Origin of the sequence: Achromobacter xylosoxidans (assembly GCF_002192695.1) — a bacterium.
Lineage (GTDB): Bacteria > Pseudomonadota > Gammaproteobacteria > Burkholderiales > Burkholderiaceae_B > Achromobacter > Achromobacter xylosoxidans_C.
In genome coordinates, this window is the sequence record NZ_MTLG01000086.1 from 168446 (window position 1) to 220254 (window position 51809).

70 protein-coding genes and 1 tRNA gene (2 of these 71 running past the window's edge) are annotated in these 51809 nt (G+C 60.8%); 44 read left to right on the forward strand and 27 right to left on the reverse strand.

The genetic code is table 11. The annotated features are described in order from the left end of the window. Positions 1–50, reverse strand: the beginning of a protein-coding gene (locus tag BRO63_RS22325) for a DMT family transporter (protein WP_088141900.1). The gene continues 835 nt to the left of window position 1, outside the view; the window shows 50 of its 885 coding nt (coding positions 1–50); it begins with the start codon at positions 48–50; its stop codon lies beyond the left edge, outside the window. 272 nt (positions 51–322) lie between these two features. Here BRO63_RS22325 and BRO63_RS22330 point away from each other — a divergent pair, with 272 nt between their 5' ends. Beyond that, positions 323–1585 carry an MFS transporter gene (locus BRO63_RS22330; protein ID WP_088141901.1) on the forward strand — a complete coding sequence of 421 codons (1263 nt, stop codon included), beginning with the start codon at positions 323–325 and terminating at the stop codon, positions 1583–1585. Between the two features lie 83 nt (positions 1586–1668). On the opposite strand, the gene BRO63_RS22335 is transcribed toward BRO63_RS22330, so the two are convergent. Beyond that, positions 1669–2541 (reverse strand): NAD(P)-dependent oxidoreductase, encoded by an 873-nt coding sequence (locus BRO63_RS22335; protein WP_088141902.1) that lies wholly within the window; start codon positions 2539–2541, stop codon positions 1669–1671. A 159-nt stretch (positions 2542–2700) separates the two neighbouring features. Here BRO63_RS22335 and BRO63_RS22340 point away from each other — a divergent pair, with 159 nt between their 5' ends. Further along, positions 2701–3129: a PaaI family thioesterase gene (locus BRO63_RS22340; protein WP_088141903.1), complete on the forward strand. Its 429-nt coding sequence runs from the start codon at positions 2701–2703 to the stop codon at positions 3127–3129. 12 nt (positions 3130–3141) lie between these two features. Here BRO63_RS22340 and cls read toward each other — a convergent pair whose 3' ends face one another. Next, a complete protein-coding gene (gene cls, locus BRO63_RS22345; RefSeq protein WP_088142032.1) occupies positions 3142–4599 on the reverse strand; it encodes a cardiolipin synthase in 1458 nt (485 codons plus the stop codon). 184 nt (positions 4600–4783) lie between these two features. Here cls and BRO63_RS22350 point away from each other — a divergent pair. Further along, positions 4784–4859, forward strand: a tRNA-His gene (locus BRO63_RS22350). 15 nt (positions 4860–4874) lie between these two features. Here the strand turns inward: BRO63_RS22350 and BRO63_RS22355 are convergent. Genes BRO63_RS22355 through BRO63_RS22365 form a run of 4 tightly spaced genes read right to left on the reverse strand, consistent with a single transcriptional unit; the run spans position 4875 to position 7733 of the window. After that, entirely contained in the window at positions 4875–6062 is a 1188-nt protein-coding gene (locus tag BRO63_RS22355; RefSeq protein ID WP_088141904.1) for a site-specific integrase, read from the reverse strand. Continuing rightward, a complete protein-coding gene (locus BRO63_RS22360; protein WP_256943382.1) occupies positions 6038–6265 on the reverse strand; it encodes an excisionase family protein in 228 nt (75 codons plus the stop codon). Before BRO63_RS22360 ends, BRO63_RS22355 begins: the two co-directional genes overlap by 25 nt. Further along, positions 6259–6417: a hypothetical protein gene (locus tag BRO63_RS34245; RefSeq protein WP_179215182.1), complete on the reverse strand. Its 159-nt coding sequence runs from the start codon at positions 6415–6417 to the stop codon at positions 6259–6261. The genes BRO63_RS22360 and BRO63_RS34245 overlap by 7 nt, the downstream gene beginning before the upstream one ends. After that, a complete protein-coding gene (locus BRO63_RS22365; protein WP_088141905.1) occupies positions 6414–7733 on the reverse strand; it encodes a hypothetical protein in 1320 nt (439 codons plus the stop codon). Before BRO63_RS22365 ends, BRO63_RS34245 begins: the two co-directional genes overlap by 4 nt. Positions 7734–7840: 107 nt before the next feature. Between BRO63_RS22365 and BRO63_RS34030 the strand changes: the two genes are divergently transcribed. Next, entirely contained in the window at positions 7841–8185 is a 345-nt protein-coding gene (locus BRO63_RS34030; protein ID WP_143219499.1) for a hypothetical protein, read from the forward strand. A 74-nt stretch (positions 8186–8259) separates the two neighbouring features. Here BRO63_RS34030 and BRO63_RS22370 read toward each other — a convergent pair whose 3' ends face one another. The 10 genes from BRO63_RS22370 to BRO63_RS34035 form a co-directional block, all read right to left on the reverse strand. Next, the gene (locus BRO63_RS22370; protein WP_088141906.1) at positions 8260–8520 is read right to left on the reverse strand and encodes a hypothetical protein; all 261 of its coding nucleotides are present in this window, start codon (positions 8518–8520) and stop codon (positions 8260–8262) included. Further along, a complete protein-coding gene (locus BRO63_RS34250; protein ID WP_179215183.1) occupies positions 8520–8804 on the reverse strand; it encodes a DUF4884 domain-containing protein in 285 nt (94 codons plus the stop codon). Before BRO63_RS34250 ends, BRO63_RS22370 begins: the two co-directional genes overlap by 1 nt. A 2-nt stretch (positions 8805–8806) precedes the next feature. Next, complete coding sequence (locus BRO63_RS34255; RefSeq protein ID WP_179215184.1) at positions 8807–9010, reverse strand: hypothetical protein; 204 nt, start codon at positions 9008–9010, stop codon at positions 8807–8809. Next, on the reverse strand, positions 9007–9375 hold the full coding sequence (locus BRO63_RS22380; protein WP_088141908.1) for a hypothetical protein: 369 nt from the start codon (positions 9373–9375) through the stop codon (positions 9007–9009). Before BRO63_RS22380 ends, BRO63_RS34255 begins: the two co-directional genes overlap by 4 nt. Further along, positions 9372–10328, reverse strand: a complete 957-nt coding sequence (locus BRO63_RS22385) for a ParB/RepB/Spo0J family partition protein (RefSeq protein ID WP_088141909.1) — start codon at positions 10326–10328, stop codon at positions 9372–9374. The genes BRO63_RS22380 and BRO63_RS22385 overlap by 4 nt, the downstream gene beginning before the upstream one ends. Then, a complete protein-coding gene (locus tag BRO63_RS22390) occupies positions 10325–11038 on the reverse strand; it encodes a DNA polymerase III subunit beta family protein (RefSeq protein ID WP_179215185.1) in 714 nt (237 codons plus the stop codon). The genes BRO63_RS22385 and BRO63_RS22390 overlap by 4 nt, the downstream gene beginning before the upstream one ends. A gap of 145 nt (positions 11039–11183) precedes the next feature. Then, positions 11184–11417, reverse strand: a complete 234-nt coding sequence (locus BRO63_RS22395) for a hypothetical protein (RefSeq protein WP_088141911.1) — start codon at positions 11415–11417, stop codon at positions 11184–11186. Continuing rightward, positions 11414–11542: a hypothetical protein gene (locus BRO63_RS34540; protein WP_256943383.1), complete on the reverse strand. Its 129-nt coding sequence runs from the start codon at positions 11540–11542 to the stop codon at positions 11414–11416. Before BRO63_RS34540 ends, BRO63_RS22395 begins: the two co-directional genes overlap by 4 nt. A 210-nt stretch (positions 11543–11752) precedes the next feature. Further along, positions 11753–13807, reverse strand: coding sequence for an alkyl/aryl-sulfatase (locus BRO63_RS22405; protein WP_256943384.1), 2055 nt, complete (start codon positions 13805–13807; stop codon positions 11753–11755). Between the two features lie 224 nt (positions 13808–14031). Beyond that, positions 14032–14214, reverse strand: a complete 183-nt coding sequence (locus tag BRO63_RS34035) for a hypothetical protein (protein ID WP_143219500.1) — start codon at positions 14212–14214, stop codon at positions 14032–14034. 270 nt (positions 14215–14484) lie between these two features. Here BRO63_RS34035 and BRO63_RS34040 point away from each other — a divergent pair, with 270 nt between their 5' ends. Then, positions 14485–14928 carry a hypothetical protein gene (locus BRO63_RS34040; RefSeq protein WP_143219501.1) on the forward strand — a complete coding sequence of 148 codons (444 nt, stop codon included), beginning with the start codon at positions 14485–14487 and terminating at the stop codon, positions 14926–14928. A gap of 708 nt (positions 14929–15636) precedes the next feature. Here the strand turns inward: BRO63_RS34040 and BRO63_RS34545 are convergent. Next, entirely contained in the window at positions 15637–16710 is a 1074-nt protein-coding gene (locus BRO63_RS34545; RefSeq protein WP_256943385.1) for a LexA family transcriptional regulator, read from the reverse strand. A gap of 98 nt (positions 16711–16808) precedes the next feature. On the opposite strand from BRO63_RS34545, the gene BRO63_RS22415 reads away from it, so the two are divergent. The 9 genes from BRO63_RS22415 (at position 16809) to BRO63_RS22455 (ending at position 21425) form a co-directional block, all read left to right on the forward strand. Further along, positions 16809–17075: a hypothetical protein gene (locus tag BRO63_RS22415; protein ID WP_218824108.1), complete on the forward strand. Its 267-nt coding sequence runs from the start codon at positions 16809–16811 to the stop codon at positions 17073–17075. A 234-nt stretch (positions 17076–17309) separates the two neighbouring features. After that, positions 17310–17753 carry a phage regulatory CII family protein gene (locus tag BRO63_RS22420; RefSeq protein WP_088141913.1) on the forward strand — a complete coding sequence of 148 codons (444 nt, stop codon included), beginning with the start codon at positions 17310–17312 and terminating at the stop codon, positions 17751–17753. 86 nt (positions 17754–17839) lie between these two features. Further along, the gene (locus tag BRO63_RS22425) at positions 17840–18055 is read left to right on the forward strand and encodes a hypothetical protein (RefSeq protein WP_088141914.1); all 216 of its coding nucleotides are present in this window, start codon (positions 17840–17842) and stop codon (positions 18053–18055) included. After that, a complete protein-coding gene (locus tag BRO63_RS22430) occupies positions 18048–18347 on the forward strand; it encodes a hypothetical protein (protein WP_088141915.1) in 300 nt (99 codons plus the stop codon). The genes BRO63_RS22425 and BRO63_RS22430 overlap by 8 nt, the downstream gene beginning before the upstream one ends. Further along, on the forward strand, positions 18344–18838 hold the full coding sequence (locus tag BRO63_RS22435; RefSeq protein ID WP_088141916.1) for a nuclease domain-containing protein: 495 nt from the start codon (positions 18344–18346) through the stop codon (positions 18836–18838). Before BRO63_RS22430 ends, BRO63_RS22435 begins: the two co-directional genes overlap by 4 nt. Beyond that, complete coding sequence (locus BRO63_RS22440) at positions 18835–19665, forward strand: YdaU family protein (protein WP_088141917.1); 831 nt, start codon at positions 18835–18837, stop codon at positions 19663–19665. The genes BRO63_RS22435 and BRO63_RS22440 overlap by 4 nt, the downstream gene beginning before the upstream one ends. Then, a complete protein-coding gene (locus tag BRO63_RS22445) occupies positions 19649–20353 on the forward strand; it encodes a hypothetical protein (RefSeq protein WP_088141918.1) in 705 nt (234 codons plus the stop codon). Before BRO63_RS22440 ends, BRO63_RS22445 begins: the two co-directional genes overlap by 17 nt. Positions 20354–20358: 5 nt before the next feature. After that, positions 20359–20772, forward strand: coding sequence for a putative PDDEXK endonuclease (locus BRO63_RS22450; RefSeq protein ID WP_088141919.1), 414 nt, complete (start codon positions 20359–20361; stop codon positions 20770–20772). Then, complete coding sequence (locus BRO63_RS22455) at positions 20772–21425, forward strand: hypothetical protein (protein WP_088141920.1); 654 nt, start codon at positions 20772–20774, stop codon at positions 21423–21425. Before BRO63_RS22450 ends, BRO63_RS22455 begins: the two co-directional genes overlap by 1 nt. Positions 21426–21679: 254 nt before the next feature. Here BRO63_RS22455 and BRO63_RS34045 read toward each other — a convergent pair whose 3' ends face one another. Then, complete coding sequence (locus BRO63_RS34045) at positions 21680–22291, reverse strand: hypothetical protein (RefSeq protein WP_143219502.1); 612 nt, start codon at positions 22289–22291, stop codon at positions 21680–21682. A 216-nt stretch (positions 22292–22507) separates the two neighbouring features. Further along, positions 22508–23032 (reverse strand): hypothetical protein, encoded by a 525-nt coding sequence (locus BRO63_RS34050; protein ID WP_143219503.1) that lies wholly within the window; start codon positions 23030–23032, stop codon positions 22508–22510. A 615-nt stretch (positions 23033–23647) separates the two neighbouring features. Here BRO63_RS34050 and BRO63_RS22465 point away from each other — a divergent pair. From BRO63_RS22465 to BRO63_RS34690, 27 genes are all read left to right on the forward strand, one after another. Beyond that, complete coding sequence (locus tag BRO63_RS22465; protein WP_088141922.1) at positions 23648–23980, forward strand: HNH endonuclease signature motif containing protein; 333 nt, start codon at positions 23648–23650, stop codon at positions 23978–23980. A 375-nt stretch (positions 23981–24355) separates the two neighbouring features. After that, positions 24356–24895 (forward strand): terminase small subunit, encoded by a 540-nt coding sequence (locus tag BRO63_RS22470; RefSeq protein ID WP_088141923.1) that lies wholly within the window; start codon positions 24356–24358, stop codon positions 24893–24895. A gap of 3 nt (positions 24896–24898) precedes the next feature. Continuing rightward, positions 24899–26608 carry a terminase large subunit gene (locus BRO63_RS22475; protein WP_088141924.1) on the forward strand — a complete coding sequence of 570 codons (1710 nt, stop codon included), beginning with the start codon at positions 24899–24901 and terminating at the stop codon, positions 26606–26608. Between the two features lie 11 nt (positions 26609–26619). Further along, positions 26620–27864, forward strand: coding sequence for a phage portal protein (locus BRO63_RS22480; protein ID WP_256943386.1), 1245 nt, complete (start codon positions 26620–26622; stop codon positions 27862–27864). Then, complete coding sequence (locus BRO63_RS22485) at positions 27842–28693, forward strand: head maturation protease, ClpP-related (protein ID WP_088141925.1); 852 nt, start codon at positions 27842–27844, stop codon at positions 28691–28693. Before BRO63_RS22480 ends, BRO63_RS22485 begins: the two co-directional genes overlap by 23 nt. A 4-nt stretch (positions 28694–28697) precedes the next feature. Continuing rightward, entirely contained in the window at positions 28698–29870 is a 1173-nt protein-coding gene (locus BRO63_RS22490) for a phage major capsid protein (RefSeq protein ID WP_088141926.1), read from the forward strand. 45 nt (positions 29871–29915) lie between these two features. Continuing rightward, the gene (locus BRO63_RS22495) at positions 29916–30167 is read left to right on the forward strand and encodes a hypothetical protein (protein ID WP_088141927.1); all 252 of its coding nucleotides are present in this window, start codon (positions 29916–29918) and stop codon (positions 30165–30167) included. A 2-nt stretch (positions 30168–30169) separates the two neighbouring features. Further along, positions 30170–30646, forward strand: coding sequence for a phage gp6-like head-tail connector protein (locus tag BRO63_RS22500; RefSeq protein ID WP_088141928.1), 477 nt, complete (start codon positions 30170–30172; stop codon positions 30644–30646). Continuing rightward, positions 30643–30996 carry a head-tail adaptor protein gene (locus tag BRO63_RS22505; RefSeq protein WP_013394653.1) on the forward strand — a complete coding sequence of 118 codons (354 nt, stop codon included), beginning with the start codon at positions 30643–30645 and terminating at the stop codon, positions 30994–30996. Before BRO63_RS22500 ends, BRO63_RS22505 begins: the two co-directional genes overlap by 4 nt. Further along, the gene (locus BRO63_RS22510) at positions 30989–31483 is read left to right on the forward strand and encodes an HK97 gp10 family phage protein (RefSeq protein ID WP_088141929.1); all 495 of its coding nucleotides are present in this window, start codon (positions 30989–30991) and stop codon (positions 31481–31483) included. Before BRO63_RS22505 ends, BRO63_RS22510 begins: the two co-directional genes overlap by 8 nt. Beyond that, a complete protein-coding gene (locus BRO63_RS22515) occupies positions 31473–31832 on the forward strand; it encodes a DUF3168 domain-containing protein (RefSeq protein WP_088141930.1) in 360 nt (119 codons plus the stop codon). Before BRO63_RS22510 ends, BRO63_RS22515 begins: the two co-directional genes overlap by 11 nt. Positions 31833–31968: 136 nt before the next feature. Further along, positions 31969–32547 (forward strand): phage tail protein, encoded by a 579-nt coding sequence (locus BRO63_RS22520; protein WP_179215186.1) that lies wholly within the window; start codon positions 31969–31971, stop codon positions 32545–32547. A gap of 2 nt (positions 32548–32549) precedes the next feature. Then, entirely contained in the window at positions 32550–32861 is a 312-nt protein-coding gene (locus BRO63_RS22525) for a phage tail assembly chaperone (protein ID WP_088141932.1), read from the forward strand. Between the two features lie 8 nt (positions 32862–32869). Next, on the forward strand, positions 32870–33175 hold the full coding sequence (locus BRO63_RS22530; RefSeq protein ID WP_088141933.1) for a DUF1799 domain-containing protein: 306 nt from the start codon (positions 32870–32872) through the stop codon (positions 33173–33175). Positions 33176–33177: 2 nt separating this feature from the next. Further along, positions 33178–35970: a phage tail tape measure protein gene (locus tag BRO63_RS22535; protein WP_088141934.1), complete on the forward strand. Its 2793-nt coding sequence runs from the start codon at positions 33178–33180 to the stop codon at positions 35968–35970. 417 nt (positions 35971–36387) lie between these two features. Further along, complete coding sequence (locus BRO63_RS22545) at positions 36388–36924, forward strand: DUF1833 family protein (protein WP_088141936.1); 537 nt, start codon at positions 36388–36390, stop codon at positions 36922–36924. Next, positions 36921–37310, forward strand: a complete 390-nt coding sequence (locus BRO63_RS22550; RefSeq protein ID WP_088141937.1) for an NlpC/P60 family protein — start codon at positions 36921–36923, stop codon at positions 37308–37310. Before BRO63_RS22545 ends, BRO63_RS22550 begins: the two co-directional genes overlap by 4 nt. Beyond that, a complete protein-coding gene (locus tag BRO63_RS22555; protein ID WP_088141938.1) occupies positions 37303–41142 on the forward strand; it encodes a host specificity factor TipJ family phage tail protein in 3840 nt (1279 codons plus the stop codon). Before BRO63_RS22550 ends, BRO63_RS22555 begins: the two co-directional genes overlap by 8 nt. A 2-nt stretch (positions 41143–41144) precedes the next feature. Further along, positions 41145–41429: a hypothetical protein gene (locus BRO63_RS22560; protein ID WP_088141939.1), complete on the forward strand. Its 285-nt coding sequence runs from the start codon at positions 41145–41147 to the stop codon at positions 41427–41429. 2 nt (positions 41430–41431) lie between these two features. Next, on the forward strand, positions 41432–42091 hold the full coding sequence (locus tag BRO63_RS22565; RefSeq protein ID WP_088141940.1) for a hypothetical protein: 660 nt from the start codon (positions 41432–41434) through the stop codon (positions 42089–42091). Between the two features lie 13 nt (positions 42092–42104). Next, positions 42105–42272 carry a hypothetical protein gene (locus tag BRO63_RS34260; RefSeq protein WP_179215187.1) on the forward strand — a complete coding sequence of 56 codons (168 nt, stop codon included), beginning with the start codon at positions 42105–42107 and terminating at the stop codon, positions 42270–42272. After that, positions 42265–43017, forward strand: coding sequence for a hypothetical protein (locus BRO63_RS22570; RefSeq protein WP_088141941.1), 753 nt, complete (start codon positions 42265–42267; stop codon positions 43015–43017). Before BRO63_RS34260 ends, BRO63_RS22570 begins: the two co-directional genes overlap by 8 nt. Next, on the forward strand, positions 43014–43334 hold the full coding sequence (locus BRO63_RS22575; protein WP_088141942.1) for a hypothetical protein: 321 nt from the start codon (positions 43014–43016) through the stop codon (positions 43332–43334). Before BRO63_RS22570 ends, BRO63_RS22575 begins: the two co-directional genes overlap by 4 nt. A gap of 66 nt (positions 43335–43400) precedes the next feature. Then, a complete protein-coding gene (locus tag BRO63_RS22580) occupies positions 43401–43631 on the forward strand; it encodes a holin (protein WP_256943387.1) in 231 nt (76 codons plus the stop codon). Next, the gene (locus tag BRO63_RS22585) at positions 43628–44167 is read left to right on the forward strand and encodes a lysozyme (RefSeq protein ID WP_088141944.1); all 540 of its coding nucleotides are present in this window, start codon (positions 43628–43630) and stop codon (positions 44165–44167) included. The genes BRO63_RS22580 and BRO63_RS22585 overlap by 4 nt, the downstream gene beginning before the upstream one ends. Further along, positions 44146–44556, forward strand: a complete 411-nt coding sequence (locus BRO63_RS22590; RefSeq protein WP_088141945.1) for a hypothetical protein — start codon at positions 44146–44148, stop codon at positions 44554–44556. Before BRO63_RS22585 ends, BRO63_RS22590 begins: the two co-directional genes overlap by 22 nt. Then, positions 44510–44665, forward strand: a complete 156-nt coding sequence (locus tag BRO63_RS34690) for a hypothetical protein (RefSeq protein WP_444978606.1) — start codon at positions 44510–44512, stop codon at positions 44663–44665. The genes BRO63_RS22590 and BRO63_RS34690 overlap by 47 nt, the downstream gene beginning before the upstream one ends. Before the next feature lie 93 nt (positions 44666–44758). On the opposite strand, the gene BRO63_RS22595 is transcribed toward BRO63_RS34690, so the two are convergent. The 7 genes from BRO63_RS22595 to BRO63_RS22620 all read right to left on the reverse strand — a co-directional run bounded on the left by BRO63_RS22595 (position 44759) and on the right by BRO63_RS22620 (position 49960). Continuing rightward, positions 44759–45307: a hypothetical protein gene (locus BRO63_RS22595; RefSeq protein WP_143219504.1), complete on the reverse strand. Its 549-nt coding sequence runs from the start codon at positions 45305–45307 to the stop codon at positions 44759–44761. A 110-nt stretch (positions 45308–45417) separates the two neighbouring features. Continuing rightward, the gene (locus tag BRO63_RS22600) at positions 45418–45711 is read right to left on the reverse strand and encodes a hypothetical protein (protein WP_088141947.1); all 294 of its coding nucleotides are present in this window, start codon (positions 45709–45711) and stop codon (positions 45418–45420) included. Positions 45712–45799: 88 nt separating this feature from the next. Further along, positions 45800–46249 carry a hypothetical protein gene (locus BRO63_RS22605; protein WP_088141948.1) on the reverse strand — a complete coding sequence of 150 codons (450 nt, stop codon included), beginning with the start codon at positions 46247–46249 and terminating at the stop codon, positions 45800–45802. A 25-nt stretch (positions 46250–46274) separates the two neighbouring features. Further along, positions 46275–46943, reverse strand: coding sequence for an SOS response-associated peptidase (locus BRO63_RS22610; RefSeq protein WP_088141949.1), 669 nt, complete (start codon positions 46941–46943; stop codon positions 46275–46277). 786 nt (positions 46944–47729) lie between these two features. Continuing rightward, the gene (locus tag BRO63_RS34265) at positions 47730–47876 is read right to left on the reverse strand and encodes a hypothetical protein (RefSeq protein ID WP_179215188.1); all 147 of its coding nucleotides are present in this window, start codon (positions 47874–47876) and stop codon (positions 47730–47732) included. Positions 47877–48005: 129 nt separating this feature from the next. Further along, a complete protein-coding gene (locus tag BRO63_RS22615; protein WP_088141950.1) occupies positions 48006–48470 on the reverse strand; it encodes a hypothetical protein in 465 nt (154 codons plus the stop codon). 392 nt (positions 48471–48862) lie between these two features. Continuing rightward, the gene (locus BRO63_RS22620) at positions 48863–49960 is read right to left on the reverse strand and encodes a S24 family peptidase (RefSeq protein WP_088141951.1); all 1098 of its coding nucleotides are present in this window, start codon (positions 49958–49960) and stop codon (positions 48863–48865) included. A 110-nt stretch (positions 49961–50070) separates the two neighbouring features. Here BRO63_RS22620 and BRO63_RS22625 point away from each other — a divergent pair, with 110 nt between their 5' ends. The 3 genes in view from BRO63_RS22625 to BRO63_RS22635 are tightly spaced (each overlapping or abutting the next) and all read left to right on the forward strand, a layout consistent with a single transcriptional unit that may run on beyond the window. Continuing rightward, the gene (locus BRO63_RS22625) at positions 50071–50901 is read left to right on the forward strand and encodes a YdaU family protein (RefSeq protein ID WP_088141952.1); all 831 of its coding nucleotides are present in this window, start codon (positions 50071–50073) and stop codon (positions 50899–50901) included. Next, positions 50888–51631 (forward strand): hypothetical protein, encoded by a 744-nt coding sequence (locus BRO63_RS22630; RefSeq protein WP_088141953.1) that lies wholly within the window; start codon positions 50888–50890, stop codon positions 51629–51631. The genes BRO63_RS22625 and BRO63_RS22630 overlap by 14 nt, the downstream gene beginning before the upstream one ends. Beyond that, positions 51624–51809, forward strand: the 5' portion of a protein-coding gene (locus BRO63_RS22635) for a hypothetical protein (RefSeq protein ID WP_088141954.1). The gene runs 171 nt beyond the window's last position; only the first 186 of its 357 coding nucleotides appear in the window; its start codon is at positions 51624–51626; its stop codon lies beyond the right edge, outside the window. Before BRO63_RS22630 ends, BRO63_RS22635 begins: the two co-directional genes overlap by 8 nt.

Here is a 51809-nt window from a genome sequence, read left to right on the forward strand (position 1 = left end):
AGCATGGTGACCAGCACCAGGGCGATTTCCTGGCGGGACAGGGCGAACATCGAGGTCTTGGACTTCACGGTCTGCTTCGGGCGCTACGAAATGGCGAGCAATATACAGCGCTTCGGTGACCGCTCACCGAACAGATTCCCGGATTCCGGGCGGAGCAGGCATATAGCCAGGAGTAATATGACGCGTCCGGCGGCGTCAGGCCACCGGTGACGACAAGCCGGCACACGCCTCGTTCTTCTCGCTCCCGCCGCGCCTTTTTGGGCGGCGTTGGCGAACCAGGGCGCGCAAAGCGGCCACAAGAAGATATCGAGGAGAAGCGCAAGTGGAGAAGCAAGAGTCGGGCGGCTGGTATTTCGGCTGGAACATCGTAGGCGCCGCGACGGTACTCACCCTGTTGACCGTAGGCCTGCGCATGGGAGTCGGGCCGTTCTTCCTGCCCATCGCGGACGCCCTCGGCTTCACGCGCAGCACGCTGTCCGGCATCGTCGCGATCGGCATGCTTTGCTATGGCCTGGCCATGCCGGTGGCGGGTTATCTGGTCGGCACGCGCGGCACCCGCTTCGTGCTGCTGACCGGCACCGCCATCGTCGTGTTGTCGATCATCTGGACGGTCTACGCGCGCGGGCCCATCGAATTCCTGCTGTCCTTCGGCGTGGCGCTGTCCATCGGCCTGGGCTTCACCAGCCCAGTGGCGTTGACGCCGGTGATCAGCCGCTGGTTCACGCGCCAGCGCGGCATGGCGCTGTTCTTCCTGTCCACCGGCTCCATGGCCGGCATCGCGCTGATGACGCCGACGCTGACCTTCGCGATCTCGGCCGTGGGCTGGCAGGAAACCCTGCTGGCCTTTGCCGCGCTGTTCGCGCTGCTGACCGTGCCGATGGCGCTCTTTGTCATGCGCGATGAAGCGCCCGAGCACACCGACCTGCTGCCGCACCAGATCATCGACAAGGCGGCACCGGCCAAGGCCGCGGCGAAGCCGCCGGCGCCCAATGTGCGCGCGGCGCTGAACTCGCTGCCGTTCTGGCAGGTGGCGCTGGGCCTGTTCGCCTGTGGTTTCAGCATGAACCTGCTGGGCACGCATGGCGTGCCCATGCTGATGGACCATGGCTTTGACGCCACCACCAGTTCGCTGGGCATAGGCCTGATCGGCCTGGTCGCCATCTTCAGCACCCTGGTGCTGGGACGCATGTCCGACCAGGTCGAACGGCGCGCCATCCTGGCTGCGATCTACCTCGTGCGCGGGCTGGGCTTCTTCGCGCTGGTCACGGTGGGCGCGCATTGGGAGCTGTACGCCGCGGCTACCCTGGGCGGCATCGCGTGGGCCGGCAGCATCGCCTTGTCGTCGGCCATTCTTGCGGACGTCTACGGCGTGCGGCTGGTGGGCGTGCTTTACGGACTGGTCTACCTGGGCCATCAGGTGGGTGGCATGATCAGCTCATGGCTGGGCGGCTGGGCCTATGAGACCTTCGGCACGCATTGGGTGGCCTTCGGGGCGGCGGGCGCGCTGCTGCTGGCGGCGGCCCTGATTTCCCTGCGCCTGCCGGTGCGAGGCCTGCCGCGCGCGGTGGCGGTGGCCGGCCGTTGATCGCCGCGGACTGCGGGCCGATGCCGTCCGCAGCGTTTGCCATCGCATCCGCGACGCCGGATGCGATGGCCTCCGAGACCGTTCTAGCGGTCCTTCAGCAACGACACCAGTTCCGGCACGTAGCGGTCGCCGCCGCCCTGCGTGACGGCCTGGTCGAAGGTGTGCTGCACGGCTGCGCCGATTTCGCGCACCGCGCCCGTTTCCGCGGCCATGGTGTTGTAGTAGGACAGGTCTTTTTGCGCATTCGACATGAAGAACCGCAGCGAGGACGGGTCCTGTTCCAGCAGATAAGGCTTGATGCGTTCCAACGCCACGCCGCCGCCGCCGCCCTTGGCCAGCACGTCGGCGAACACCGCCGGATCGATCTCCGCGCGCAGCGCGCAAGCTGCGGCTTCCGACAGCAGCGCAACCACGCCCAGCGACACGTAGTTGTGCAGCAGCTTCATGCGATGGCCGGCGCCGATCGGGCCGGCATGCGTGATGTTCTCGGCGAAGCAGGCCAGCAGCGGCTTGCACTCCTCGAACAGCGCGGCGTCTCCGCCCACCAGCAGGTTGAGCCGGCCTTCGGCGGCTTCCTTGGGGGTGCGCGTCATCGGCGCATCCAGAAAGCGGCCGCCGGATTCCGTCACGGCCTGCGCCACCTTCACGGTGGACGAAGGAATCGCCGTCGAGCAATCGATGATGACCGTGCCCGGGCGCAGGCCCGCCAGCACGCCGCCCTCGGACAACAGCACGGCCTCAACCTGCGGGCTGCCGGTGACGCAGAGGATGATGACGTCAGACTGGGCCGCCAGCGTGGCGCCGTTCGCGACGCTGGTCGCGCCCGCGGCCTTCAGCGTGTCCAGGGGCTGGTTGCCCGGATGCTCCAGCACGGTCAGCGCGTGCCCGTGCTTGACCAGATTGCTCGCAATGCCATGGCCCATGAGGCCGATACCAACCATGCCGACTTTCGCCATCTTCCACTGCTCCTGCCATATAGGGGTTTGTTATGGCGTAAATCTTACTCCGACTTGCGGATCGTCCGCGCCGCGATCACGGGGACGCGACAAGCCGTGCCGGCCGCGGCCTTCTTTGCGATACTCGAGGTATTCCGCGTGAAAAAACCAGGCTTGAGCATGACAGACTCCATTCCTTCCGGTTTCGCGCCCTGGCGCCCCAGCAGCCCCTTCATGGAACATCTGGCCGACCTCGGCGCGCTCTACAAGCGCGATGCCGATTGCGTCCTGGCCCTGCGCGTGGGGATGGCGCACACCAATATGCACGCCATCGCCCACGGCGGCCTGCTGGCCACGTTGGCCGACAGTGCGCTGGGCCACACCATCGCGGAGCAGGCCCAGGCCTCGGTGGTCACGGTGCAGATGTCGGTGGAATACCTGAATCCGGTCAAGCCCGGCGATTGGCTCGAAGCCCATGTCCAGATCGACAAGCAGGGCCGCCGGCTGATCTATGCCACCTGCCTGCTGCAGGTCGAAGGCCGCGTCATGCTCAAGGCCAACGCGGTCTTTGCGGTGCGCGCCGCGCCCGCGCCTGCCTCCGACGGCTGAGCCGCGAGCCCGCTACAAATAAGGCGTGGCCAGCCAGATCACCTTGTTGCGCAGGCGCCTGGCGAACGGCGCGCTCAACAGGTTTTCCAGCGTCTCGCGCCGGCCCTGCGCGATCAGGCCGTCAACCCGCGCGCCGATCCAGCGCGCCACGCCGGGATCGTAGATTTCGGTATCCAGCTCGAAATTCAGCCGCAGGCTGCGCGGATCCAGGTTGGACGAACCCACATAGGCCCAGGCATCGTCCACCGTCATCAGCTTGGAGTGGTCGAACGCGCCCTGCGAGCGCCAGACCCGGCAACCCGTGCGCACCACCTGGTCCAGCTGGGCCGTCATCGCGTAGTCCACCAGCCGCAGGTTGTTCTTGCCGGGAATCACGATGTCCACCACCACGCCGCGCCGCGCCGCCGTGGCCAGCGCGCCGATCAGCGTCTGGTCGGGAAGGAAGTAGGGCGACTGGATGCGCACATGGCGCTGCGCCACCGCCAGCGCGCCCAGCAGCATATTGTGCGTGCTGCCCAGCGCGCGGTCCGGGCCGGACGGCACGCAGCGCATCGGCACGTCGCCCGTGGGCGGCAAGGCCTCGGGATCGAACCAGGGCCTGGTCGGCAGCGATTCATGGGTGGTGAAGTTCCAGTCGTGCGCAAACACTGACATCAGCTGCGTCACGATCGGCCCCTCCACCCGGAAGTGCGTGTCGCGGTTGGTGCCATCGCCCGCCAGCGCGCTGACGAAGGCTGCGCGCACGTTCATGCCGCCGGTAAAGCCCACCCGCCCGTCCACCACCAGCACCTTGCGGTGGCTGCGCAGATTGGCATAGGGCATGCGCAGCACGCCCAGCGGATTGGTCATGAAGCGCGCCACCGGCACCCCGCCGCGCGACAGCATGCGCACGATGGGCGGACGCGAATACTTGGAACCGATGGCATCGATCAGCACCCGCACCTCGACGCCGCGCTCGCGCGCCTCGATCAGCGCCTGCGCCATCTCCCGCCCGATCGCGTCGTTGTCGAAGATGTAGCTCTGCATCGCTACGGCATGGCGCGCTTCGCGGATCGCCTGCAGCATCGCCGGATAGGCCTCGTCGCCGCCGGCCAGCGGCCGCACCGCGTTGCCGCCCAGCAGACGGAAGCGGCTGACGCGGTCGCCCAACACCTTCAGCGACGCGAACTGCTGGCCCGAGATCGGCGCCACGTCCACGGGCGCGGTCTCGACTTGCTCGGCATCCACCAGCATCGCCTCGTCGCGCTGCTGCGACAGCCGCGTCTTGCGGATCCGGTTGATGCCCGCCACGAAATAGACCAGCGCGCCGAACAGCGGCGAAAACAGCGCCACCCCGACCCAGCCTATGGCCGCCCGCACGTCCTGCTTGGTCATCGCGGCATGCACCGCCGCGCCGGTTCCGGCCACGATGCTGATGGCAAATACCAGATGGGGCCAATAATCGATCAAGATTGCGTGTATGCGGTCCATGGCGATGGCGTAAGCGCGGCCTCCGTAGATGATCAATGGCGAAGGATAGCAAGGTGGCCCGCCCTGGCAAGTGGGGGAGCGGGGGCTGTTTTCACATGGATTAAAAAACGTGCTAGAATTCGGCCTCTTCGTTGTTGAGCAGCTTTCAAAAGCAGCGCGGCAAGGAAGAAAAGCAGTATCAGAGGTGGCTGTAGCTCAGTTGGTAGAGTCCCGGATTGTGATTCCGGTTGTCGTGGGTTCGAGCCCCATCAGCCACCCCAAGAATTCCCCTTACATTACAGACGCTTAGGCGTCTGTTTTGTTTTCTCGGGGAGATTCTGGGGAGAAATTGCCGTTTCTAGGCGGCTCATCTCCAAGTCGTTCTGATCACCATCTAGCCATTTGGAATAGGTTTTCAGGAACATCTCCACGCTGTGGCCCAACTGCTTCGCGCAGAAGGCCGGCGTCATCCCAGCCATCAGCATGACCGTCGCATACGTGTGGCGCATGTTGTACGGCCGTCTGTAGCGAATTCCAAGAAGTTTCAGCGTCGGCGTCCAGAAGCTGCGCCGGAACGCGCGCTCGTCCTCCCACTGTGTCGAATAGCGCGGGTCGCTGAATACCGCAGCGCCTGCCACCTGAGTGTGCTGGCGCTGGGCCTGGATTGCGCCCAGCGCTCGGCTATTCAGAATCACCTGACGGGCAACGGCCGTCTTGGTCCGGTCTTTCCGCTCACCCCGAACCAGAGCTTCTGCGACCAGTACGGACCCGGATGCCAGATCTACGTTTGGCCACTGCAACCCAAAGACTTCGGACGTCCGCAGGCCGCTCCAGAACCAGAACTCGATCAGATTGTGGACTTGCTCGGGAAACCGCTGAGCGACGGACTCCAGGATGCTCTCCATTTCCCCGCGGCTGAACGGGTCGGGCGGCTCCCGTTGGTATTTCGCCCGAGGGATACCGTGGGCCGGATTTTCAGTCAGGATCCGGTCCTGAACGGCTAAGTCCAGAGCTTCACGCAAGACAGACACATAGTTGTTGATGGTCTTCCCGGACAAATCCGGGCGGCCGGCAACGACCGTCAGGAAATGACTCAGCTTGGCCGAACGCAGCGGGACCATCCCAAGGCGGGTGCCGTGGCGGTCGCAGATAGAGTGCTTCCAGAACTTGATGGCACTGGAATACCCATCGCGAGTGGACGACTCAATGCGCTGGGCCGCCAGCCAGGTGTCGAGCTGGCCGCCAATCGTGCCGACCTCTTCAACCACCGCGTTCGGGAAGTACTCCGCCAGGCTGAACGTCCGGTGGCGGATCTTCTCTTTGATCTCGATCGCCAGGCGGTGGGCATACTTGACGTTGGCTGGCGTGGGCAGGAGGGGCTGTTCATCCAGGGTCAGCGTGTGCCGCTCCAGTTTTCCGTTGAAGGTGAACGAAAGCCGTATCGACCGCTCCCGGATTTCTACCCCAGTTCCTTTTCGACCCATTGCTGATAGCCCTTGATAGAAATGAATATTCCGCCGTCGGGAGACTTGCGGTACTCGCGGCCCTCAAGCCACTTGCCGTCCTCGATCTTGCGCCGGATGGCCTTTTCCGTCAGCCCGGTGATCAAGGCAGCCAGCGCGATCGTCACATACGGGGCCGGCGCGACCTGCGCGGCCATCGCTTGCCTCTCGGCGGTGTTCAGCATATCGCCTCCAAAACGAAGCCCGCGTGGTGCGGGCTTTCCGAAAATTCGATTGATTGGGCTCGGGGGCGTTTGGCCCGATTCGGCATCAGCAGTCCTGCTGCGATGCCGATGATGATGGCGAGCGGGACCGCGAGTGCATAGAGTGCAGTCATGGTTGCTCCGGTTGCGAAGACAAGGCGGCTCCGGGTTCATTGACCCTGCTGAAAATCGGCTTGCCGAACACATAGCCGATGTGCCTCAGGTTTGCGTCCGCAGGCGTGATCATGACTTTGCGGCTCATGGGGATGGGATCGGTATCCCCGCCGCGCTGCTCGCGGTCGGCCAGGACGGCGACGCTGGCATGCTCATTGGCCCAGTCTTGCAAAGCCCTGGTAATGGAACCGGAAATGGTGGGTGCCCAGTAGTGGGGGATGGGTGGTAATGGCGGCAGCGCCACGGATCCCAATGCCGTCATTCCGGGATCGCGCACTGCCTCGCTGGCCTGGGGTGCGGCATAGAGCGTGGTCCCAGGCGGAGGCATCTTCCCGGCCGTCCATGAAACCTCTTTCAGATCACCCCCGAACAACACGACCTTTCCGACCGGCTCCCCGGCTACAGGGGCGCTTGCTATGCCGGCGTAGTGGGGCGTGCTCTCCCACTTTTCACGATTGAAGGGCAAGGCAGGCATGGCTTCCGTCGATAGCGTTACTTGCCCAGTTGCTCTATGGGTATGTTTCCAGATAATGGACGTCTTTCGGGCTGCGGGGGCAATCAACTCTTGCCGATATCTCGAGACGGCATCACGCGCGCTGTTTCGTTCTGCCATGTAGACGGTGGCTGAAGTTTTCAACTGGTCAACGTATGCGGCGACCGACGAATGGCCCTCGCCTCGCGCCTCTTCCAGCAATTCCGCCGCCCGCTCATCGGCTACAGCGGGGCTCGCCAGGACGGCGTCCAGCATCGCCATGAGCGCACCATGGGTTTCATTGGCGCGCCGCTTAGCGGCCCTACTGGCGTCGCTGTTCGCGTAGGCGATATCCAATGCGGCCGAAAACCGATCTCGGACCAGGTTTGCCGTGTCGCGGAGCAATTGCCAGTCGATATCGGGAATCGCGCGCTCGTCGGCTACAGGGGCGCTCGCCAGGGGCGCAGCTTTGCTGCCCGCCGAGTACCCGGAAATGAAGTAGCTACCATCCCGGCCCAGCCATCCTGATGCATCCCCGTGTGCGGCCACATACGCCGCCTTGATCGCCGCGTCGGCGACGTTCTCCAGTGCCCGCTCATCGGCTACAGGGGCGCGCAGCTTGGACAGCACAGCTTGCTCGATGGCGCGAGCTGCCGCTTTTTCCCATTCCCACTGACTCAGCACGTCGCGGCGGCCGTAGGGGTGCGAGGCCACGAAGACGGCGCCAAGGGTCTCTTGAACTTCCAGGTCCGTTAGCACGGTTTCATGCAGTGCCGCCTGGGCGGCGGTGGTGTGGTCGGTCATGCTGCGGTCCTCTGATTTGGCTTTGTGGTGATCTTGCTGATTCTGGGTGCGCTGACATACTTCGTCTCATACGCTACGATCTGCCCTTTCAACCGGTGGGAGGCTCTATGCGGTGGCATGTATACGACATCATTCCGATAGATTTTGGTTGGGAGTTTTTGAAGTCCGTCAGGGATACGGCTGCGGACCTTGGAGCTCGCGAGGCGGCATTTCAGGTTGAACGCCACTTTGATCCGGGACTTACTCCGTCGCTTGCCTCCTTCATCCAGAGATGGGATAGCGCGCGAGAAGCTGCCACTAAGCAAGGATGGGAAGGTGATTTTCGCGGCGAACCAGTAGTTTTTTGGGTCCCCACGGAGGATGGGTTTGATTTCGGTTTTGCCTTCAAACAAGACAACAATGGGACGACATTCATTGTTTCGCCGAAACGCATGCTGCACCTCGAGCCGTAGAAGGTAATTTTTTCTTCCGCTCAGACGTGGGGCTGCGGGCGGTGGGTTTAGAAGGGGGAAGGGTCTGTCGAAGTTCACGCGATCCTCCCTACGCCTTGGCTGGATTGAGCGGCCGGCACGAGCTGCCATCCCTTCTTCCGGTCATAGGCAATCTTCCCGGCCTTGCGCAGCGCCTGGAGGCGGCGGTCGATAATGCGGAACTCGGGATTCTTCACGGACGAGAAGTAGCGGGCCTCTTCTACGACCCGGCCACCTTCGATCTGATGGGCGAAGGTGTGCCCGAACTGAATACGGGCGAGGATGGCCGTATCCAGGCCGATGTAGTTCTGTCGCATCACTTTTCTCCCTGGTTGAATGGCCCGGCGCCCTTCGTTTCGACAGTCACAGTCCGGATGCCGCCCTTTCCGCAGTTCTCGGTGTGCTGCGCGGTGACATCGCCGGCGTTGCTCGAGAAGTAGACCCGGCGGCTGCCGTCGTCGAATCGGTAGATGGTGACGCCGTGATGGGTGAACAGTTCGGCGACTTGAATTTCCCTGTTGTCGGTGCCGGATACGGACACAGGGTCTTTGGAGCAGCCCGCAAGCGCGAGGGCTGCCATGATCATGACCAGGCTGCGCATGGTTACCTCTCTCCCTGGATGCAGTGCTGGATAGCGTCGAAGATCTCTTCGGGCGCTTGGCGGACGGTATGGCTCTTTCCGTTTTGGGTGTGGATTACTGCTCTCGATCCGTGATAGCTGTTCAGCACGGCGGTCACGGATACGATGAAATCCGGATTGATCGCGAGGGCATTCCCGTCGATATCCGTCAACAGGATCAGGCTCATGCCTCCCCCCCTTTGTCCTGCTGGGCGGCAATGGCGGCGAACGCATCAGATGCCTTTTCTGCCCATCCGCTGCCGTGCTTGAGATAGATGTTCAGGAGAAAATAGATAACGGCGGCTTGCTCGTGTTCGGCGCGGCGCTCAATCTCCTGCCCGCCTAGGCGGAGCATCTGCGCGAGCTGGCCGCAAGCGAAGTTCGGTCGCCCAAGGATGAGCCGCAGGTTTTCATCGAGAGGCGGCAGCACCTCCCTTTGTTCCTCCGCGGATACTTGGGACGCAGGGGCGTCAGGATGAGGCACGTTCAGGGCGGCACCCATGAGGCTGCTGAGCGCCTGATCGGCGCTGGTGTGGGATTCGGGGGCGCTCATGCGGTGGCTTCCTCTTGTTCAAGGTCTATAGGTGCCTGTGTATCGGGGGCGGCTTGCTGAGCCTCCTTGGCGGCTTTCTCGGCGCGTTTGGCGCGGACGGTTTCGACGGCGCCGTGGGCTTCGAACAGGTCCAGCAGATCCTGGGTCTTTACGGTGATGGTGCCGGCTGCTACGCGGCCTTCCTGTATGTCGATGAGGATTGCGCGCTGGTTGGCGTCCAGTCCTTTGATGAAGGAGTCCACGCCGCTGATGAGCGGGGAGACGACTTTGCGGGGGAGGGCGCGGCCGTGGATGGTGCTGGCGGTCACCTTGGCCTTGCCGGCGGCCTTGACCTGGTCCACCTTGCCGACCAGGAAGTCGCCGGCATTGGCGCCCAGCCTGCGCACGGCGTCGATAGCGACCTCGGCGGACACCTTGCAGCTGCGGACCAGTTCTTGCACCTCGCGTTCGGCGTCGGCCAGGACAAGGTAGTTTTCGACATGGGTACGGCTGCAATGGACGAGGGCGGCAATCTCCGCGCTGTCCAGGCCGGCGCCGCGGAATCGCTTGAAGCCGCGCGCTGCTTCCAGGGGGCGCAGGGGAGAATTCTTGTTGCTGGTGTATACGCGTGCCAGGCGATCAATCTTGTTGCCCTGGAAGGCCACGATGGAAACCCAATCGATGGGGAATCCCTGGGCGATGGCGCGCCCCATGGCATCGAAGCGCCGATGCCCGTCGACAAGCTCAACGCCCGATCCGTCAGCCATCGCGATGACCTCCAGCGGCGGCAGCGTACCGCCTGCCAGGATGTGGGCAAGCAGTTCCTGAATGTCGGTTTCGTAGAAGTCGTCCAAGTCGCGCGGGTTGAAGTCGGGGGCCACGTGAATCCGGCTGTACTGGATCTTCATCGCGTCGGCGCGCTTGATCGTCTTGTCCAGAATCATCGTCTTGAACGATGCGGGGGAGGTAGTCATGCGTGGGCCTCAGCCGGTTGGGGGTTCTGTTTCACGCCAGGTTTGGGGAGGACTGCGCGCCGGGCGCTGATCACCTTCGGCTCTTCGGTCAGAACCCAATCGGGCGGCGTCGTCCTGGGGGTGGTCTCGGGGGCGAAGGGCATCACGACCCCGATAAAATCCTGGCCGCTGGAAGACGAGGGAAATACGAGCGCCCCGCTGCGGCCGTTGTGCCGGACCTCGATGCTGCTTGTGTGGTGCTTGAGGCTCCCGTACATGTCATGGGCGGCCTTTTCGAAGTCGGTGAGGTATTGGGGCTTGATGTTCGCCGCCTCTCCGGATGTGGCTTTGGGCACAATGGCGCGCCAGTTGGGGAATATGCCTTCCACCGATCGGAATGCGACCTCGATATCCCATTTCAGCAGGGGAACGAGCCATTTCCCCTCATCGACTTGCGTGAGGGAGATGTGCCGGACGGCCTTGAGGGAGCCATCCACAATGCGCTGCGCGACTTCGCCGGGGATGATCAGCGTTACAGCCTGGGGCACGTCGTTCGGAGCTTCCTTGCGTAGCACCAGCAGGCGGTGGCCGTCGGTCGCTGCCAGGATCGTTTCGGTGGGCGAGGCTTCGACATAGACGCCATTGAGGTAATAGCGGATGTCGTTCTTCGCCATGATGCGGCAGGCGGCCTTCAGGGCAGTGTGTTCGAAATGGATAGTGGTCTTGGTCATGCTGGCACCTTGGACGATGTAGGGGCGGGGCTGAACTTCTTCAGCGTGCGGACTTGGCTCACTTCTTCGGCGGTGATCCGGCGGCGGGGCAACGGGATGCACGGGCGCCAGCCGCTGCGGTCCCTTACGATGAACTCGATGCCGTTCATATGACGAAGCGGAGCAACCAGCCCAGAGCCTGCGGGCCGAAGAGGATGAACGCTGCGAAGGCGAGGCCGCCAGGCCATGCCCACCACGGGATATCCGCATCTTTGTTCCAGTTGCCGCGGCCGGCGTGGTCGCGAGGCGCGATCAAGTTGCCCAGCTTGCGACCGGCCTTCGCGATGGCTTGCAGGGGGCGGATGCGCACCGGGGGCGCGCTTGCGCTGATGGTGTTCATGTGGGGCTCCAGGGATCGGCCGCGACATAGCGGCGGGTGAAGTAGTCGCCGATGGGGACCAGCACCACGGCCGCGAGGGCGAGCAGCGCCAGGCCCCACCAGATGGCGGGGATAGTTGATGGCATGGGGATCTGCGCGATATGCGCGGTGGTGAAAGCGGCCCGTGGGGCGATCAACGCTCTATACGTGCGAAAGTCACTTCTGGGAGGTGACGTTTCGGCGCCGACGGGTCTAGAAGCGGCAGTTCATTAACTTGGTGCAGAGAAAAAGTGCTGTGGGAGCAGGGGCTCCCACAGCACTGGCGTGGGCCAAGAGTTTCCTGTCTTGGATAAGCGCTACGGGGTGACGATGTTGAACCAGAACTCGAAATTGTCGAGTGACGCGAACATGTCGGTGATCTTCTGCTGATCACCACTGACCTTGACGTCACCCTTGGCGAGAGCATCCTTGAGCGTCATCTCCTTGAGCATCATGCGATTCAGAGTTTCGCGGCTGAGCGACATGCTCGCGGTGGGCTCCTTCGCCTGCTTGCCCTCAGTGTGGTTCAAGACGCTATTCACCATTTCAAGGGTGTACTTCTGGTTTGTGTCGGTGAAGTCGAGGTTCAAAACAACATGCTTGCCTGCCGCCTTTTCACGATTCAGGCGCACGGCGAAGTAGTCGAAGAGCATGTCTAATGTCATCGCTCTGACGGTGTCAGGGCTGGCAGTGTCGGGCACCGGGAGTTTCTGCACACCTTCACGTAGTTCCTTGGCTCCTGTCAGGTAGAAGTTACGCCACGGGCCGCTTTCGGCTTGGTATCCCATCTGCTCCAGCGCATCTGCCTGTAGGTTCTTCGCCTCCTGGTTGTCAGGTTCCGCGAACACCGCGTAGTTCACAACCTCCGCTACCCAACGGTAATCGCCCTTCTTGTAGTATTCGCGGGCTTTGGAAAGAATCGCTGGCACGCCGCCCATCATCTCCACGTAGCGCTTGGAGGCCTCCTGAATGGGCAGGGTGTGCAAAGTTGCGGGGTTGCCATTGAACCAGCCCAGGTACAGGACATACGTGGCACGCACGTCATGGTTTACTGACCCGTAGTAGCCACGGTTCGAGAACTTGGTAGCGATTGCCTCGGGCAGTTTGACTTGTTCGGCGATTTCTTCCTTGTTGTAGCCCATATTGGCCAGGCGCAAGGTTTCGTCGTTGATGTAGCGGTACATGTCGCGCTGCATTCCTAGCTGCTCTTGAACTTCTTTCTTGCCCCACACCGGCCAATGGTGCATGGCGTACATCACTTCCACGTCATCGCCCCACAAAGCAAGAGCTTCGTTCAGGTATTTAGACCAAGCTAGCGGATCCCGAATCTTGGCGCCGCGCAACGAATAGGTGTTGTGCAATGTATGGGTCGAGTCCTCAGCAGTATTGAGCGCCTTCTTTTCCTTGATGTAGTACAGCATCTCGGCGGGGGCTTCGCTGCCAGGTGCGTAGAGAAATTCATAGGTCAGGCCGTCGATGGTGCGCTTTTCGCCGGTCTTCTCGATGATGTCGGTAGGCGGGATTAATGTGACTGTGCCTGCCGAGGTCGTCGTGCCCAGGCCCGCGCCCACTTGGCCGGTTGCGCTTGGTGGCAGCAAGTTGCCGTACATATAGCTGGCGCGCCGACTCATGGCAGTACCTGCCATTACGTTTTCGGCCACCGCATGTTCCAGGAAACCAAGCGGGGCATAGATTTTGACCTTGCCTGCCTTCACGTCTGCTTCGTCAACCACGCCGCGGACGCCGCCGTAGTGGTCAACGTGGCTATGGGTGTAAATGACGGCCACTACCGGCTTCTTGGGTCGGTGTTGGTAGTAGAGGTCCAGTGCAGCCTTGGCTGTCTCCGTGGAAATCAGCGGGTCCATGATTGTCAGGCCTTCTTTGCCTTCGACGATGGTCATGTTGGACAAGTCGTAATTGCGCACCTGATAGATGCCGTCTGTCACCTGGAAGAGGCCTGAGATATTCAGCAACTGTGACTGCCGCCATAGACTCGGATTTACTGTGTCGGGGGCAGACGCTCCTTCCTTGATGAAGTTGTACTTGGTGGGGTCCCAGACCAGATTGCCCTTTTCTCCCTTGATCATGGCATCCGGTAGGGGAGCGATGAAGCCTTTGTGAGCAAGCTCGAAGGAGGTTTTGTCCGTGAAGGGCAATTCTTTGAGCAACGCAGCGTTGGCGTCTTTCGTCGCTTGCTCTGCTGCTTTTGGGGCCTCGGCGGCCCACAATGCAGAAGATATAGAAATGGCCAGGCTGGTAAGTGCGAGTTGTGCGAGCCGTCGCCGCCGCGAGGAGCAACGCCGGCTGGTTAAGAAATCAGCTGTGGCAGAGTCAGAGTGTCGGGCTGTTGCTTCAAAACTCACCTTCTTCATAGCGGGTTTGCTCCTTTCACACAAGTGATCGAGGGGGTGACGCAAAGAAGACTGGCTAGCAGCGCGAATTGCACGCGCCGCTTTAAAAGCTGGGGACCGACAGCGCTAAGAAAAGGAGGTCGGTAGCCGTCAAAACTGTGAGATTTACTCTGATTTGAGACTAACGTATCACAGGTGTTGCTGGCTGAAAACGTTGAAGTTGCTACGGAGAAGGGTGCGAGACTTTACAAATCGCCGTTGCGGTCCAGCACGTTGATGATGGAGAGGACGATATCGAACAGGTCTTCAAAGAACTTGAGCATGGGATGGACCGGAAGGAGTTGGAGGGAGTCAGGCAACAGCGCCTGCCGATACCCCGCACGCGGGGCATGAGCCGAGGCTTTTTGGTATGGAGGATTGAATGGCATGCCCGCATGCTGCGCATGCGCGGGTGGTTTGGCAGCCGTATGTCTTAGTTCAGTTATGGCAGCCGTTGGCGAAAGACGACGGTGGATGGCTTGTTGCGGCCATTTTTTGCCATTTCGGGTCCTGGCACATGGTCTGCCTCCCCCGGAAGTCAAGAGATCACACGGAAGTCTGCAATCACCTAAATGGAGGAAGGTGGTTATATCTGCCGTTGGATATGATCCTTAGCACCACAATAAGTGTCATTTTTTAATACTCACATGGGAGCGGGGATGTCTAACGAACAAGAAGTCATTGATGCCTTGATATCGTCGGTCAAAGGTGAAAAGGCGGACTATAAGTTGGCTGTTGTCGAATTCCGAAACGAGACGCCCTCTGGCTATGACGCCGTGATCGTTGCGATGGGAGCAGCATTTTTCTATAAGGATCCAAGTAACGAAAAGCCCACGGGAAACGAGCAGCAGCAGCGCCCAGGACCATTGCGTAGTGGTCAATCCTCCTATGTGCAAGGAACACGAGCAGAGTGTTGTGCTCGCGTCGTAGCCGCAATGACCGTGCTTATGGGCGGTGAAACGAAAACATACCAGAGCCGTAGCGAGGTGCCCGCCGGCCGGTGCTTACTGCGAGCTGGATTTAATCTTCGTCCGGCGCGTTCTGTAGATCCTAATGAGTTGAGCTCTGGCGACCTTCCTCTAGAATTGGTTTTTGTAGAGTGATGCGCTTCTGCAGGACGTCTCCGAGAGAGGGCTCTGCTCCCCTTTCGCGGGCTTTCTGCAGAGAGCAGCTTTCAAACGACAACGCCGGGGCTCCGGCACTGTGTGCGCGGCCCCGCCAAGGCCGCAATCGCATTCGAGCATTCCGTACCTAGGCAACTAACGTACACCCAAATCCTTCGTCGTCCTCGAACCGTGAAGGGTCCTCGGTGAGATTCGGTAATGTCCGCATCGGATCGACAGCGGGCCCATGACATCTACGCTGCTTCCTTATGAGCGCGCTTCCGCGCACCTGTTGGTTTCGGTAAGCGCCGCACGCGGCGCTGGCCGAAACCGCCTGGTCGAGTACCAGGCGTTTCTCTGCCGTCTATCCGGCCTGTCTCCACTTTCAGTGCTTCGCTTGCGTTGGTCTCCGCAGCGGTGGCACCCGGTTGCTGTTTCGCGCCACCTACGTGGAACTGGGCGCGCCCGCGCGCGGCCCCCGAAGTGGGGCGGCGGTTGGGTCTGACTGGTTGTTAATGAGCGAGGCCGTTTCCGTTGTTGCTTTGGTCACGGCATGGAAAGAAGTATTACCGAAATGGTAATAGTAGTCAAACCATAAAGGTAACTATCTCATTGTGAATATTTACCAAATGGGTAAATTTGATAGATTTCGGGCAATAAAAAAGCCGCCCGGAAGGGGCGGCTCTGTGGTTGATTGGCGGCGGAACGTTATAGGAGGCGTTCGTCTACTCCATTGCGAAGGTCATACGGCGACCAGAGGATGCGGCCGACTATGCAGACGTCGCGTCCGTCATCCTTTTCCAGGGGGAATGGTTCGTAAGCTGGATTCAACGACTTTGCCAACAGCGTGCCGTCGCGCTCCCGCTGGATGCATTTGACAATCATCTTCCCGCCGTAGTTGATGGCGTAGACGGTCCGGCTATCAATCAGCCGCGTGTCAGTGACCTTTTCCTCATAGAACAGCATCGGCCCTTCGTTCCGGATTACCGGTTCCATGCTGTCGCCGTCCGCGTAGACGATCTTCATGCGATCAACCGGCAGCCGGAACGACTCCAAGAAAGACCGGCGCAGCAGTATCTGGCCGATTGCCGTTTCATGGTAGTTCTCGATCCCGAGCCTGCCCGCTGCAAGCCGCACGTCCAGCTCAGGTACAGCAAGAAATTCCTGGTCATTGGCAGAGTAGCCTGCGCGCGGCACGTGCCCCACGTTGGCAATCCGGCTCAGGCGCAGGTTCTGCGATGCGGGCTCGGTCTGCTCCGTGGTCTTCCCACCTTCCCATGGCGCTGGATCGCGCCCTGCAATGCGGACACTGAACTCGTCGGGGACTTCGTCAAAGTCAATGAGCTTGCTGGTCCTTTGGGCGCGTGCTGGGGCAGGTGAGGCCGTGGCATGGCCGCTGGAGGCGATGACGATCCCAAGATTGAGCTGCGCGATGGCAAGCGCCATTGCGCCTTCCAGCGCGGTGAGCTTTGCGGGGGGGAGCGCCCGGATATCCGCCTCGGAGATGGAGGGGAAGGGCCACGACGGAGCGTCCGCAAGTCGGACGACTACCTCTCCCGACGAACCGTGATCGGCATCCATCCAGTTCGGCGGAAGTCCAAATGCCTCTTCCATCTTCCGGGCAGCGCGGTCTCCTATGTCCTTCTTGCCTGTGGCGTAGCGACTGACAAGCGAAGGGGTGGAGTACTCCAGGCGTGCTGCGGCATCGGTCTGGTTGCCGGCGCATTTTTCCTCGATGGCGCGCGCAAAGTTCGCGCGGCGGATCTCTTTGATGGACTTCATGTCGGGCATTGGAACCGGGATTACCTTTTAGGTAAATAAACCATTTAGGTAACTCTATTCGGTTGAGCTATTACCAAAAAGGTAATAATATCGCCTCCATGAACAGAGCCACCCCCCAAACGAGCTTCAAGACCTTCTACCTGGCGCTATCGGCCGACGAGCGGATCAGGTTCGCAAGGAGAGCCCACACGACGGTTGCCTACATAGAGACGCATTTGCTCTACGCCCGGAAGGTGCCGCGCAAAGGAACGATGGATGGGCTGTGGGAGGCGAGCCAAGAATTCGGCGCTCCATTCGGCCGCGGCGACTTGCTCCGGTTCTTCTACGACCCCCCGGTCGTCCAACAGGAGACCTCTCATGCGTAGTGCAGCCCCCATGACATTCGGCGCCCGCCTTGCCTTGCATCGTCCGGCGCCAGAAGAGGCGCGCTGGTTCTTCAACGTTCCAGACGAAGCGCCCGCCGGCGTTGCGCCACCCTCAGCGCCGGCTGAACCGGACGACAGGGTGCAGATTGGCCCGCTCGATGTTTGAAGGATGTTTTCCATGCAGCGCATCGTAAGGCCGCTGCTCAGCAATAGATACGTTCAGGAAATCTACATATGAACATCACCACTGCGGCCGATCTGACAGTGCATGAGTACCCGGGTGGCAGTCCCGCTCTGGCGGCGGTTATCGGCATGTCGCCTGCCGTCCTACGCAACAAGGTCAACCCCAATAACACCACGCACCACCTGACGCTGGTCGAATCCGCACGCATCGTGCGGTTGACGGGCGACGTCCGCATTCTGGCCGCCTTTGCGCACGGCTGCGGCTATCTGTTGGTGAAGGCGCCTGAATCCTGCGGCGAAAGCGATATGTCCGTGCTGGAGCAGGTCGCGGCATTGATGGTCGCGCACGGAACTTTCGGTCAAGAGGTTTATGACGCGCTGGCTGATGGGGGGGTGGACCAGAAGGAGGTGGAGCGGGTGGCCGCGGCGGGCCGTGTAGTCATGGAGGCGGTTGCCGGCGTTGCCCGCCGCCTTAGCGGGATGGCCGAGCAATGATTCAGCGCGGAACATCCGGTGTACCTGTGCGGGCGCGTGTCCCGTCCACGGAGCGTAAGGGGGCGGCGCTGTCGCGCACGGCTGCAATGATGTGCAGCAGCGCGAAGTTCCAGCGGTGGGTTGTTTCCCGCATCGGCGCCGTCCCCGAGGGCGTGGCCCCGAGCCAGCACGCGGCGCAGTACGTGCGCGACATGTGCGGGGTCGCCAGCCGGGCGGAGTTGGACCACAACGCGACGGCAGCAGGGCTGTTCCATACGGCCATCCGCAAGCCCTTCGTGGCATGGAGCGGCATCTATGGGTGACTGCCTGCACATGTTCAGGGGCTACTGCGTGCCGCTGGCGACAGTGGAAGCTGTCCGCCAGGCCATTATCGAAACGCCGCGCCGGGTAGATGTGGGGGCGCTGCGGGCAATCGTTGAGCCCGCGTTGCTGGCGGTGGACCCCTGGTTCAGCACATCACGCGCCATGGCCGCGAGCTGCGCAGTCAATGCCTTCCTGTTTGATGCCGTTCGAGACGGGCTGGTCAGGCAACGCGTGAATGCGTGGCATCTGCCGGCATGGTGGCGTGTTCGAAAGCAAGCGGGGGCGGCATGACGTTGCAACGCAAGACGCCGCTTCGCCAGAAGACGCCGATGAAGCGTGGCGCTTCGCTGAAGGCCAAGGCCTCGATGATGCGCGCCAAGCCGCTGGCGCCGCCGCGTGCCTCCATGAAGGCGCGCAAGAAGGGCAAGAAGCCGCCTAAGACCGTTTATCGCAACCCGGCGCTGCTGGACCTTGCCGAGGGCGAGGAATGCCTGCTGCGCGTTCCCAAGTACTGCCAGGGCGGCACAGACACGACTGTGGCCTGCCATTCCAACCAGATCCGCGACGGGAAAGGGAAGGGGATCAAGGCCCATGACTGGGCCATCGCCTTCGGTTGCGGCGGGTGCCATTACTTCCTCGATCAATCAACCGCGCCGTGGGAAATGAAGCTGAGTTACTTCGTTCCCGGGCTGCGTCTTACGCGTTTGCGCATCCTCGCCTTGGGCAAGTGGCCCGAGGAAGCGGAGCGCGGTTATCAGGCGCTCTACGGAGTCACCGAATGAATTACTACAGCCACAACATCGGCGACTACGCCCAGGCCACGATGCACTTGAGCTTGGTTGAGGACGCCATCTACAGCCGCCTCCTGCGCCGCTACTACGCGGAGGAACAGCCCATCAAGGACGACATGCAGCAGGTCTGCCGTTGGGTGGGGGCGCGGACGGAGGAAGAGCGCGCTGCGGTGCCGATGATCTTGCAGGAGTTCTTCGAGCTGGTGGACGGCGCTTGGCGCAATAAGCGGGCGGATAGCGAAATCGCCGCGTATCAGCAGAAGGCGCAAACCAACCGGGATAACGGAAGGGCGGGTGGAAGGCCGAAGAAGAAACCCAACGAAACCCAGTCGGTTTCTGGTGGGTTGCCAGAAGGAACCCAAGCGGAACCCACGGAAAACCCAGCCGGGGGCCAGCAAGAACCCAGTCGTAACCCTAACCAAGAACCAATAACCAAAAGATATTCCGTTCCTAACGGAACGGGCGGCACGCCGCCGGAGCCGCCTTCGGCCGTAGACCAGATTTTCGCCCTTGGATTGCCCTTGCTAATCGCTGCTGGTCAGCCGGAGAAGCAAGCCCGTTCGATGCTGGGCATGTTCCGAAAGTCGCACCAGGACGAGGACATCGTTCGGGCCATCCAGCAATGCGTGGACGACCAGGCCATTGAGCCCGTGGGATACCTGCAACGCGTCTTGCGTTCGGGGGCTGCGCGACCTGCACGCCAGGCAAGTGTGGCGCAGCGGCGCGCATCGTGGAACGAGGAAATGGGGGCGTCGCTTGCGCAGGGCGCGCCGCGAACCGAAATCGACATGGGGATCATCGATGTCACAACCCACTAATCCAGCCGCTGACGCTGCGCTGGGCGGCATGGTCGTCGCGGAACTGCGGCTGATGTACGGGTCCAAGTTTGCCCAGGCATGGGAGGGACTGACGCCCCGCGAGGTCAAGGACTCATGGAATCAAAAGCTGGCGGGCTACACCGAGGCCGAAGCACGGGTCGGCCTCGTTGCCTGCCTCAGCCGTGATTGGCCGCCGACGTTGCCGGAGTTCATGCGCCTGTGCCGTCCGTGGATGACGCCGGAAGTGGCGTTCTATGAGGCGCTTGCAGGGGTCACGGCGCGCAGCCGTGGCGAAATCGGTAAATGGCCACATCCGGCCATTTATTGGGCTGCCGTCGCTATCGGAACTCACAACCTTCTGAACTGCGGCTATGCGGTCCTGAAGGCGCGCTGGGAGCGATCGTTTGGCGAAGAGCTTGCGCGCGGCCAGTGGCATGCGGTGCCGACTCCTGCGCCAGCGTTGCCGGCCCCGGGCGCTACGCAGGCCACTAAAGAGGACGCTGAAAAAGCGCTCAGGGCGATGGGGGCGGGCGCGATCATGAATGAGTCTGGCCGTGATCCTCGGCGCGGTGCAAAGCGCATCCTCGCAGAAGCGGGCAAGAAGGGCGGTCGGCAGTATTCGCCCACGGTCCTTGCCATGGCGAAAGCTGCCATGGACGCCTATCCGGACACGGGGGCGCAAGGATGAGCGCAATGCAGCGAACCAAGGGCATCGAGTATGAGCGCAAGGTGGCCAAGTTGCTGACCGAGGCAACCGGGAAGGCATGGCGTCGGCGCGTGCGCAACGCCAAGGGCGATAGCGATCTGGTTGCCGATGATCCCGCCTTCGCGGGCATCGTCATCGAATGCAAGCACGCGAACGAGCTTCGTCTTCCTGCCTGGTGGAGCCAGGCGCAGCAGCAGGCCGGCGAGCAGGGCGTACCGGTGCTGGTCTACAGACAAACGGGGGCGCGTGGCGAATCGGTGATGGTGGATGCCCACCACGTCAACCCAAGAACTTTTCCTGTTCGGGGGCGGCATACCGTCACCTTCGCATGGGAACCAGCAATGCAATGGATGCGGGAAATGCTGCCCGCGAAAGTGACTTACTCCCCGGGGATTATCTGATGACTACCTTGACCCTTTCGCGCTTTCCTTCGACCCCGGTCGTAGAAACGCAACCGAGCCGACTGTTCGCCACCGCTCACGCGGCGCTGACCTTTGCCTACAACCATACGGACCAGGTGTATGACAAGCCCATGATGGCGCGCCTCGCAGAGGCTCAATCCCAGGCTGGTGCCGAGGGAAAGGGCCTGGGCGGCACGGATGGGGCCGGGCAGGCCGCCATTGTCATGGGCGCATTGAAAACCCTGCCTCGCCTGTACCGCGCAATTCTGGTGGCGCGCTTCGCCCCGCGTACCGACCGTTGCAAGTGCTGCCAGGGCACGGTGGACCGCCATGACTGGCTGGCGGCCGTGCGTGAAATATCCGATGCCGCGGCGTGCGACGCCTTGTCGGCGCACCCTACGCCACGTGTCCTGCGTGATGCCATCGTGGCTCGCTACTTTGGCAAGGATGTGAAGCTCTCGGACGCGGCCGAACGCGCTGGAGTGAGCGCGGCCACTGCAACCAACCACAACGGCAAGATCAAGCTCTGGCTGTACGGGACGCGCACCACGAAGCAGAAGGGCGGTGAGCGTGGCGCGGGCCAGAAGGGCGTCGAAGCGCTCGCGATGGAGTATGCGACCGATCTGCTGGCGGCAAAAGACTTGTGCGACTGACTCTTGCAGGGGTGAATTTTCTCTGCTAAAGTTCGTCCTGTTTAGTCACTTTGAATAAGTGCGTATGCAAAAAGCCCGCCAGCGAAAGCAGCGGGCTTTTTGCATTAGTGCCGCTGATCGCAGCGCGTCGTGTTTGACGCTTTGGGAAAGCTACCGCGCCTTCCAGACGGACTATCAGTGAACTTTATTCCCGAGCATGCAAGGATTCGATCTATAGATATATAGCCCTATGCCTTCGAGACAGATTGCCCGGTTCAGTTGCCTGATTCTTTGCTGTTCAACGCTTTCCAGGTCTTCAGCCACTCCTCCGCTGAGGCTTTTCTGTTGAGAGCATCTCTCTGGCGCGCGAGGTCTATTAGGTTCCGCAAACCATTCGAAAGCTCCTCCTGTATAGCGAGTCGGGGCTCTGGCGCACACACGGGGATCCATCCGACGTTCTCAATTTCGGCATTGCTCGTGAGCGCATCACCGTCGTCGATAGGGCAGTCTAATAGACCTACTTCCTTGAAGTATTGCCCTAGCGGATACACGACATATCGGAACGCATTTCGAAACGCTTCATCGAGGCGTTCATGGGCATTCGAGAATGACAGTGCCGCCAAGTGGGAGTGAATCCACATTTTTTGACCTGTAATGGTACGTGGCTTTAGAAATCTCTCTACGGCTATCTCGGATCGACGTCCGATATGAAGGCTTAAGGAATCGATGTTTTTTTTCAGGAGCTTTAGCAACGAGATGTCCGTTCGGGCATTGTTCAGCCCATGACCGTAAACGCGTCTTTCGACAGCCTCCTCTATCCACAAACGTGCAGCGTCTGCAAGCTGGTCTGGAGCTTCTTCATATCTTTCCCTCAACTCAATGTCCAACTTTAACTGGGCGCTATGAGGGCTTTCATTTCTCGGGGTATCGATCGGAGGCATAGTGTGAGCAGGGACTGAACGGTGAAATTGCAAATCACCGAGTATATGTGAGCGTCATGGAAGATTGGTTGAATAGGCTTCTGAGCTGCCAGCTGCATGCTTGAAGGTCAACGTGTTCTGAGGTGCGGGCGCGAGGTTATTCTCCGCAAATTAGGGACTTTTTTAGCTCTCTTTGGTGGCTGAAGGTTTTGAAGTTTTTGAATGCTCCTTCATTTGGTTTTCTAGGGTTTCCAGCTCGGCGCTGCTGTCATCAAGCTCCTTTTGAGCGTCATCCAACGACTTGTGGTTCACAGGCGCGACAGCGGCAGCCATCTTGAGAAAGTAGTACAGCGCTACGACGAAACCGATATTTCCCATAAGTGGAATCATGGAGCTAGCGGCTAGGCCATAAACGACCCAGATCATGGCGTTGACGCCGTGACGGCTTGCCCGGTACAGCAGGAGTACCAAGAACTCGGTGGCTTCTTGTTGACTTTCGGCGACGGCAGCCTGCAACAAGCAAATGCGGTCCTGAAGAGCTGTTCTCCTAGATTGTATGGACTGAAATTTCTGCTTTTGTCTAGTGATGCGGAACGCCCATTTACCGAACGAGACAACAACCGCAAAAAGTGCAGATCCAAGCGCACCTTGCACGATCACCGGCCAAGCCCTAACTGCGTCGATAAGGTCTTGAATATTTGTTTCCATCAAATTTTCTCTTTTTTTCTTGGTAAGTTGCTTCGAATGAATTCGGCGCCGCGAGTGAGTGGGGCACCTTTACTCCTCTACGCTAGTTTCTCCATGTTTGGCGAAACTCCTGATCGAACCACATTTCGGCGACGTCCATGGGGGACATCACTGAACGGAACCGAAGTAGCTCTGGATGGGATTGTTCGAGCCAAGCTCGGAATTCAGAGAACAGTAAATTCTGATTGGGAGCGCCGTCGTGGTGGGTGCGCTTCCATTGGTGGCATAACTGTCGAATGGCGCGTTCGCACTCAGATTTTTTCAATGTCGCCTCGATTTTGGTAGTGGTCCAGGGGGAATGGTTATGTCGCGAGAATTGGCCGCGAGCGCAAGACGAGACATTCAGCAGGCCAGGCGTGCGGGCGTTGATCAGGAGTTTTGCGTGGCCGCGCAACAGGCTCTTGAAGATTGTAGCAATATGTATCGACGTAGCCTACGAGGATTGTTAGAGGTCGAGTCGGGCATACGGCCAGAGCGCCGAGCGTATTACATGGCTCAATACGTATTCCGCGTGGATGCAATTGCGGCAGTGGCACGCTCCTACGCCGCGCGAGTTCGGGCTGTGAGAGCTCGGACATGAAGCTCAAGACACTCAAGCCGCGTTTGGCTGTCAGTGGCTCCCGGCTGGCCGCTGCGCCCACACCCAGCGCCAAGCGCATGACGGGGCGCAAGCTGCAAGAGCGTCGGTTGCGCGTCTGGTCTGCTGACCCGTACTGTGCGCATTGCCGGACGCTGACCATCTACCCGTATGGGTTTGAACTGGACCACAAGGTAAGCCTGTTCGACGGCGGCGAAGACACCGACGCGAACACGCAGATTCTGTGCGTGTCACGCGATGTGAACGGGCGGAAGGCCGGATGCCATGACGCCAAGACGCGGCGGGACATGGGCTACAGGGGCAGAGAGTGATGGTGCAACAGACAGTCACGGTTTCCGTCCATATCGCGTGGTGGGTGCGTTGGTATCTCTCTGGCGTGGCTATCGCTGCCCGCATGACTGGCGCAACGCCGCATTGGGGCAAAGTGGAGCGATGATTAGGCGCGGGCTATCCGCTCGCGCCACCAGAAGGCCGTAGCGCGCTGCACTGTCACGGCGATGGTGCGGGCCTGGTGCCTATGGGATCGCGCCCTGGCCTGCCTGTGCGCGGGCCTGTTGGGCCACGACTGAGGGGGGGGGCGGGTGAAAGTCTGGCGGGTTCACCTTCCGGAAACCACCTGTTCCCTCACGCGCAGAAAATTTCCCCGTTTCGGAAAATTGTTAACCCCCTTTTGTTAACCAAAATCTATGGCATTAACCGACAAAAAGCGCCGATTCGTCGATGCGCTGCTGTCGGGTCTATCCGGTGCGAAAGCCGCTATTCATGCGGGTTACAGCGAAAACGGGGCGGCCCAAGCAGCCGCCCGACTGATGCGTGACAAGCATGTTCTGGCCGCCCTGGGGCGCAATACAGAAGTTAACAAGGGAGTTAACAAAAAGCGGGTTAACAAAAAGGCCGAATCGGCGAACGCCACCGAGCCAAATTCACCAACGAGCGGACCGCACGACACCGCCGCGGACACTGGCCCCATGGACGGAATCGGCCTGAAAGCTCTCGGGCTTACCTCGGATCCGCGTGAAGTGCTGGTGGCCATCATGAACGACGCGTTGGAAGAACCGAAGCTTCGGCTGGAGGCCGCGAAGGCGCTCATGCCCTTTACGCACGGGAAGATTGCAGAACAAGGCAAGAAGGGGGCAAAGCAGGCGGCGGCAGATAAGGCCGCTGCCGGTGGGCGATTCGCGCCGCCGCCACCTCCAACTCATCTGCGCGTTGTCGGGAAGGGGTAAGCCATGGCCTGGACGACGGCGTGCCCGGATTGGGCGGAACGCCTGCGCACGCGCGAGTCGATCATTCCGCCGCCGATCTACCCCGACCAGGCCGAATATGCGCTTGGCATCTTCAAGCAACTCAAGGTCGTGGATCTGGCCCAAGTCTATGACGAGGCCATCGGGACGTACCGACACCAGACCTTCGGGGAATGCTCCGAAGAGTGGGTATTTGACTTTGTGCGGGCAATCTTCGGCGGCTATGACGTCAACACCGGAAAGCAGCGAATCCGCGAGTATGGACTGCTGATCAGCAAGAAAAACACGAAATCGACTATTGCCGCCGGCATCATGCTGACGGCGGTGATCATCTGCTGGCGTCAGGAAGAGGAACACTTGATTCTGGCTCCGACCAAGGAGGTCGCAGACAACAGCTTCAAGCCAGCAGCTGCAATGGTTCGGGCGGATGAGGAACTGTCGGACATGTTCCACGTTCAGGACCACATCCGCACCATTACCCATCGAACGACGCGCAACAGCCTTAAGGTGGTTGCCGCCGACACGGACACGGTGTCCGGCAAGAAGTCTGGTCGCATCTTGGTCGACGAGTTGTGGCTCTTCGGCAAACGGGCTAATGCTGTGGCTATGTTCCTGGAGGCCCTTGGCGGGCAAATATCGCGTGATGAAGGCTGGGTAATTTACCTGACCACTCAGAGCGATGATCCGCCGGCCGGTGTCTTTAAGGAAAAGCTCGCCTACTGGCGGCAAGTCCGGGACGGAACGATCGACGACCCGAAGACTTTGGGCATCCTCTATGAGTTTCCGGACGACATGCTTGAGGCGAAGGCATACCTTGATCCGGCCAACTTCTATATCACCAACCCCAATATCGGCCGCTCAGTCAGCGCCGAGTGGCTGGGAGATCAACTCAAGCTGCTGTGCGCCAGGACGGATGGTGCATTCCAGCAGTTCCTGGCAAAGCACCTGAACGTTGAAATCGGCTTGAATCTTCGGTCCGACCGCTGGGCGGGTGCTGATCACTGGCAGTCGCAGGCCGATACATCTCTGCGCCGCCTGGATGACTTTTTGCGGCGGGCAGAGGTTGTGACCGGCGGCATCGACGGCGGTGGACTGGACGACTTGTTGGGCCTGGGCCTGATCGGCAGAGAGATAGGAACAGGCCGATGGTTGCATTGGGGCCGGGCTTGGGCGCATCCCTCTGTATTGGACCGTCGCAAGGAAATCGCCCCGCGTCTCCGTGATTTTGAGCAGGACAAAGACCTGGTCATCGTCAACAAGATTGGCGAAGACGTCGCGGAACTCGCCCAGATCATCAAGCGCATTTACGACGCTGGGCTCTTCCCAGAAAAGGAAGGTGTGGGCGCGGACCCGAGTGGAATCACCTTTGCCGAGGCGTTTGCTGAAGCGGAGATTCCCGAACAGCTCCTTGTCGGCGTATCGCAGGGCTGGCGCATGGGCGGCACGATCAAGACGGTCGAGCGCAAGCTCGCCGAGGGCACTTTCGTGCATGGAGGTAGGCCGATGATGGCCTGGTCGGTGAGCAATGCCCGGGTAGAACAACGCGCCAATTCGATCCTAATCACAAAGCAAGCGAGCGGGACGGCAAAGATTGATCCTCTGATGTCGCTTTTCGACGCCAGTCACCTGATGGCTCTGAATCCATCGGCCAGCGGCAAGTCCGTTTATGAGAGCCGGGGTTTGCGCTTCCTATAGGGCAAAACAAAATGAAATTTCTGGACAAGCTATTCCGGCGTGGGGTGCCGGAGGCCCAGGCACGCCCGCACGCCAGCGCGCAGGGGATTACGTTCACTGGCATAGACGATCCGGCATTCCTCGAGTTCATCCGGAACGGCCAGCGTGGCGAAGCCAGCAGGATGCTGCGGAACACTGCCGCGTTGCGCTGCCTATCGTTGGTCGGAAATGGTTTAGGCATGTTGCCGACGAACTTGTACCACTCCGGTGACGAGAAGCGCGCGGCGAAGGATCATCCGGCTTACAAGCTGCTGCGCTTCAAGCCCAACCCGTGGCAGACGCCCATGGAGTTCAAGAGCCAGATGCAATTGCTGCTTGAAACCGAGGGCAATGCATATGCCAGAATCATTCGGGCAGGGGGGCGGCCGATACATCTCGTTCCGTTCGAAAAGGGGCGAGTGCAGGGGAAGCTGACCGATGCCTGGCGCATGCAGTACCGCTGCACGACGGAGAACGGCGGCACCCTTACGCTGGATCAAGACGAAATCCTGCATGTGCGCGACCTGTCCTTAGACGGGATAGTCGGCCTATCCAAGCGCCAGCTTTCGACTGAGGTGTTCGAACTTGCCGAGCAGGCGCAGCGGGCCGCAGCGAACGTGTTCAAGACCGGTGTGATGGCTGGAGGGGCAATTGAAGTCCCCAACGCCCTTTCAGATACGGCGTATCGCCGCATGAAAGAGTCGTTGACCGCTGAATACAGCGGGGCCGAAAACGCCAATAAATGGATGATCGCGGAAGAGGGGGCCAAGGCCAACCGCTTCAGTTCCACGGCGTCGGACGCGCAGCAGATCGAGAACCGCAACCATCAGATTGAAGAGGTGGCGCGGCTGTATGGTGTGCCTCGTCCACTGCTGATGATGGACGACACCAGCTGGGGATCGGGGATCGAACAGCTAGCAATTTTCTTTGTGCAGTACACGTTGGCTCCGCGCTTCGTTGCCTGGGAGCAGGCACTTTCTCGGTCGCTCCTGACCGATCGAGAGCGCGAGACGCTGTATTTCAAATTCAACGAGCGTGCGCTCATGCGAGGCACGCTCAAAGACCAGGCGGACTATTTCGCCAAGGCACTGGGCGCTGGCGGACATCAGCCGTGGCACACGGCCAACGAAGTGCGGGACTTGGCTGAGTACCCCGCAGATCCAAATCCCAAGTTCAACACGTTGGTTGAACCATCCTCAAACCGAAAGGCAGCCAATGAGCCTAAAACAATTACCTGAGCTTCGCGCCAGCGGGCGCGGCGGGATTCAGTCCTTTGTGTTGCCCAGTGCGTTCGCCAAGTGGTCGCCCACCGTCAGCGCTGCTGCTGGCGAGTCTTCGGAAGCGACCATCAGCATCCTCGACGTGATCGGCGAAGACTGGTGGACGGGCGAGGGCGTCACCTCCAAGCGTATCGCGGGGGCGCTTCGCGCCATTGGCGACCGTGACGTGGAAGTGAACATCAACAGCCCCGGCGGGGACATGTTCGAAGGGGTGGCGATCTACAACCAGTTGCGCGAACACAAGGCGAAAGTGACCGTGAACATCCTGGGCGTGGCTGCAAGTGCTGCGTCGGTGGTCGCAATGGCTGGTGACGAGATCCGTATCGGCCGGCCTTCCTTCCTGATGATTCATAACTGCTGGTGCCTGGCAGCCGGCAATAGGCATGACTTTGCCCAACTGGCTGAGCAGATGGCGCCTTTCGATACCGCCATGGCCGACGTTTACCAGGCGCGCACAGGAATTTCCCTTGAGCGCATCCAGTCGCTGATGGACAAAGAAAGCTGGATTGGGGGGGCGGCCGCTGTCAACGAAGGCTGGGCGGATGCGCTGCTGGACGACGCCGCAATCAAGGACGGCGCCCCAGGGGCGCAGGCCGCTGCCGTTCGCCGGATCGAAGCTGCGTTGCGGTCGAGCGGGATGCCGCGAAGCGAAGCGCAACGGCTTATCTCTGATTTCAAGACTGGCCTGAGTGATTCGGCCAAAAAACCTAGCGGCCTGAGCGATTCGGCACCGCAACCCGTGGCAGCAAGTTCGCTGCAGAGTCTCCTACAAGCCATGAAGGGCTAGAAACATGACTGACGTTAACAAGACCATCGAAGAGCTGGGTAAGGCCTTTGAAGCATTCAAGGCGACCCACACGCAAGAGCTGCGAGCACTGAAGCAGGGCCAAGGGACCGCCGAGTTCCAGGCAAAACTGGACAAGATCAACAGCGACCTCGATCAGCACAGCAAAGAGATCGAAGACGCGCACACCAAGTTGGCTGCCGCCCAACACGGCACGCCGGGCTCCGGGGTCAAGGATGGTGAATACACCGGCGCCTTCAACGCGCACATGCGCAAGGGCGATGTGCAAGCGGCGCTCAATAAAGGGGTGGCGGAAGAGGGCGGGTTTCTTACGCCCGTCGAGTGGGACCGGACCATTACCGACATGCTGCGTGAAGAGTCGCCCATGCGGGAACTGGCACAGGTCCAACCGACCAGCAAAGCAGGCTGGACGAAGCTCTTTAATATGGGCGGAACCGGTTCCGGCTGGGTTGGCGAAACGGACCAGCGCCCGGAAACGGCCACGCCGAACCTCAAGGCGCTTGGCTTCGGGCATGGCGAGATCTATGCCAATCCCGCCGCGACCCAGCAGATCCTTGACGACGCTGAGATCAACCTTGACGCCTGGCTGGCGAGCGAGGTTCAGGCGGAATTCGCCGAGCAGGAAGGCGCTGCATTCATCAGTGGCGATGGCGTCAAGAAGCCGGCCGGCATTCTGACGTACGTCGAAGGCGGCACCAATGCGGCCAAGCACCCCTTTGGCGCGATCAAGGTCGTGAATAGCGGTGCCGCCGCAGATATCGGCTCGGACGCCGTGCTGGACTTGATCTACGGCCTGCCCAAGAAGTTCCGCCAGAACGCTCGCTTTCTGACCAACAACTTGACTATCGCCAAGCTGCGCAAGCTCAAGGACGGTCAGGGCAACTACCTCTGGCAACCTTCCGCGCAGGCTGGCCAGCCGGCAACGTTGCACGGCTACGGCATTGCCGAAGACGAGAACATGCCCGACGTGGCCGCTAATTCCCTGCCTATGCTGTTCGGCGACTACAAGCGCGGCTATCTCATCATCGACCGCATGGGCATTCGGGTGTTGCGTGACCCGTACACCAAGAAGCCATACGTGCTGTTCTACACGACGAAACGCGTTGGCGGCGGTGTGCAGAACCCGGAATGCTTGCGCGCCCTGAAGGTCGCAGCGTAACGAATTGGCGGGAGCGTCGGCTCCCGCCTGTCACAGGCGAAAAATATGAAGCTGATCAAAGCCATTCGCGGGGTCAAGACTGGCGAAATCTACCCGACAGACCTTGCTGCCGGGGACGAATGCCCTGAAGAACTTCTGGCGGCGGCCCGCGAGCTGGGTGCGCTGGAAGAAGACACTACCGATGCCGACGAAAAGGCGGCCTTGTTCTTGCAATTGGAAGCGGCCCAAGTCAAATACGACAAGCGCTGGGGCCTGGAAAAGCTGCGCGCCGCCTTGGCTGAAGGCAAGAAGGACTGACCATGCCGCTGCTGACGCCTGAAGAGTGCATTGCTCATTGCAACGCCGATCCGGCGGACGCCTCATTGCTGTCCGACCTGCTTGCCGCTGCCGAAAGCGTAGTGGCAGGTCATCTCAATCGCGCATTCTTTTCGGCGAAAACCGACCTCATTGCCGCGCAGGACGCTCTGCCGCAGGCTGCAGGCGATGCGCAGGACGCATATGAGGCTGCCATGGCGGCCGCGGCGGATCTAGGCAACCCGGCTGCACGGCAAATGGCAACTGCGCTTGCGACGGAGCGGTTGAAGGAAGCGAAGATCGGCTTTCAGCGCGTGCTGTTCGGCATGGTGGCGACACCTCGTGTCAGGGCCGCAGTGCGGCTGACGCTCGGCAATCTGTATGCCAACCGCGAAGAGGTGGTTGTTGGTGCAAGCGCCGCTCGGCTTCCTCAAGGGGTGCCGGAACTTCTGCGCGCCGACAGGCGGGAGATGATGCCATGAGGGCTGGGACGCTGCGCACCTGGATTCGGATCGAAAGGCGGGAAGATGGGCAAGACGACGCGGGGCAGCCGAATGGATCCTGGGTGGAAGTTGCAACAGTACCGGCAGATCCCCGCGGTCAGACCGGTATGGGCGCCATTACCCGCAATCAGGAAGACATAGGCGCGTCCATCAACGCATACAGTTTCCGGATCCGGTTCCGCCGCGGCATCGACCAGGGGATGCGCCTACTGGAGCTGTACGACGGGCAACCGGTCGGCGATCCCTTCGACATCAAGAATGTGCGGATGGACCTTGGGCGACGGCAGTGGACGGACTTGATCTGCGAGCAAGGAGGCGGCGATGGCTAAGGGTCTACAGGCGACGTTCGATACGTCCGGCTGGTCTGCGGGCTTGGATCGGCTGTTAGGACCCGCACGGGTCAGCCTGGCGCGCTCTATGGCCGTCGCTGGCGGCGAGGTGCTGCGGGATGAAGCCAAGGCGCGGGTGAATACGCACAACGGGGTTCTGGGCGCCGCCATCTACCTTGCCTTCCGGGAACGGTACTCGACAGATCAGGAGGTCCAGTACGCAGTCACCTGGAACAAGCGTAAGGCACCGCACGGCCACTTGGTGGAGTTCGGACACTGGCAGATCTATGCCGTAGTCCGCAAGCCGGACGGCAGCTATGTCACGGACAAGCGTCGCAGGCTGGCTACGCCGAAGTGGGTGCCCGCCTATCCGTTTCTGCGGCCGGCCTATGAAGCCGCCTCGGAGCGCGCACAGGCGGCAATGATCCAGCGCGGGCGGCAGCGTCTGCCCGAGCTTCTGGCTGGGAGAGTGAACGATGACACTTGAGTCCAAGTTGAAAGCGCTTCTGGGGCCGTTGGTCGGTGGGCGCGCGTATCCGGATGTCACGCCGGACAAGCCGGAGTTCCCGCTGATCATTTACCAGGGCGCGGGCGGGCAAGAGCGTTGGTACGTCGACGGCAAGCGCCGCGAGAAGCGGCACCAGCGCTTGCAGGTGTTTGTCTGGGCTACGACGCGGGCGCAGGCGAGCTCTATCGCCGACCAGATCGGCACCGCCCTGTGCGAAAGCGACTTTCCGGCCGTGGAGCCCTACGGCTCTCCCACCAGCCTCTACGAAGAGGCAATCAAGAAGTACGGCACCCGCCAGGACTTCGGCATCTGGTTCCTTCCCTCCTGACTTTCTCCCGCTTCTATATCAAACCCGGCTCCGCGCCGGGTTTTTCATTTGAGGAAAACAAATGTCTTCCATCTTTATCAACGGATCGCAATTTCGCATTTCGACGGCACTTGCGCAGGCGGTGGCGATCACTGCGGTGACAAACGGGGTCGACCCGACCGGAACGACGACTACCCCGCCCACGGCGGGCGACGTGTTGGTGCTGTCTTCAGGCTGGCCGGCGCTGGACAACTCCGTGTTTCGCGCCTCTGGCGTCACCGCCGATGGCTTCAAGATCGAGGGCGCCGATACCACGGAACTTCGGCTGTATCCGGCCGGGCAGGGCGCTGGCATCTACCGCAAAGTGAGTGAATGGGTCAGCCTTGATCAGATCACCGACGTGCAGATCACTGGCGGCGAGCAGCAGTACCACACCTACCAGTACACCGAAGACCCGACCGGCAAGCAACAGCAAAAGCCCACGGTGAAGACCCCTCTGGTGCTGACCTACACGCACGACTACGACCGCAAGAAGCCCTGGTACAAGGCGCTCATCGCTGCCGACCGTTTGCGCCTGCCGGTGGTGCTCGAAACCACCTATCCGGACGGAAGCGTTACGTACTACTACGGCTATCCCTCCTTCCGCAAGGAAGCGACCGGCGGGCAGAACGTCAACCTGCAGAACACCTTCACGCTGTCGCTGATCGCCGACACCGTGACCTACGACGAGGTCTAAGCATGACGTTCATCATCAAAGGGAATCCCGTCATCGAAGCGACGGTGACGATCACCGGGCAGGGCCGCACTCAAAAGTTGGAGCTGGCGTTTCGCCACAAGACTGACGACGAGTACCGCGCGCTCATGGCAAAGGTCGAGAAGGGCAAGCTTTCCACGGGCGGGCTCTTGCTGGAGCTGGTCGAGCGCTGGAATGCAGACATGCCGCTGGACGAGTCGGGTGTTAATGCGCTGCGGCAGCACCAGCCAGGGGCTGACCTCGCCATCGTGCAGGCCTACAACCGCGCGCTGCAGGTCGAACTGGAAAAAAACTAAAGGCGGCGGTGGCGGCGTTCTATTGGACGCCGCCATCCGCCACTGCGCTCGCGCTGGCCGGCATTCGATCTCGGCCCGCGCTGTTTAAGAGGCCAGTTCCCGAAGTGTTACCGGAACTGGCTGATGCCTTCGCGCTCTTCATCCGCAATCAAACGCAATGGCGTGTTGGCGCGGGCGGCCCTATCGGACTGGACTACTTGGCGCTGCAAGCCGATCTGCGTTTGCGGGGTGTTCGGCGCAAACGCCAGCGGCAGGTCATGGACGTGCTGCGAATGGTTGAGCGTGCGGCCCTGGAGTTTCTACACAAGAGCTGAATATGGCACAGGAAAGCATAGGGACTGCGCGGTTAGACATTGTTGTCGATACTTCGCAGTTCGATACCGCTATTGCGACGGCGAAGCGCGGCACCAGCGACATGTCGCAATCCGCCCAGGCGGACTATGCCAGGCTGACCGCCGCCGAGCGTCGCCGAGTGGATGCCCTGGTGAACCAGGCCAATACCATCGACTACACGCGGAAGCAGCAAATTCTGTACAACGCTGCGTTGCGTGAAGTCCCCACGTCGATCCTGGACGAACTGAAATCGAAACTCACCGCGACGGGCGCGGCTGCGGCCGGCGCGGGGAAGCAACTCAACCAGTACGGGATCAGCGCCGCCCAACAGGCCGCTGCCCTGCGTGGCGTGCCTGCGCAGTTGACCGACATTGTGGTGTCGCTCCAGGGCGGGCAGCAGCCGCTGACGGTGTTGCTCCAGCAAGGCGGCCAGCTAAAGGACATGTTCGGCGGGATCGTGCCCGCGGCGCGCGCGTTGGGTGGCGCGTTAATTGGCCTAGTTAATCCGTACACCCTTGCGGCGGGCGCCGTTGCGGCTGTAGCCGCGGCGTGGGTAAAGGGATCCTCCGAAGCCGAGAACTTCCGCGAAGTGTTGATTCTGAACGGGAATGCTGCGGGCGTCACAGCGGATAACTTGGTTTTGCTGGCGCGCGGATTGGGAGAAGTCACGGGTAGCCATTCACGCGCAGTTCAGGCATTGAATGCGGTTGCCGCCTCAGGGAAGCTGTCCGGCACCGCGCTAGCTGACGTGGCGCTCATTGCTGCTGAGATGCAGCGTGCGACTGGCGTGGAGATTGAAAAGACCGTTGAGGTCTTCGCAAAGCTTGGAAAGGACCCGGTTGCCGCGGTTGTGGAACTCAACGAGCGGTATGGGATTCTGACGGGCACCATCTACGCTCAGGCCCAAGCCTTGACGGACCAAGGTCGGGCGCAGGAGGCCGTTGAGCTTGTCGCGAGGCAGGCGGCATCGGAACTCACTGGCAGAACCGCCGCGCAGAAGGAGAACCTGGGGGCGCTCGAATCGGCATGGAACAAGCTGGGCTCAGCCGCCTCTTGGGCTTGGGACAAGATGCTGGACATCGGTCGTGAGACCACGGTCGATGAGACCTTGCGGGTGGTTGAGCGTGAGATTCGCCAGCGTGCTGAGAATATTCGGATCGCCGCTGAGGCTGGCGCGACGATCAGCGATAAGGAGAGGGCTGGCCTCAAGGACGCAGAAGGGCGTCGTGATGCGCTGATCGCCCAGCGCAAAGAGGCGGAAGACGCAGCCAAAGCGCAATCGGAACTCGTCCGGATCAACCGGGAGGCGATTCAGTCTCGCGAACAAATTGCGCGCATCATTGAAGAGGGCGCATCCAAAGCGGACAAGTATCGGAAAGCGGTGGCCGATCTAGATGCGTGGATCATCAAGTCGCAAAAGGATGGCACGAAGCTCTCGGATGAGCAGATAAAGGCCGCACGCGCCGCCGTTGATCGGCAGTTCGAGGAAAAGGGCGCCAAAAAGCCTCACACGGACGATGCCGCTACTAAGCTCCTCCAGCAATACCGAGAAGCAGAGGCTTCCTTGCAGGCTCAGATCACCAGCGAAGGCAAGCTGGCAACCTGGGGACAGAAGCGCGCTGAGTTCGAACAGCAGATCGCCGACCTGAAGGACAAGAAAGTCCTGACGGCGGATCAGAAGAGTCTGCTGGCCCAGCAAGATCTGCTGCGCCGCCAGCTTGGTCTGAACGTGGCCGCCGAGAAGGAGCTACGCACCAAGCAGGAAACCGCCAAGGTCGAAGCCTTGCGCGCCAGCTTGGCCGCCACTCGGGATCTGGAGCAGCAGCAGTACGCGGATCAAGTTGACGGGGTGGGGCTGGGTGATCGCGCCCAGGAAGAGCTTCGGGCGCGCCAAGGGATCCTGAGGGACTACCAACGCCAGCAGGCGCAGTTTGATCGTTCGATGTCCTCCGGCCAGATAACGCAGGAGACCTACCAGAGCGAAACCAAGCTCCTACGGGAACACCTTCAGCTCCGGCTGTCTATGCAGCAGGAGTACTTCGACCAGGTGCGAAGTGCCCAGGCAGATTGGAAGAACGGCGCAAAGTCGGCGCTTGAAAACTATCTGAACTCGGCTTCGAACGTTGCCGATCAGACGAAGGGGCTTTTCTCGAACGCATTCCAGGGCATGGAGGATGCGATTGTCCGCTTTGCGACGACAGGGAAACTATCGTTCGCGGATTTCGCGAACTCGGTAGTCGCTGACTTGGCGAGGATCGCTACACGCCAGGCTATGGCGGGACTGATTGGGAATCTCCTCGAATCGCGGGGCGGGGGTTTCTCGTCGTCGCAGGTGGGCGGAACAATGATTGGGGACGTGTCCGAGTTGCGCAGTAGCCCGTGGGGAGTCGGAACTTCGATCGCGGGCTCGCGCGCGTCAGGCGGCCCGACTGCGGCCAATTCGCTATACCGGGTTAATGAACTTGGTCCGGAGCTCTATTCGGAGGGAGGGAGAACTTATCTCATGAGCGGTGCGGATGGGGGGTACGTGACTCCCGTTGTCTCGAATTTCGGTGGGACCTCGATGGCGGGGCGTAGCCCAGTAGTGAACATAAACATGACTGGGGCTCCATCGGAGCCTGATGTTCAAGTCCGCCAGCACACGGACGGATCACTGTCTGTCGACATGCTGTGGCGACAGATCGATAAGCGTCTCGGTGGAGCGATCAGGTCTGGGAGCAGTGAAGCCGGTCGTGCAATGCAACATAGATTTGGATTGAAACCACAGTTGGGGTGAAGCATGGAATTACCGGCATGGCCTGCGGGCCTCCCGCTGCTTGAGTTATCCCGGCAACCGGCAGATCCGTTCATACGTACGCCGATGGACAGCGGAGTAGCACGCCAGCGACGGCGATTTCGCGTTTATCCGATCACGCAGTCAGTGAGGTTTGTGCTGACGCAGGAGCAATTCGAGACGTATTCGGCCTTCGCGGAAGTTGACCTTAATGGTTGGACCGGATGGTTCATGTTGAAGATTCGAGATGGCCGCGGGGTGCGGTTTTCACGGGTGCGGTTTATCAAAGCTCCCACTGAGGCCTACGTTGGGCCGGATTGGCATTTATCCGGGCAAGTCGAAAAGCTCAACATCGATTAACAGTTCAAAAGCCACTTTCAGTGCCCGCTTCGGCGGGCATTTTCTATTTCAAGGTGCCAGATGAGTTTTGACCAGGCGGTGAAGGAGGCCTATGCGAGCGCTCCGCAGGACCGAGTGGTGTTCGACACACTGGAAGTCCTGCACTCGGCTTTCGTAGACGATGAGGGGCTTCCCACGGCGATACGGGTGGTGCTTGGCTACGAGAACATCACGGCTCGGCTGGAGGGCGATGCCCCGTTGCATGGCGGGCAGTACGTCCAATTCACCGCCGCGGCGTTCGGGTTCTCGTTGCCAGGGTTCGAAGAGGACCAAGTGCCGCAGATGAAGGTCACGCTGGATGGCGTGACGCAGAAAATCATTGCGCACCTGGAGGCGGCCGCGAGCACGCCAAGCGAGCCCATCATGATGATCTACCGGCCCTACGTTTCCACGGATCTGTCCAAGCCCGGCATGGATCCTCCCATCGTGATGGAACTGACCAACGTCAATGCCGCGGGACTGCGAGTCACCGGCACGGCCACATTGGACGACGTGCACAACGCCGCCTTCCCACGTCAAAAGTACTTGGCCAGCCGCTTCCCGGGGTTGGTTCGATGAGGCCAGACCAGGTTGGTGAATATCTGTGGAAGCCGTGGGAAGCCGGCGCGACAGGGCCGATTGCCTACGACTGTTGGGGGCTGCTGCGCGCAGTGCGCCTGGCGCACTTTGGCGGTGGCATTCCTGCATGCGTACTAGGTGATGCGGCACGCGTGCTCCATGCCGAGAAGCTGCGTTCCGGAGATTGGGAACTCGTCGCCACTCCTGTGCACGGTGATGGTGTGCTCATGCGCGAAGGCAGCGAACCACACGTGGGCATCTATCTGGACATCGACGGCGGTGGCGTGCTGCACGCCATGCGTGGCTGCGGCGTCATCTTCACTCATATGCGCGAACTTCGGGTGATGGGGTTCGGGCGCTGTCAGTTTTACCGAATCCATGCCTAAAGTTCTCTTCTGCGAAAACCCATTCCGACCGCAATTGAGCCGCGAGCTCGTGCCCGTTCGTGCCGGTACGCGTCTGGACACGATGTTGCGTTCGCGGGGCGCCGTGTCTGGCCGTGGCGCAAAGCTGGTGCGCAACCACGTGTTCGTCGTTCAGGTCAACGGGGAGTACTTACTGCAAGCCCAGTGGGGGCGGCGGATCGGGACGGCCGACGTTGTGGCAGTCTTCTACCTGCCCGGCGATGGTGGCAATGGCGGCTCCAATCCCATGCGGACGCTGCTGCAAGTGGCGTTGATGGTGGCCTCGGTGTATGTGGGCGGCATTGTCGGTGCAGCATACGGGGCTACGGCCGGATCGTTGGCCTCGGCTGGCATCATGATTGGCGGGAATCTCCTGCTGAACGCAGTCCTGCCCCCACCGACCGCCAACGTCGCGTCCGGACGAGAGCAGGCCAGCCCAACTTATGGCATCAACGCCCAGGGGAACCGTGCGCGCCTGCTTGAGGCGATCCCCGTGCTGTACGGACGTTTCCGCGTGTATCCCGACTTCGCCGCCGAGCCATACACCGAGCTGGATGGGAACCAGCAGTATCTGTACCAGCTCCTGGCTATCAGTCAGGGGGAGATTGAGATAGAGCAGCGGCTTATCGAAGATACTCCAATGGATAACTTCGGTGATGTGCGGTATGAGGTTATCCCTCCCGGCGGCAAGGTAACGCTTTTCCCAGATAACGTGGTCACGTCCAACGCCGTTCAAGGCTTGGAGCTGAAGGGGCCGAACGAGACCGGCGGCGGTGCGGTCGGACCGTTCGTCGCCAATCCGGCAGATTCGCTTGCCAACAGGATTGCCATCGATATCGCCTTCCCGGCAGGTTTGTATCGGGCCGACGACAAGGGGGACTTGGATCCTTTCACCGTGACCTGGGATGTTCAGGCGCAGGCGATCGACAACGCCGGCAATCCGGTGGGCGAGTGGTTCCTATTGGGCATGGAGTCCTATCGTGCGTCCACGGCTACCCCTCAGGCCAAGACTTATCGCTATGACGTGCCCCAAGGGCGCTACCAAGTGCGTGCCCAGCGCACGAGCAACAAGCAAATGGACACCCGGTATGGGAACGTACTGCAATGGTCCGGCATGCGTGCCTATCTGCCGCCGAGGCAGTCCTACGGCAACCTGACCATGCTGGCGGTGGTCATGCGGGCGACCAACAACCTGAACCAGTCGACGGCGCGTCGCGTCAACGTGATCGCAACGCGCAAGCTCAAGAGCTGGAATCCGGTAGATGGTTGGTCGCTTTCCACTAAGGCAACTCGTAATCCCGCCTGGGCGATTGCTGATGCGTGCACGAACAAGGAGTATGGGCGAGGGCTGGCGGACAGCCGCATCAACTTGTACGAGCTCTACCGCTTGGCGCAGGTGTGGGAAAGCCGCGGCGATGAGTTCAACGGTGTGTTCGACACGACCACCACGTTCTGGGATGCGTTGACCAAGATCGCGCGGGTGGGTCGTGCCAAGCCCATGTACTACGCCGGTGTGATCGACATCGTGCGCAATGAGCCGCGCAGTGTGCCGACGGCTATGTTCACGCCCATGAATATCGTGGCCGAGTCGTTTTCCGTGGACTATAAGTTCATGAAATCGGACAGCCCCGATCATGTGGTGGTGTCCTATATCGATGAGGAAACATGGCAGCCAGTGGATGTGCCATGTGTCCTGCCGGGAGGCACGCAGGAACGCCCCTTCACTGTCGAGCTGTTCGGCTGCACCAAACGAGAGCAGGCGTGGCGGGAAGGGATGAGTATGGCTGCGGCCAACCGCGACCAGCGCCGGTTTCCCAATCTCTCGTCCGAACTGGATGGCCTGCTGCCGAAGTATCTTGATCTGGTGGCCATCACGCACGACGTGCCGAAGTGGGGGCTGTCGGGGTTCGTGCGGGGCCACAATCCTGTTGCGCGCATTCTCACGATGTCCGAGCCATTGGAGTGGTGGGGCGGCGAGAACCATTACCTGAGTTTGCGTATGCTGGATGGCGCCGTTCGCGGGCCGTTCTTGGTGACGAAGGGAGAGGATGAGTTTTCGGCGGTCCTGGCTAATGCCTTGCCGGTGGACGTCGAAATTGCCTCCGGTGACACCGAGGAGCCTACGTATTACCAGTTTGGCCCAGGAGAAAAGCGGGCGCTCAACACGCTCGCGCTGTCTGCCACGCCGGACGAGAACGGAAGGGTAGCGCTGACGTTCGTCAACTACGCCGACTCGGTGCATACGGCCGAGCTCGGCGGCGATGTACCGCCACCGCCGCCACCGTCGCTCTTACCCAACAAGCCTGGCGCACCGGTGGTGAACGAGGTGACCGTGTTCGCCACGGCCGTTACCGGCGTTCAGCAGATTTCGTGCACGCCGGCGCGTGGCGCCACGGCCTACGAGTTCCAGGCGAGCAACGATCAGGGCACGACCTGGATGCAACTGGGTACGGTCTCTGAGCCGAGCTTGAAAGCGCAACTGTCAATGGGCGTCTGGTGGGTTCGGGCGTGCGGCATTGGCACGCTGCCTGGGCCATGGAAGACGTGGCAAGGGCAGATCAGCGCCACCATGCTGCCGCCGCCCAAGCTGACCTCGCTCACTGCGAGCGGCCAGGTGATGTGTATTGACCTGCACTGGGTATGGCCGTCTGGTATCAATCTGCGCGCGATTGAAATCTATCGGTCGTTGACCAATGACTTCACCACGGCGTCTCCTCTCGGCACGTTCAGTCACCCTCAGACCTCCCATTCGCTCACAGGGTTGCGCAACAGCCAGGAAATGTACTTCTGGGCGCGTGTCCGCGATGAGGCGGACCAGCCTGGCCCCTGGTATCCCGGTGAGTTTGGCGTGCGGGGGCAATCGACTTCCGATCCGTCGGTACTTCTGAGCTACATGGAAGGACAGATTGGCGCGGGCCAGCTCGCCCCTGGTCTGATTGAGGAAATCAAGGCAGGGGTGACCGATGACGTTCTAGAGGACATCATCGGCGACCTGTCCGGCGACGACGTACTGGACCAGAAGTGGTACGCGGGCGATGACGGTCGCAGCTTTGTCGGAACCGTTTCCACAACCTCTGTCATCAACGAAGGGGACTACCGCGAGGCCCGACGCACGATGGCGCTCGCTGCGCAGGTTAACGGCAATCTGGCGGTGATCCGTGAGGACTTGGTTGTCACTGCGAACCTGAGTGCCGTTACGGCTCAGCAGATGCTGGTGCTAAGCGGTCGGGTGGGCACGAATGAGGCCACCCTGCAGGAGACGCGCGGCATCGCAGTTGGTGCACAGAGCTCGGCTTCTGCCGCGCAGCAACTGGCCGGCAACGCTCAGATTACGGCCGATTCGGCCGGTCTGCTGGCTGAGACCACAAAGTTCGCGCTCAGCTCGACCTGGATGCTCAGGGCCCAAGTGCGCCAGGATGGACGTGTTGTGAATACGGGCGTTGCGCTGGGCGCGGCGATTGGCGAGGACGGCCAAAGCCGCAGCGAGTTCTTGGTGATGGCGGACACCGTGGCATTTCTCACTTCGTTGAATGGCAGGCTGCATACGCCTTTCGTTTTTGACGTGGTGAATGACACGGCCTATTTCGACACCGCCTATATCAAGAACGGCACTCTCGGCTCTGCGAAGTTCGTCGACAACCTTAGCTCTGATGCCGTGAATCCTTGGGGCGTGCCTGTCTTCAATCTGAACATGCGAACTGGGCTGATGTCTTTCAACGGGACGGAGGCCGATGGCTCGCGCACCGAGCTCAGCAATGGGGGCATGCGCTTCTATTACGGCAACGGCCAATTGGGTATGCGTCTGGGACTATAGCGATGGCGACTGCTCGATTTGAAGTGTGGGATTCGAACGGTGTGCCGATTTTTCAGCTGGGCACGAAAGTGGCGCGCCGCTTCGGGTACTTCGACACGGGTACGGCGGACAGCTACATGAGTATCCCGGTACTGGGTTTGCCGAATTCCTGGTACGTGTGTTCGGCGATCCACGGAGGCATTAATCGCCCGATCATCAAGAGGAATGGCGCGGTTATTTCGTGGGAATTTATGGAGAACCCAAATGAAGCGAAGGCGTCTGTTCGCATCCATTATGGACTGGAGTAGTCATGGTTGATGCCGCCGTATTGCTGTATGACGAGGCCGGAAATCTGATCGTGGACAGCAAGAACGTGAACATGTTCCTGCGCCATATGGGAGTAGGTACCAGCGTGACGTTCGCCGCGGCCGACCCGGTTGTGTTCTTTCGGCCACTGGCAGAGTATGGCGCGCTTCTACTTCTGGTCAGGAATGGCGACGGCACGTACTCCGCTGGCTTCGGCAGCCTGTGCGAATACTACGTGTTCGACAGACCCTGGGTGACTGGCGGGCCAATTGACATCTGGTCGGAGGACGGAAGGCACATATTCATGAGCACCGCGCGTCCGATGAACGTGTACACGACGTTCCACATTCCTCGGTACTGGAACGCGACAGGCACAGGTTCCGGTTATCGAGACGGCTATACCTACGCCGGCCTGCCGAGTAGGAAATGGGCCTATAGCGCAGCCTACAACCGCCAGGGATATCAATGCTACGCGCAGGCCGGCGGCGGCTGGAGCAGCATTCTCTGGGGTGAGCACTACTCGGCCAGGCCGAACGGTATCTATTCACGGATTCAAAGCCACATGGGCGCCTATCTTGGATGGGCGCCGCTGCGGAACAACGTTTTTTACTCGAAGGCCGAGGGGAACGACATCACAGTGATTGATGTGACCGGTTGGCAATAGCAAGGAGCTGAACATGCAAAATGAGATTCATGAAGTACTTATTCAGAACGCGGGCAATCGGCTGACGCCTGAGCTGATCAACGGCCTGGCCGCGACAATCCTCAGAATCGTCCGGAACGCGGGCGCGGACGCTATGAAGGCGCAAGAGGCGGGCGTGCAGGAGGGGCCTAAGAATGCCTGACCTTTCGCTCTACAAGGTGGACCTGGACACGCCGCAGCCAGGCGGCAGGCGCGGGGATTCGCCGCGGCTTGCATTTACGAAGCACAACGACATGACCGACGCGCTTACGCCTCTCGCTCGCGACTCCGGAGCAATCGGCGCTGCCGTCAGGTTCGGTGACCTGGAGACTGGGGGGATCGTGCCGGCGGCATCGACCACTCGGGATTGCTTCACTATTCCGAGCTTGATGACCGGTCGCGGGATGTGGCGAGAACTCGTTGCGGGATCGGCGCCCAATGCGCCGGGCGGCGACGGCTACTGGCTCATCGAGATGATTCCCTATTCGGGCAGCGGCGGTCGCGACCTGTGCCTTATGGCTTACCCGCTATATCACTCGGGAAACGTAGGGCCTCGAGTGTGCCGCCGGGAGGCAGGCACCTGGCGCCCCTGGATGCCGACAACGGACACCGTCACCACCTCCGCAAACGGAACAGTATTCAGGACGCCTGGCGGTTGGCAGTCGTGTCAGCATTCGCTGCCCGTTGTGGCGGGAGTGGCAACGATTGTGGAATGGACTTTGCCGGCGTCGTTTCTCTCGGGTGAGTTCTGGGCGGATGGTCGGCTGATCGGGGTTGCTGGGAGCGATCCAGCTGCGGAAGGTGTGCAGCTGGTCGTGGGTGGCATTGTCGCCAGCTACGTCGCATTTCGTGTGACTTCGCCCGTTCCGACGACGCTGCGTGTCTTGGCATCTGGGAGGTACAAATGATCATCACGCTTTCCCCGCAAATCTGCACGCTACGTGTTCCCGGCATCGAACGCGACGGCGATGCGCTGATCATTGACGGAACGCGATTCGACTTCAGCCAGCTGGAAGAGGGCGCGGCATTGTCTCGCGAAGCGACGGCTTCGCCATACTTCGCTGGCGAGGTACGGCGCCAGGACGGCCAGGTGCATGTGTCCATTCTCTTTCCCATCGATGAACTTGCATCCGACGAGATGCGGTTTCCGGTTCCGTTCGTAGATCCGCCGGATGGGCGGCTTGAACTGCCTCGGGTCAAACCGAGAGAAATACCGACCCAGTGATACGCCCGCTTCAGCGGGCTTTTTTTCGTCCATACGGGAGGCACCATGCCTCAGGGGATTAGCAAGATGAATTTGGATGATATGGCCATCCAGGCCGCGAATCGCACCACCGAGACCGGCGCCGTGACGGGCGTTGTCGGCTGGGCGGCTCAGGTGAACTGGATTGGCTGGGCGGGCTTTCTGGTCGCAGTTGTCGGCCTGTTGGCGAACCTGTACTACCAGCGCCGGCGCGATCGGCGCGAGCAAGCAGAAAGCGAGGCCCGCATGGCGGCCTTGCGGGAGAGGTGCCAACCATGAAGTTGGGAACCAAGGTCACGGGCGGCGCTGCCGCCCTTATCGCTTCTGGTGTCCTCACTCTATTTTCGGCAGACCTGCAGCGGTTTCTTGGCCGCTGGGAAGGAGAGGGCCAGAACACTGTGTATGCGGACAAATTGGCTAAGGGGCTGCCCACCGTCTGCAAGGGCATCACGAAGCACACCAGCCCTTATCCCGTAGTGGTGGGCGACTACTGGTCGCCGGAGCGCTGCGCTGAGGTGGAGCGGATGGTGGTTGGCAAGGGGCAGCTCGACTTGGCCGATTGCATCGACGTGGCCATTAGCCAGCCGATCTTCGACGCGCTGAGCAGCCATTCGCATAACTTCGGCGTACCCCGCACATGCGCGAGTCGGGCCGTCGGTCTGATCAATTCGGGGTATGTGGCTGAGGGTTGCAACGCTCTGGCGCATGGCCCTGACGGCAAACCAGTCTGGTCGTATGCGGAAGGGAAGTTTGTTCGGGGCCTGTACAACCGCCGACTTGAGGAGCGTGCGCTATGTCTATCGGGGCTGCGCTAATCGGCTGGAAGGGCTACGCCGCGGCCGGCATCGCAGGTGCGACGGTGCTGGGCCTGGCCGGCGCGGGAGTTGCCTGGTACGGGCACAGCCAGCGCGAAGCGGGCAGGGCCGAGTGCCAGGAAGCCCACCGCGTGGCCAGCCTAGAAGAGTTCAAGTCAGAGGCCGAACGCCTGACCGGCCTGTCCGGCGACCTGCAGGCCCGCATAGATCAGCTCGCCGCCACGCGGCCCCAGGTCATCGAGAGGTACACCCGTGAAATCGTTCAGCGCCCTTTGCCTGCTGACTGCGTGCGCGACCCTGGCCGGGTGCGCGCAACCAACGAAGCCATCGACGCGGCCAACGCTGCCCGTCAACCTAAGCGCGCCGTGCTCGCCAGTCCCACACGTTGATTCGGCGTCGTGGGATGATCTGGCGCTGGCGCACGCGGCGCTGGCGTTCCAGTATGCCGAGTGCGCCTCACGGCATCAGGCTGTCGTGGATGCCTGGGCCAAGCCTTAGCACGGCGCCATCTGCTCAATCGGGTTACTTCGCACTACGAGCAGGGATCCATCAAATAACGGCTCAACTCAAGGCATGCCAGGTACGCTTACGCTAGGTGGGCGCGCGCCTACCGATGACGATACCGTTGGCGGGGTCGAAAGCCTGGATGCTCAGAAGTGAGTGGGCTCGATCGTGGACACTCTTTTCTGATTCGAAGGCTTGCGACCAAGCGTTCACGCCGGTGCAGATGTCTTGACAGAAGATGTCGAGCTGGAGCTGAAGACGATCATCTGATTGGTTGCAGTGAATGCTGAAGTTGTCGGATGGCACTACGACGAACTCAAATGAGCTCAGTGCTTTTTGGGCTCGCTGCATCGAAATATCAGCTTGCCCCTGATGCAAAAATGAGCACCTCAGAGCATACACATCGTCTCCATGAAGGAACGTGTGGGAGTGTCGCTGAGGACCGATTTGGCGCGTGTATTTTTGGCCCACCCATTTATCGAACCAAGCGGCGTACATCCTACCGTTCACACTTTTTCCAGCCTCGGCGTAGCTACAAATATCAGGCATTGTGAGTGCCAAAGCGAGGGCGGCGTAGTTGTTGCCTGATCTCAAGGTTGCGAGAATTGAACTGTTGATTTCCGTAATGGAAGACATTGCCACTCCGAGAACGTGGGGAAGCCTGAATCTATCCCATCTCAGAACCTGTTTCCATCGTCACTTGTTCTACCGACTCCACCACCCCTGCTCGTTGTGCTGACCGAAGGCTACCGCGGCGCCATTCCCTTGCGCAGCTTGCGCGGTGATTCGAGCAGTTCGGCCGTCATCTGGTCTCGCTCCAGAACACAGGGCTCCTTGGCCAGCCCCGCCAGCAGATCGTCGTAGATGTCGCCCGTCAGGCCGGCCGGCCGCTTCAGCTCAAAGGACACCTGGTGCAGGCGCAACAGGGCGGCGCGCAGGCGTTTCACCTCCCATAGCAGGGTGAGCACGTCGGGATTCCAGGGCTGACGCTCCCGGATGGCCCGGAGGTCGGCGAAGGTGAGCGGGTCTTTGAACGGCATGGCGGAAAACACTGGTCAGACATCCAGTATATTCCGTCGCTAATAGGGGTCAACAGACGCGATCCTCCGCTGGAATCTGACTAGCTGGTCAATAAATTCCAGCGTAGTCCGATGGAAAGAATTGCTCGCCAATCTGATCCATCAGTGTGATGCATACCTGTAGAAGCTCTGCGGTGCGCTCCTGAGGATCTCCGCGCTTACCGCCGTGAAAGAGATTGTTGCGGACGGTCTTGAGTAGTTCGAAATCCCTAACTAGCTCCGGTCTCTCAGCCAGATCGAGTCTTGGGGCCCAATCTAATTCTCCGTGCTCGTTCACAATTTGCTGAAGCGGGGCCAGCGAGGTGAGGTCAGCTCCTGCGGGGCAGGGGCGATAGGTGTCGCGGTGTTTCTTGTAGAACTCCTTCCAATCCACCTGAGCCGAGTTGTACGAACCGGTCGTGAAATACCTGTTTTCTTTCAACGCAAATTCGAGACGGGAAAAGCGCAGCAGGAACTGCGCTGCGGGTTCGGCCAGGCTAGGATCTAGGGTGGGTCTCATGGTTACTGTTCTGGTTCGTAAAGGGCTATAGTTGGGCCGGCGTGGCCACCAGCCGGTCGGCCGGGTAGGGCACCAGGAAATCCCAGGTATCCGCGACCGGTGCCGTGAGCCAGTCCTGGTAGGCACCCTCCGGCAGGATGACCACCATGCGCTTTTCCTTGCCGGCCTGGTGGTAATTCTGAAAGAGCGGATCCTGGTCGGCGTTGATGGTGAGCATGGTGTAGCTCTCCTGCCATTGGCCGGCGGCGTCCCTGTAGCGATCCCAGAGGCCGGCGATGCCCAGCGGCGCGCCGTCGGCTCGGGTGAAGCGCGTAGCCACCGCAGCGCCAGACCGCCAGTCTGGTTCGAAGATCGCATCGGCCGGGATAATGCAGCGCCGGCTCTTGGCCCAAGCCAAGCGGAATGTCCAAAGCGTGTGTGCGGTCTCGCTTTTTGCGTTGAAAGTGTAGATCTTCTCCGCCTGAGCCAATTTTTCCGGCGGCGTGCCTGGGGCGATCATGCCCCAGCGGCCCACGACTGCCTCCCGCTCCGGCACGGCCTCGTCGCCCGCGTCATGCTCGGGCGGGCGACGCACGAACAACCCCTGGTACTTCGGCCACATGTCGTACTCGCCCATGACCTTCGGCTTCTCGGGCACCCCGAATTTCTTCAGCAGGTACTCGGCATCCTTGAGCGTCTGATAGTGGCTGCACATAGTTTCCCCGAGGAAGATTCCATCGTAAAGGAACTTTGCAGATCGCATTCAGCAATTCGGACGAGGCAGCGACTACGCCTTAATGCCAATAGTTACTTGTGCCAAGAGCAGTAGATGATTGCTGCTCCATTCTCTTTTTGTGAAAAGGGGGGCCTCATATTTTCCCGTTATCTAGCGAAGGTGATACTGATTCTCTTTATTGGGGGCGGGGTAGTCGACGCCCAAGAAGGCCAAGCCAATCCGAAGAATGGGGTAATTCTAAAAATTTTGAACTCAAGCAGCCAGCAATCTGATGAGGTAGTGGGGGCGCAGGGCAGTCCATCTATCATTGTGGTTAGTAATCCGGATGGGAGTGCAGCGACATACGTGGGCGGGCAACGACTTTCCATCAGCGCAGGGACTCGCCTGGACCTCGAGGCTTTGAAGTCTCAAGCCGGTGGGTCCTCACGTGAAGTAGGGGTTTATTCATCTAAACCCCGCCCGACTCCAACCCCAACTCCGCCGCGGCCGAGTGGTTGTGGCGACCTTGGGTGTCCGAGCCCAGATACTCCCAAACCTCCAGAGCCGAAATGCCATGGTCCCTTTTGTCCGGGGGGCACAACCTTCTATCGACCTGCAGAGCAACTAATTATCTATCGAAATACATTTTCAGCCCCATTCCCGCGCGATCTGAAGGGAGTTAACTTTGATCTAGGGAGTGTTGCTCTGCAGCCTGAGGCCAAGTGAGCGTATGTTTCCATAAAGGGCCCCTTACTGGAACCATCCAAGGATGATCCCAGCATAGGATCAGTCCAGGGCGGCGGCTTCATCCGGGAAGCGCTCAAGGTAGTAGACCAGCGCGCGGACGATCAGGAGGATCATGCGCTGCTGGGCAATGGGTAGGGCGTTGAATTGCGCCGGGGTGAAGTACTCGTCGTAGGGCCAGGGTTCCATTCTGCCAATCTACCCAATTGCGGCCGGTCGTGGGCTTCGGAGCAGGCAATGTCGGACCAATTGACCCCGAGTAAGGCACTCAGTGTCTGGTAGTAGCTGCACATGTTCCAGCGCTCTGAAGGTAGATCCTTAAGTCGAGATTACGAGCTTGGAGCCGCCGAAGCAAAACAGAATTAGGCTTGCTACGCCGCAAATCACTTGGCCCCACCAAAGCACTTCGACCATCAATAGATTGGGCAATGCTAGATATGTTTTGGAAAAAGTCTCCGCAAATTTGTCGCGTTGCTTCGCCCAGGCGTCGGAGGCGTATGAGTGCATGGCCCAGCCAAGCACCAGTCCGATGAATGCTAAGCCGATACCTAGAACAAAAGATGTGATCGGCAGAGAATGCCTAGCGCTCTTTTCGACCACCTGGGCCAGTGCCGCAGAGCCAGCTAGCCCGGCACCATTGAGAACGAACAAGGCCCGGAAGCACTCCAAGCCCCACGCGTCCGCTCGGTCAGTCGCTTTTTCGACTGTCTCGTTCAAAGCATCATGGTAGAGCCTTGCGTGGTTGGCATCTTCTACCACGACGTTGGTGCGATTTTCAGACATGTTTCTTGGGGGCGGGTTGCGGATGGATGAGGATCGAATGATAGCTGGGGGAAGAATCCAGGGAAGAATAGGGGATATAGAGGGGAACGATAGAGCTTCAATTCCTTTGGAATCAAATAGATAGCCCCCCATCAATCCCCCTCATTCCCCAGCTATCTGGGTTCGAGCCCCATCAGCCACCCCAAAGAATTCAGTGAAGATCAAAGGCACTTACGCGAAAGCGGAGTGCCTTTTTTCATTGGCGGCCGCCTTCTCGCCAGAGGCCATTCATCTTGCCAAGGCTTGCTCCATGGACGCGACGCGCTCGATAGCGGTGCGCATTCCGGGTAAGAAAAAGCCGCCTCGGAGGAGGCGGCTGCGGTTGCCTGCGAGGCTGAGGCCTCGCGATCCCATCACTCCGCCCGCCATTGCCCCGCCTCATCATCCCGCAACCTTGCACCCGCCCACACAACCCGCCCCAGCACCCGCACCGATGCCCCGTTCTCCAGCGGGATGTCATCGTGCGAGCGATTGAACGACCGCGCGACCCATTGCCCGGTAAGCCGCTCCCTGGCCACCGTCTTCACGATCATCTTGCCGTCATAGTTGATGGCGTAGACGCCGCCGGCGGCAATGTCGTGCAGCGTCAGGCTTTCGTTGGGAACCACCAGCAGCGCGGCGCCGTCACGGATGACGGGTTCCATGCTGTCGCCTTTGGCATACACGACGCGGCCTCGGCCGTTGTCCGCGCCCACCGACCTCAGGAATGATTTGCGGAACTGGATCATGCCGGTCTGCTCTTCGGCGTGGTTCTCGATGGGGTCGCCCGCCGCCAGCCGCACGTCGGCCAGTTCGGGGACCTTCTCGAACCGGTCGTTGGCGGCAGGCGGTTCGCCCACGCCTACGTTGGCGACCACGCCTGTCTGGGTGCTGATCCGGACCCGGCCTTCGCTCTCGGTCTGGCGCGTGGTCTTGCCGCCCTCCCAGGGCGCCGCGGGCAGGCCATCGATGCGCATGGGGAATTCGTCGCGGGACAGATAGGCGTCCACCAGCGAGTCGCTGCGCAGGACCGTCGGCATTTGCGGCGCGGCAGGAACGGGGAAGACGTCTATCCCCAGCTTCAACTGGGCGATCGCCAATGCGAGCGCGCCCTGCAGCTTGTTCAGCTGATCCGGAGGCAATGCGCGCACTTGTTCTTCGGGGATGCCGGGGAAGGGCCACGGCGCGGGCGGAGGCGCCAGCGCCGCGGCGGCAAGGGAGCCGCCGCGTGCCGGCAGCTTCGGGGCGGTGCCGTCATAAAGCCATTGCGCGTTTACGCGCAGCAGCGGGGCAACCTTGATGCAGGTCGCCATATCCATGCCGTTGGAGCCATTGAACCAATGCGTCGCCGCGCCGGAAGAGGCGCCGGCTGCCTTCCATAGGTCTGTCTTGGTAAGGCGTGGTTCGGCCGCGTCCGCCCGGCGGGCCGCTTCCTCGTTGAACGCCTGTGTGATTCGCTTCTGAAAGGTCATCTTAGGATGCTAAACAAAAATAATCTTAGTTGGCTTGCATTTAGAATCTTAGCATTCTAAGATTTGAACATGATAGCGAGGTAAGAACTGGCGGGGATGCAAAAACACGCATGAACTACTACAGCCACAACATCGGCGACTACGCCCAGGCCACGGCGCACCTGAGCCTGGTCGAGGACGCCATCTATAGCCGCCTGCTGCGCCGGTATTACGCCGAAGAGCAGCCCATCGTCGACAACCTGCAGCAGGTATTCCGGTGGGTCGGAGCCCGTACCGAGGACGAAAGAGAGGCGGCCGCGCAGGTGCTGTCCGAGTTCTTCGTCCTGCGCGACGGCCATTGGCACAACAAGCGCGCGGATGTGGAGATTGCCGCGTATCACGTCAAGGCCGAGACCGCCAAGGCCAACGGCAGGCGAGGCGGCCGGCCCAGGCAGGGCGACCGCAGTCCGGAACAACCCAATGGGTTTCCCATGGGTTGCGACGAGAAACCTGGCCATGGCCCGGCAGAAGCCGGATCGGAAGCTAACCAAGAACCAGGAACCAAGAACCAGGAACCAAAAGAACACATCCCCCGCAAGCGGGGGAGCGGATTCGACGCCGCCGTGATCGAACTGCCGGACTGGCTGGACCGCGAGGACTGGGGCAGTTGGATTGCCGACCGCAAGGCCCGCAAAAAGCCGGTGACGCAGGAGGGCGCCCGGCGTCAGCTGCAGCAGCTTGCCGCCTATCTGGCCGCGGGACATCCGCCAGGCGCCGTGATCGCTCACAGCATCGCGGGCGGGTATCAGGGCCTCTTCCCTCCGCGGATACCGGCTTCAGGCGGTTCGGCGGCAGGCAGGGCGCAACGCCTGGCGGACTGGACCGAGGAACTGCGAGAGGTATTGGCCGACGACGGCAGGCCGCGCGAGCGGTTCATGGGGACGATCGATGCAACCCGCTGACATCCCGCCCGCCACCTTGGGAGCGCTGGTGGTGAATGAAATGCTGCTGATGTACGGAGCCAAGTTCGCGCAGCAATGGCAGGGCCTGACCGCTCGCGAGTTGAAGGATTCATGGAACCAGAAGCTGGCGGGCCTGGATGAAATGCAGGTACGCCGCGGCCTGGTCGCTTGTCTCACCCAGGAGTGGCCGCCAACGCTGCCGCAGTTCATCAAATTGTGTTGTCCGTGGATGGTTCCCGAAGTGGCGTATCACGAGGCAGTGCGCGGCTTGTCCGCCCGCAGGCGCGGAGAGCTCGGCATCTGGTCGCATCCGGCGGTGTACTGGGCCGCGGTAGGCGTCAGCACGGTGGATCTGCTGGGCTGCACATATGGCGCGATCAAGGCGCGCTGGGAGAAGACCCTGAACGAGGAACTGGCGAAGGGCGCTTGGGCGGATATCCCGCTGCCTCGCGTGGCGTTGCCGGCGCCTGGCCAGACGCTGGCGACGCGCGCCGAGGCCGAGGCGGCGCTCAGGAAAATGGGCGCGCAGAAAGTGTTGAGGGACCGCGGGCGTCCACATCGGAGCTGGATTGAAAAGTGGGAGGCGCGCATCGCGCATGGCGATCACCCGAGCAAGGGGATCGCCGACATGCTCAGGCGCGCCAAGGGTGATGGCGGGGACGCGCAAGGCAGTCGCCGGGGCGGCTCTGGCGGGAAGACAGGTAAACAGTGCGAGGTGGTTGATGAGTAAATTGACAGGCGAAGATCTGCTCTGGAACTGGGCCCGATGGACCTGGTCCGGCGCCACGGTGGGAAACATGGAGGTGTACCTCTCCGAAGAGGAGGACTACCGCCCGATCAACCATCAGCACGCCATGGAGGTCGAGGCGATGCACGCCGCGCTGCCCTGGCACGAGCGGATGATCATC

What these genes read in the sequence shown, in the direction of transcription:
- BRO63_RS22335 (WP_088141902.1), bottom strand. Translation starts at nt 2,541, where the DNA reads ATGGCGAAAGTCGGCATGGTTGGTATCGGCCTCATGGGCCATGGCATT.
- BRO63_RS34540 (WP_256943383.1), bottom strand. Translation starts at nt 11,542, where the DNA reads ATGCCATCAACTATCCCCGCCATCTGGTGGGGCCTGGCGCTGCTCGCC.
- BRO63_RS22535 (WP_088141934.1), top strand. Translation starts at nt 33,178, where the DNA reads ATGGCACAGGAAAGCATAGGGACTGCGCGGTTAGACATTGTTGTCGAT.
- BRO63_RS22390 (WP_179215185.1), bottom strand. Translation starts at nt 11,038, where the DNA reads ATGACCAAGACCACTATCCATTTCGAACACACTGCCCTGAAGGCCGCC.
- BRO63_RS22405 (WP_256943384.1), bottom strand. Translation starts at nt 13,807, where the DNA reads ATGAAGAAGGTGAGTTTTGAAGCAACAGCCCGACACTCTGACTCTGCC.
- BRO63_RS22515 (WP_088141930.1), top strand. Translation starts at nt 31,473, where the DNA reads ATGACACTTGAGTCCAAGTTGAAAGCGCTTCTGGGGCCGTTGGTCGGT.
- BRO63_RS22550 (WP_088141937.1), top strand. Translation starts at nt 36,921, where the DNA reads ATGAGGCCAGACCAGGTTGGTGAATATCTGTGGAAGCCGTGGGAAGCC.
- BRO63_RS22395 (WP_088141911.1), bottom strand. Translation starts at nt 11,417, where the DNA reads ATGAACACCATCAGCGCAAGCGCGCCCCCGGTGCGCATCCGCCCCCTG.
- BRO63_RS22495 (WP_088141927.1), top strand. Translation starts at nt 29,916, where the DNA reads ATGAAGCTGATCAAAGCCATTCGCGGGGTCAAGACTGGCGAAATCTAC.
- BRO63_RS22450 (WP_088141919.1), top strand. Translation starts at nt 20,359, where the DNA reads ATGCAGCGAACCAAGGGCATCGAGTATGAGCGCAAGGTGGCCAAGTTG.
- BRO63_RS22575 (WP_088141942.1), top strand. Translation starts at nt 43,014, where the DNA reads ATGATCATCACGCTTTCCCCGCAAATCTGCACGCTACGTGTTCCCGGC.
- BRO63_RS22570 (WP_088141941.1), top strand. Translation starts at nt 42,265, where the DNA reads ATGCCTGACCTTTCGCTCTACAAGGTGGACCTGGACACGCCGCAGCCA.
- BRO63_RS22630 (WP_088141953.1), top strand. Translation starts at nt 50,888, where the DNA reads ATGCAACCCGCTGACATCCCGCCCGCCACCTTGGGAGCGCTGGTGGTG.
- BRO63_RS22415 (WP_218824108.1), top strand. Translation starts at nt 16,809, where the DNA reads ATGAACAGAGCCACCCCCCAAACGAGCTTCAAGACCTTCTACCTGGCG.
- BRO63_RS22475 (WP_088141924.1), top strand. Translation starts at nt 24,899, where the DNA reads ATGGCCTGGACGACGGCGTGCCCGGATTGGGCGGAACGCCTGCGCACG.
- BRO63_RS22600 (WP_088141947.1), bottom strand. Translation starts at nt 45,711, where the DNA reads ATGCCGTTCAAAGACCCGCTCACCTTCGCCGACCTCCGGGCCATCCGG.
- BRO63_RS22615 (WP_088141950.1), bottom strand. Translation starts at nt 48,470, where the DNA reads ATGTCTGAAAATCGCACCAACGTCGTGGTAGAAGATGCCAACCACGCA.
- BRO63_RS22440 (WP_088141917.1), top strand. Translation starts at nt 18,835, where the DNA reads ATGAATTACTACAGCCACAACATCGGCGACTACGCCCAGGCCACGATG.
- BRO63_RS22465 (WP_088141922.1), top strand. Translation starts at nt 23,648, where the DNA reads ATGAAGCTCAAGACACTCAAGCCGCGTTTGGCTGTCAGTGGCTCCCGG.
- BRO63_RS34030 (WP_143219499.1), top strand. Translation starts at nt 7,841, where the DNA reads ATGCGGTGGCATGTATACGACATCATTCCGATAGATTTTGGTTGGGAG.
- BRO63_RS22510 (WP_088141929.1), top strand. Translation starts at nt 30,989, where the DNA reads ATGGCTAAGGGTCTACAGGCGACGTTCGATACGTCCGGCTGGTCTGCG.
- BRO63_RS22580 (WP_256943387.1), top strand. Translation starts at nt 43,401, where the DNA reads ATGAATTTGGATGATATGGCCATCCAGGCCGCGAATCGCACCACCGAG.
- BRO63_RS22490 (WP_088141926.1), top strand. Translation starts at nt 28,698, where the DNA reads ATGACTGACGTTAACAAGACCATCGAAGAGCTGGGTAAGGCCTTTGAA.
- BRO63_RS22485 (WP_088141925.1), top strand. Translation starts at nt 27,842, where the DNA reads ATGAGCCTAAAACAATTACCTGAGCTTCGCGCCAGCGGGCGCGGCGGG.
- BRO63_RS22380 (WP_088141908.1), bottom strand. Translation starts at nt 9,375, where the DNA reads ATGAGCGCCCCCGAATCCCACACCAGCGCCGATCAGGCGCTCAGCAGC.
- BRO63_RS22620 (WP_088141951.1), bottom strand. Translation starts at nt 49,960, where the DNA reads ATGACCTTTCAGAAGCGAATCACACAGGCGTTCAACGAGGAAGCGGCC.
- BRO63_RS22500 (WP_088141928.1), top strand. Translation starts at nt 30,170, where the DNA reads ATGCCGCTGCTGACGCCTGAAGAGTGCATTGCTCATTGCAACGCCGAT.
- BRO63_RS22525 (WP_088141932.1), top strand. Translation starts at nt 32,550, where the DNA reads ATGACGTTCATCATCAAAGGGAATCCCGTCATCGAAGCGACGGTGACG.
- BRO63_RS22555 (WP_088141938.1), top strand. Translation starts at nt 37,303, where the DNA reads ATGCCTAAAGTTCTCTTCTGCGAAAACCCATTCCGACCGCAATTGAGC.
- BRO63_RS22480 (WP_256943386.1), top strand. Translation starts at nt 26,620, where the DNA reads ATGAAATTTCTGGACAAGCTATTCCGGCGTGGGGTGCCGGAGGCCCAG.
- BRO63_RS34050 (WP_143219503.1), bottom strand. Translation starts at nt 23,032, where the DNA reads ATGGAAACAAATATTCAAGACCTTATCGACGCAGTTAGGGCTTGGCCG.
- BRO63_RS34250 (WP_179215183.1), bottom strand. Translation starts at nt 8,804, where the DNA reads ATGCGCAGCCTGGTCATGATCATGGCAGCCCTCGCGCTTGCGGGCTGC.
- BRO63_RS22340 (WP_088141903.1), top strand. Translation starts at nt 2,701, where the DNA reads ATGACAGACTCCATTCCTTCCGGTTTCGCGCCCTGGCGCCCCAGCAGC.
- BRO63_RS22505 (WP_013394653.1), top strand. Translation starts at nt 30,643, where the DNA reads ATGAGGGCTGGGACGCTGCGCACCTGGATTCGGATCGAAAGGCGGGAA.
- BRO63_RS34260 (WP_179215187.1), top strand. Translation starts at nt 42,105, where the DNA reads ATGCAAAATGAGATTCATGAAGTACTTATTCAGAACGCGGGCAATCGG.
- BRO63_RS34255 (WP_179215184.1), bottom strand. Translation starts at nt 9,010, where the DNA reads ATGAGCCTGATCCTGTTGACGGATATCGACGGGAATGCCCTCGCGATC.
- BRO63_RS22545 (WP_088141936.1), top strand. Translation starts at nt 36,388, where the DNA reads ATGAGTTTTGACCAGGCGGTGAAGGAGGCCTATGCGAGCGCTCCGCAG.
- BRO63_RS34040 (WP_143219501.1), top strand. Translation starts at nt 14,485, where the DNA reads ATGTCTAACGAACAAGAAGTCATTGATGCCTTGATATCGTCGGTCAAA.
- BRO63_RS22590 (WP_088141945.1), top strand. Translation starts at nt 44,146, where the DNA reads ATGTCTATCGGGGCTGCGCTAATCGGCTGGAAGGGCTACGCCGCGGCC.
- BRO63_RS34035 (WP_143219500.1), bottom strand. Translation starts at nt 14,214, where the DNA reads ATGCCATTCAATCCTCCATACCAAAAAGCCTCGGCTCATGCCCCGCGT.
- cls (WP_088142032.1), bottom strand. Translation starts at nt 4,599, where the DNA reads ATGGACCGCATACACGCAATCTTGATCGATTATTGGCCCCATCTGGTA.
- BRO63_RS34265 (WP_179215188.1), bottom strand. Translation starts at nt 47,876, where the DNA reads ATGGAACCCTGGCCCTACGACGAGTACTTCACCCCGGCGCAATTCAAC.
- BRO63_RS22360 (WP_256943382.1), bottom strand. Translation starts at nt 6,265, where the DNA reads ATGCTGAACACCGCCGAGAGGCAAGCGATGGCCGCGCAGGTCGCGCCG.
- BRO63_RS34545 (WP_256943385.1), bottom strand. Translation starts at nt 16,710, where the DNA reads ATGAAGTCCATCAAAGAGATCCGCCGCGCGAACTTTGCGCGCGCCATC.
- BRO63_RS22605 (WP_088141948.1), bottom strand. Translation starts at nt 46,249, where the DNA reads ATGAGACCCACCCTAGATCCTAGCCTGGCCGAACCCGCAGCGCAGTTC.
- BRO63_RS22425 (WP_088141914.1), top strand. Translation starts at nt 17,840, where the DNA reads ATGATGTGCAGCAGCGCGAAGTTCCAGCGGTGGGTTGTTTCCCGCATC.
- BRO63_RS22595 (WP_143219504.1), bottom strand. Translation starts at nt 45,307, where the DNA reads ATGTCTTCCATTACGGAAATCAACAGTTCAATTCTCGCAACCTTGAGA.
- BRO63_RS22445 (WP_088141918.1), top strand. Translation starts at nt 19,649, where the DNA reads ATGTCACAACCCACTAATCCAGCCGCTGACGCTGCGCTGGGCGGCATG.
- BRO63_RS22585 (WP_088141944.1), top strand. Translation starts at nt 43,628, where the DNA reads ATGAAGTTGGGAACCAAGGTCACGGGCGGCGCTGCCGCCCTTATCGCT.
- BRO63_RS22470 (WP_088141923.1), top strand. Translation starts at nt 24,356, where the DNA reads ATGGCATTAACCGACAAAAAGCGCCGATTCGTCGATGCGCTGCTGTCG.
- BRO63_RS22455 (WP_088141920.1), top strand. Translation starts at nt 20,772, where the DNA reads ATGACTACCTTGACCCTTTCGCGCTTTCCTTCGACCCCGGTCGTAGAA.
- BRO63_RS22625 (WP_088141952.1), top strand. Translation starts at nt 50,071, where the DNA reads ATGAACTACTACAGCCACAACATCGGCGACTACGCCCAGGCCACGGCG.
- BRO63_RS22420 (WP_088141913.1), top strand. Translation starts at nt 17,310, where the DNA reads ATGAACATCACCACTGCGGCCGATCTGACAGTGCATGAGTACCCGGGT.
- BRO63_RS22435 (WP_088141916.1), top strand. Translation starts at nt 18,344, where the DNA reads ATGACGTTGCAACGCAAGACGCCGCTTCGCCAGAAGACGCCGATGAAG.
- BRO63_RS22355 (WP_088141904.1), bottom strand. Translation starts at nt 6,062, where the DNA reads ATGGGTCGAAAAGGAACTGGGGTAGAAATCCGGGAGCGGTCGATACGG.
- BRO63_RS22565 (WP_088141940.1), top strand. Translation starts at nt 41,432, where the DNA reads ATGGTTGATGCCGCCGTATTGCTGTATGACGAGGCCGGAAATCTGATC.
- BRO63_RS22560 (WP_088141939.1), top strand. Translation starts at nt 41,145, where the DNA reads ATGGCGACTGCTCGATTTGAAGTGTGGGATTCGAACGGTGTGCCGATT.
- BRO63_RS22365 (WP_088141905.1), bottom strand. Translation starts at nt 7,733, where the DNA reads ATGACCGACCACACCACCGCCGCCCAGGCGGCACTGCATGAAACCGTG.
- BRO63_RS34245 (WP_179215182.1), bottom strand. Translation starts at nt 6,417, where the DNA reads ATGACTGCACTCTATGCACTCGCGGTCCCGCTCGCCATCATCATCGGC.
- BRO63_RS22385 (WP_088141909.1), bottom strand. Translation starts at nt 10,328, where the DNA reads ATGACTACCTCCCCCGCATCGTTCAAGACGATGATTCTGGACAAGACG.
- BRO63_RS22430 (WP_088141915.1), top strand. Translation starts at nt 18,048, where the DNA reads ATGGGTGACTGCCTGCACATGTTCAGGGGCTACTGCGTGCCGCTGGCG.
- BRO63_RS22610 (WP_088141949.1), bottom strand. Translation starts at nt 46,943, where the DNA reads ATGTGCAGCCACTATCAGACGCTCAAGGATGCCGAGTACCTGCTGAAG.
- BRO63_RS22370 (WP_088141906.1), bottom strand. Translation starts at nt 8,520, where the DNA reads ATGCGACAGAACTACATCGGCCTGGATACGGCCATCCTCGCCCGTATT.